The following is a 45,893-nucleotide window of genomic DNA, read 5'->3' as shown; positions in this document are numbered from 1 at the left end:
GATCTCGTGGACCAGACGCACCCGCAGGGCGTCGAGTTGCCGCATCCGCGCCGACAGCTCCGGTACCAACTCGAGCAGGGTCTTCTCGTCGAGACGCCAGGCCTCCGCCCCGTGGGGTGCGGTGAGCATCTCGTCGAGTTCCATGAACCAACGCTACTAGAACAGGAGTTCGAATACAATGGGTTAGATTGGTGCGCAACAATATTCGAGATCAGTAGCTCGATCATCTGCTGGTGCCGCGGGATGGGGGAAGCGGCGACGGTGGTCACGCCGGCCATTGTCGGCCTGCTGACGGCACCGTAGTCGGGATCGGCAGTAGCTACTATCTTGACAGTAACTGTCATCTAGGGAGACACTTCCAGCATGCGCTGAGGTGTCCTGGAGGTCGCCTTCGCGATCATGGTCGGCACAGGAGGTCTGGAATGTCACTGAGGGAGCGGCAGCGGGCGTTGGTCCGAGCCGAGATTCAGCATGCGGCGTTCGCGCTGTTCGCCCGGGACGGGTTCGATGCCGTGACGACGGACCAGATCGCCGCCGAGGCGGGTGTCTCTCCGAGCACCTACTTCAGGCACGTCCGGAGCAAGGACGATCTGCTGTTGGATCCGGTCCGCGAGGGCGGTGCCGGAATCGTGGCGCTGCTCGAGGAGCGTCCTGCCGACGAGCCGGCGGATGTCGCTCTCTCGCAATCGATCCTGTCGCGCTCGAACGCATTCGCGGCGACAGAGATCGAGCAGTGGCGGGCGGCGTTCCGCACGGCCCCGCACCTGCTCGACCGGGTCGCGCTGATCACCCCGGAACACCGGACGCGGCTGGTCGAACTCGTCGGCCGGCGGATGTCACGGGATCCCGAGGTCGACAGCAACCCCGGACTGCTCGTGCACCTGATGCTCGCCGCCGCCGAATTCGGCTACCTGCAGTGGCTGCGCGGCTCGAGCGACCGAGGCGCTTCCCTGCCCGTGTGCGTCGAGGGAGCCCTCGACGCCGTGCTCGACGAACGGTGGAGCGCAGAACCGAAGGAGCCGCGCGGTCGGAGGGGCCGCGGCTCGGCATCGTGATTCACGACCAAGGACATGGAGGGTTGTCCCAATGAAGCAGGAGCTCAATTCGCCGGATGACACGGTCGATCTGATCGTCATCGGATCGGGCGCAGGCGGGATGGCGGCGGCGATCACCGCCGCGCACAGTGGACTCGGCGTCGTCATCGTGGAGAAGTCGGAGTACTGGGGCGGATCGTCCGCCCGATCCGGTGGCGGGGTGTGGATTCCCGGCAACTCCGTGCTGCGACAGCAGGCGCCGGCGGACGATCTCGAGTCGGCACGCACATATCTGACGAGCATCGTCGGTGACGGTGCCGACCGCGAGCGGATCGACACGTACATCGATCGCGGGCACGAGGCCCTCGACTTCCTCATCGAGAACTCGGGGCTGGACCTCGAGTGGGTTCGTGGCTACTCGGACTACTTCCCGGAAGCGCCCGGTGGACGCGTCACCGGACGCTCCTGCGAACCGCGCCCGTTCGACGGCCGGAAGCTCGGGGACGATCTGGCGACCCTGCACCCGTCGTACACGAAGGCGCCGCTCGGTGTGGTCGTCAAGCAGTCCGACTACCGGTGGCTGAGCACCGGGCTGCGGCACTGGCGTGGACCCCAGCGCATGGCCGCGGTGGGGACCCGCACCGCACTGGGCCGTCTCCGCGGAAAGAAGCTGGTCGGCCTCGGTTCCGCGCTCATGGGACAGCTGATGCTGGGTGTTCGCGCCGCCGGGGTGCCGGTTCGGCTGGGGACTGCGATGATCGAGCTTGTCACCGAGGGCGACCGCGTGGTCGGCGTCGTTCTCGACGAGGGAGGTGCCCGCACCACCCTGCGCGCCCGCCGCGGTGTAGTGCTCGCCTGCGGTGGGTTCGACCACAACGCCACGATGCGACAGCAGTACCAGCGCGCCCCGGTGGACACCTCGTGGAGCCTCGGGGCGCCGACCAACACCGGCGACGGGATCACCGCCGGCCTCACCGTCGGAGCCACGGTCTCCTGCATGGACGACGCCTGGTGGGCGCCGTCGATCCCGCTGCCGAACGGGCCGTGGTTCGCGCTGGCCGAGCGGTCGCTGCCGCGCAGCCTGATGGTCAACGCCCGCGGGACGCGGTTCATGAACGAGTCGCTGCCCTATGTGGAGGCCACGCACCGCATGTTCGGCGGGCCGTTCGGGCAGGGCGACGGCCCGGCCGAGAACCTGCCCGCCTGGCTGATCTTCGACCAGACCTACCGGGACCGGTACATGTTTGCCGGCGTTCCCGCCCGGCAACCGTTGCCGCGTTCCTGGCAGCGCGCCGGCGTGATCACCACCGCGCCGACGCTCGCCGACCTGGCCGAGAAGATCGGGGTCCCGGGCGACGCGCTGACCGACACGGTCGACCGGTTCAACTCGCACGCCCGCGCCGGGCACGACCCCGACTTCGGTCGCGGCCAGAGCGGCTACGACCACTACTACGGCGACATCACGAACAAGCCCAACCCCAGCCTCGGCGAGCTGACCAAGGCGCCCTTCTACGCGGCCAAGATGGTGCCGGGGGATCTCGGCACCAAGGGTGGAATCGACACGGACAGTTCCGCACACGCGCTCCGCGCGGACGGCACCGTGATCGCCGGGCTCTACGCGGTGGGCAACACCAGCGCCCCGGTCATGGGACACACCTACGCCGGACCGGGCGCCACCATCGGCCCCGCGATCGTCTTCGGCTATCTCGCCGCGCTCGACGCCGCGCGCAGCTGACGCCGGGCACGACGCGAGCGACGTCGAAGGCCTTTCATCGCGCCGGGTGATATCGGTTCGGGGCCGGCAGCCACGCATCGGCTCGGGGGCCTTCCCGACACCGAAACCTGCGAAAGTCACTCGGGCGCCGCCCATCCCTCGGGATGAGCGGCGCCCGTTTCCGTGTGTCCGTTCAGGCCTTCGCGGCGGAGATCCCCGCGCGGCGGCCGTAGAAGCTGCCGTCGCCGAGGGAGGTGCCCGATGCGTAGCCGCCGGCGCAGACGCCTGCGGTGCAGCGGCCGGCGGCGAAGAGGCCGGGGATCGGTTCGCCGGAGACGTGCAGGACCTCGGAGTCGATCGAGGTGCGCAGGCCGCCGAGGGTGAAGCCGGCGGTGCAGTTCCTCAGATCGAGCGCGGCGATGGGGGAGCCGATCGGCTTGACCCACTCCGGCTTCTTGCCGAGCACCGGGTCCTCACCGTTCTCCGCGTGCCGGTTGTACACCTCGACGGTCGCCTGCAGGGTGCCCGCGGGCAGCCCCATGTCGGACTCGAGTTCCTCGACTGTCTCGGCCACCCACTTGGGCTGGAACCGGAAGAACGGCGTCGAGCTGGTCGCCGCGCAGCCTTCTTCGTAGGCCGCCTCGTCGATGATCAGATAGGCCTGGTTCTCGTTGCGCAGCAACGTTTCCTGGCCGATCCGGCCGGGGTACGTGTCCTCGTTGACGTACCGCTGGCCGCGTCCGTTGACGAGGATGCCGCGGACCATGAGCTGTGGGTCGCCGAAGAACGCGACCTCGGTCGCGTCCATGTGCGCGAGATCCGCACCGATCGCCTGTGCCATCTGGATGGCCTTGCCGTCGTGCTCCTCGATCGCGGCGCCGGGGCGCCCGATCAGCCGCGGTGCGTACGACTGCACCATCTCCTTGTTGTAGGCGAAGCTGCCGGTCGCGAGCACGACGCCGCGGCGGGCGCGGATCGCGAGTTCCTTGCCGTACTGCTTGGCGACGATGCCGACGACGCGCCCCGTCTCGTCCACGATCAGTCGCTGTACCCGCATGTCGTACTCGGACCGCACGCCGAGTGCCTCGGCAGTCTCGACGAGCGGCTTCATCAGCATGTAGCCACCGCCCTTCTCGCCGGTCCGCTTGCCCGTCATCTGCGGGACGTGACCGCGCGGGGCGGGGGAGGCGATCTCCTTGAACGGGGAGGAGTTCTCGCCGCCGGAGTACATCAGCCCGTCGTCGAACGGGGTCTCCCAGCCGGGCTGACCGTAGAAGCTCTCCTTGAACGGCACCCCGTTGTCGACGAGCCAGTTGTAGTGGTCGACGCTGCCGTTGCAGTAGTCGGTGATCTTCTCCTCGTCGGCGCCCGGACCGAGGGCGGCCATCATGAACGCCTTCATGTTCTCGGGGGTGTCGTCGAACCCGAGCGCCTTCTGCAGCGGCGTGCCGCCGCCCAGGTAGATGAACCCACCGGCCAGGGCGGCCGCGCCACCCCATCCGCTGGTCCGCTCGAGCACCAGCACCTCGGCGCCTGCGCGGGCGGCCTCGATCGCGGCGCTGACGCCGGCGATGCCGTAGCCGGCGATGACGACGTCGGCTTCGTGGTGCCAGGTCTCGACGCTCTCTGCGGACTGGGGACGGATGGGGGTGGCCTCGGCCATCGGTGATCGGGTCCTTCTCGTCGGGGATTGTTACTTCAGTGCAAGTATTTCCGCCGCGGGCTCGTCCCGCGGCGGAATCCGCGGACTAGTTCGAGCCGTTCTCGGCGGCCTTGGCCGCCGCCTTCTCTGCCGCCCGGGCGGCCTTCGCGCGATCCGCGACGACCGCGATGCGGGAGGCGTTCACGCCGCTCGCGAGGGGATACCCGACGTAGTGGGCAAGGAGGATGACGATCTCCTCCATCTGCTCCTCGGTCAGTTCCTCGTTCTGCAGCGCCGCATTGATCTGCACCTTCGCCAGGTCGAACTGGCCCTGAGCCGCGAGCGCCCCGAGTACGAGCAGTCTGCGATCCCTGATCGTCAGCCCGGGCCGGTTCCAGATCTCGCCGAAGAGGTGCTCGACGGTCTGGGTGTAGAAGTCGCCGAGGTCGCCCGAGGGCATCTCCCAGCCGTACACCGTCTTCATCGTCTTCAGTCCGCGGGCACGGATCTCGCTGATCCCGTTCTGATCGGTCATGCGTTCTCCTTCGCAAAGGTGGTGGCGATCTCGCCCGGGCCGACGCCGAGGCCGGCGCCCAGTCCGGCGATCGCGCGGACGGCCAGCGGCAGCTCGACGTCGAGTCGGTCACCGAGGCCGAGGGCGAGCGAGAGGTCCTTCTCGCCGAGGTTGCGGGTGTGCGAGAGGATCGGGAACCATGGATCGGACTCCTCGAGCGCCGCGGTCGTCTCGCGCAGCATGATCGCGCCCGCCCCGCCGGTGATGGAATCGGTGTGCCGAACCACCTTCCCGAGCTTGCGGATGTCGATCCCGGCGGCCTCCGCCAGGCGCTGCGCCTCGGTCGCCGCCGTGAACGAGATGAAGTGAAGGAGGTTGCGGGCCAGTTTCATCCGGGTGCCCGCGCCCACCTCACCCGCGTGCACGACCATCTCCGCGAACAGGCCGAACGGCTCCTTCACGGCCGCGAACGCCTCCTCGTCGGCGCCGACCATGACGGCGAGGCGGCCCTGTTGGGCACCCATCGCGCCGCCACTGATCGGGGCGTCCACCAGGTGCACGCCCTCCTCCCGGCAGGTCTGCGCCAGCTCCACCGCGGTGGTGTCCGAGATCGTCGAATGGACCGCGACGACGGTGCCTGGCCGCGCGGTGGACAGGATGCCGTCCGGTCCGGCGACGACATCGCGGACCTGGGCGTCGTCGAGGACGGTCACCGAGATGACCGACGCCTCGGCGGCGACGGCGGCCGGTGTGGCCGCGGCCCGGGCGCCGTCGGCGACGAACGGCTCGACTGCTTCGGGGCGGGCATCGCACACCACGAGCCCACCCGGCCAGGCGAGCAGACGCTTGGCCATCGGGGCGCCCATGTTGCCGAGGCCGATGTAGCCGACGGTCACCGCCGTCGAATCGGGAGCGCTCACGAGCGGTACACCTGCCCGCCGTCGACGTTGTAGATCTGACCGCTGATCCAGCTCGCCTCATCGGAGAGCAGGAACAGGCACAGCCCGGCGAGATCCTCGGGGGTTCCCATACGCTGCAACGGGATCCGCTGGACGATCTGGTCGACAATGGCCTTCGGGGTGGACGTGCGGGTGGCCTCGGTGTCGATCGGGCCGGGTGCGATCGCGTTGATCCGGATCTTCGACCAGCCCAGCTCGGTGGCCAGCTGCTGCGTCAGGCTGTTGATGCCTGCCTTGGCCAGGCCGTAGTAGTTCGAGTAGGTCCAGGCCGCGGTCGAGGACTGGTTCACGATCGAGCCGCCCTTGGCCCGCATGTGGGGGACCACCGCACGGCACACCAGCAGGGCGCCGTCCATGTTGACGCTCATGAACCTGCGGTAGTAGTCCCAGTCCACGGTGAGCAGCGAGTCGATCTTCATGCCGCCGTAGATCGCGGCGTTGTTGACCAGGTGGTCGATGCCGCCGAACTTCTCGATCGTCACGTCGGCCAGTTCCTGCGCCGAGGCGCCGTCGGACACGTCGACCCGCTGGAAGATCGCGGAGCCGCCGTCGGCGACGATCTGCTTGGCGACCTGCTCGCCGAGGTCGGCGTTCAGGTCGGCGACCACCACGTTCGCGCCCTCGGCGGCGAGGCGCTTGGCGTAGACCTCACCGATGCCCTGTGCGGCGCCGGTGACGATCGCGGTGCGTCCGTCGAAACGTCCCATGCTGTTGTCCTGCTTTCTGTCGAGTCGAAGATTGCTCGGGAAGTGGCCGGGTTCTAGGAGGTGGCCGGGCCGGCGACGAGCTTGGTCTCGAGGTACTCCTCGAAGCCCGCGACACCCATCTCCCGGCCGATGCCGGACTGCTTGTAGCCGCCGAACGGGGCGTCCGCGGAGTACCAGAGACCGCCGTTGACGCCGAGGGTGCCGGTGCGCACCCCGGCGACCACCCGTTCGATGCGTCCGGGGTCGGTGCCCCACACGGCCCCGGACAGGCCGTACGGCGAGTCGTTGGCGATCCGGATCGCATCCTCGTCCCCGTCGTAGGGCAGGATCACGAGCACGGGTCCGAAGATCTCCTCCTGTGCCACTCGCGCGGAGTTGTCCAGTCCGGCAATGAGAGTCGGCTGGATGAAGTAACCGCGCTCCTGGCTTTCGAGGCGACCGCCGCCCGTGACGAAGGTGCCGCCCTCCTCGAGTGCGAGGTTCAGGTAGCCCTCGACGCGCTCGCGCTGCTTCGCCGAGATCAGCGGTCCGCAGACGACGCCGGGCTTGGTCGGGTCGCCGACCCCGACCCCCGCGAGTGCCTTGGCGGCGGCCGCGACGGCCTCGTCGTACTTCTCACGGGGCACCAGCAGGCGGGTGCACAGCGCGCAGCCCTGGCCGGCGTGCACGGCCACCGAGAACGCCGCCATGGAGCTTGCGGCCTTGATGTCGGCGTCGTCGAGGACGATGAACGCGGACTTGCCGCCGAGTTCGAGGAACACCTTCTTCAGGGACTGCGAGGCCGCGGCCATCACGGCGCGGCCGGTCGCCGTGGACCCGGTGAACGAGACCAGGTCGACGCGAGGATCGGTGCACAGTTGCTCGCCGAGCTTGTGATCGGTGGAGGTGACGATGTTGACGACGCCGGCCGGGATCTCGGTCTCCTCGGCGATCACCTTGCCGACCAGCGCGGCGCACCACGGGGTGTCGGGGGCGGGCTTGAGTACGACGGTGTTGCCCGCGGCGAGTGCAGGCCCCAGCTTGGCGAAGTTGATCTGGTGCGGGAAGTTCCACGGTGTGATTGCGCCGACCACACCGACCGCCTCCTTGAGCAGCCGGCGGTGCGTGGGGATTCCCATCGGAGTCGCGTTGCCGAGATCCTGTTCCCACGAATAGCTTTCGGCGAGATCTGCCCAGTAGCGCAGGTCCTCGATCGGACCCTCGAGCTGCGGGCCTGCGGTGAGCATGGCCGGCGCGCCGACCTCGGCGATGGTGACCTCGCGCAGTTCCTCGATGTGCGACTGCAGCGCGTCGCAGAGTTGGCGCAGGCAGCGGGCGCGGAAGGCGTGGTTTCGGGACCAGTCGGTGGTGTCGAAGGCGCGGCGGGCCGCGGTGATCGCGGCATCCATGTCCGACGCAGTGGCCTCGGCGGCGTGGCCGATCACCTCTTCGGTGGCCGGGTTCACGATCTCGAATGTGCCGCCGGAGCCGGGAACCAGTTTGCCGTCGACGAGCAGTGCCGAGCTGTCGGCAGGTCGAAGCGTCATTGCGCAGAACCTTCCTTTCTGGACAGGTGTCTGGACTATAGTTCGAACAAATGTCACACGCAATGGGTTTCGGGCAGAAGTGAATTCGAGATCGGGTCTCGACAAAACGTGAAAGCGGTGTCTACTGTGGGCACCGCCTCGGCGCCCCGGAGTCAGTTTCCGGGCCGTGGGTCGAGTGCTCTCTCGTTTCCCTGTTCGACTGATCGAAGGGAGTTCGTCATGAATCGAGTCGATGTGAGCGCCGGCGGCGGTGTCGTCGGTCGAACCGGGTTTGCCCGGTCGTGCCTCGTGAGATCGGAACGGTAGGGCGCTCAGCCCTGCTGACCAGCGACGATGGCGCGCGACACGATCCGGGATTCGGCCCGGAAGGATGGTTACGGGCAGCGAACTGTAGTAATGTCTGGACATGTGTCTAGTAGTAATCGTGTTTCCAGTAGCTTCGAATCCACCCGCCGGCGTCTGACGCCCAAGCAGGCCGACACCGTCGACCGCCTCTGTGTGGCCGCGGTGGACGTTCTGCGAGAAGAGGACTTCGCCGGGCTGACGGTCCGCACCGTCGCGGCCAGGGCGGGTGTCGGCCCCGCGACGGCGTACACCTACTTCTCGTCCAAGGAACACCTCGTCGCGGAGGTGTTCTGGCGCAGGCTCTCGCAGTCGCCGCGACCGGAGACGAACGGACACGATCGCACCGGGCGCGTCGTCGCGGTGCTGCGGGACATTGCGCTGCTGCTCGCCGACGAGCCCGGGCTCTCCGCCGCGGTCACCAACGCGCTGCTCGGCAGTGACCCGGACGTCGAACACCTGCGGTTGCGGATCGGCATCGAGATCCGGGACCGGCTCGTCGAGGCGCTGGGCGAGGACGCCGACCCCGACGTGCTCGAGACGCTCGAACTTCTCTACGCCGGAGCGCTGCTCCGAGCCGGCATGGGCTACGGGTCCTACGCGGACCTCGCCGACCGGCTGGAGCGTTCCGCCACAATAATTCTGGAGTAGCCAATGACCGACCCGACTGGTGCGACCCGCGCCGGATCCCTGATCGACCCAGTGGTCTTCAACCCGTACGACTACGACTTCCACGAGGATCCGTATCCCACGTACGCGCGGTTGCGCGCCGAGGCGCCGCTCTACCACAATCCGGAGATCGGGTTCTGGGCGTTGTCCCGGCACGCCGACGTCCAGGATGCGTTCAAGGACAACACGCGGCTCTCCAGTGCCAACGGGGTCTCGCTCGACCCGGCGGCCTACGGTCCGCACGCACACCTGGTGATGTCCTTCCTCGCCATGGACGACCCGCGGCACATGCGGCTCCGGCAGCTCGTCTCCCGCGGCTTCACTCCGCGCCGGGTCGCCGAGATGGACGGCCGGATCCTGGAACTGACACGGCAGTACCTGGATCCCGCGCTGGAGTCGGGTGAGTTCGACTGGATCGCCGAGGTCGCGGGCAAGCTGCCGATGGACGTGATCTCCGAACTGATGGGTGTGCCCCAACCCGACCGTGCGGAACTGCGACGGCTCGCGGATCTGGTGGTGCACCGCGAGGACGGGGTGCTCGACGTGCCGCAGGCGTCGGTCGAGGCGTCGATAAGCCTGATGGGCTACTACAAGGAGATGATCGAGCAGCGCCGGCGCTCTCGCACCGAGGACCTCACGTCGGCCCTGCTGGACGCCGAGATCGACGGCGACAAGCTGTCCGATCAGGAGATTCTCGGGTTCATGTTCCTCATGGTGGTCGCAGGCAACGAGACCACCACCAAGCTCCTCGGCAACGCCCTGTACTGGGGTGCGCACAATCCGGACCAGGTCGCGCCGGTGCTCGGTGACCCAGACCGGGTGTCGGACTGGGTCGAGGAGACCCTCCGCTACGACACCTCCAGCCAGATCGTCGCCCGCACCACCGCCGTCGACCTCGAGTACTACGGGCAGACGGTGCCGGCGGGGGAGAAGATGCTGCTGGTGATCGGGTCGGCCAACCGGGACGAGGACGTGTTCGACGACGCCGACCAGTTTCAGATCGGTCGTGACTCGACCAACAAGCTCGCGAGTTTCGGTGGCGGGGTGCACTTCTGCCTCGGCGCCCACCTCGCCCGGCTCGAAGCCAACATCGCGCTGCGGGAGTTCGCAACCCGGGTGCGCGAGTACGACGTCGACGAGTCCGGAATCGAACGTGTCCATTCGACGAACGTGCGGGGCTTCGCGGCCCTGCCGGTGAAGGTGAAGGTGCGCTGATGCCCCGTTTCGAGCCCAACCCCGACCGCAGGCCCGCGCTGATCAGCGGGGCATCCTCCGGAATCGGCGAGGCCACCGCCTACGCCCTCGCCGAGCTCGGGCACCCGGTCGCACTCGGCGCCCGCCGAGTCGAGCAGACCGAGGCGATCGCGGAGAAGATCCGCGCCAACGGCGGCGAGGCGTTCGTCCACCACCTCGACGTCACCGACGGCGAGTCCGTCGACGCATTCGTCACCGCCGCCGAGGCCGCCCTCGGACCGATCGAGATCGTGGTCTCCGGTGCCGGCGACCTCGAGTTCGGCATGGCCGACGAGATGGATCCGCTCCGCTTCTCCAAGCAGATCGACGTGCACCTGGTCGGCGCGCAGCGACTGGCTCACCGGGTGCTGCCCGGCATGCGCGAGCGCCAGCGCGGCGACTTCGTGTTGATCGGGTCGGACTGCGCCGACCGCCCGCGGCCGGGCATGGGCGCCTACGACGCCGCCAAGGCAGGCCTCGAGGCGATGGGCCGACAGATGCGAATGGAGCTCGAGGGCACCGGAATTCGGGCCTCGATCGTCCGCCCCGGGCCGACCTTCACCGGGATGGGCATGGACTCCACCCCGGAGATCCTCGCCCCCGTCGCCGAACTCTGGAGCAAGTGGGGCTTCGCGCGGCACGGCTACATGCTGCGCGCCTCCGACATGGCCAATGCCGTGCTCGCGGTCGTCACCGCGCCGCGCGGAGCGCATCTCGTGCTCGTCGAGGTGCAGCCGGAGGCCCCGCTGGCACCCCGTCCCACCCCCGAGAGCACCGACTCCACCGAGGAGAAGAACTGATGACGCTTCCACTCCCGCCCCGGGTGTCCGGCGGCGAACACGAGCACGGCCACCTCGAGGAACTGCGCACCGACCCGATCGCGCTGATGCGCCGGGTTCGCGAGGAGTGCGGCGATGTCGGGGTGTTCCGGCTCGTCGATCGTGACGTGGTGATGCTCTCGGGCGCCGAGGCCAACGAGTTCTTCTTCCGGTCCGACGACGAGGACCTCGATCAGCAGGCCGCCTACCCGTTCATGAAGCCGGTGTTCGGCGAGGGTGTCGTCTTCGATGCGAGCCCGGAGCGCCGCAAGGAGATGCTGCACAACACCGCGCTGCGTGGTGAGCAGATGAAGGGCCACGCGACCACGATCGGCATCGAGGTCGAGGACATGCTCTCGCGGTGGGGCGACGAGGGCGAGATCGACCTGCTCGAGTTCTTCGCCGAGCTGACCATCTACACATCCTCGGCGTGCCTGATCGGCAAGAAGTTCCGGGACGAGCTGGACGGCCGCTTCGCCGAGCTGTACCACGATCTCGAGCAGGGCACCGACGCCCTGGCCTTCGTGGACCCGTACGCGCCGATCGAGAGCTTCCGCCGCCGGGACGCCGCGCGCGTCGCCCTCGTCGAGCTGGTGCAGGGCATCATGGACGGCCGGATCGCGAATCCGCCTCAGGGCAAGGAGGATCGGGACATGCTCGACGTCCTGGTCTCGATCAAGGACGAGGAGGGCAACCTCCGGTTCTCCGCCGACGAGATCACCGGCATCTTCATCTCGATGATGTTCGCCGGCCACCACACCACCTCCGGCACCGCGGCGTGGTCGCTGATCGAACTGCTGCGCCACCCCGAGACGATGGCGGCGGTGACGACCGAGCTCGACGAGCTGTACTCCGACGGCGCGGACATCAGCTTCCACGCGCTACGCCAGATCCCGGTGCTCGAGGCCGTGATCAAGGAGACCCTCCGCCTGCACCCGCCGCTGATCCTGCTGCTGCGCGTCGCCCGCGGCGACTTCGAGGTCGGCGGGTTCGCGATCAACGAGGGCGATCTCGTCGCCGCGACCCCGGCGATCTCGAACCGGATCCCCGAGGACTTCCCGAATCCGGACCACTTCGATCCGGGCCGCTACATCGACCCGAACCAGGAGGACATCGTCAACCGGTGGACCTGGATCCCGTTCGGGGCGGGCAGGCACCGCTGCGTCGGCGCGGCCTTCGCGCAGATGCAGCTCAAGGCGATCTTCTCGTTGCTGTTGCGGGACTACGAGTTCGAGATGGCGCAGCCGGCGGACAGCTACCGCAACGACCACTCCAAGATGGTCGTCCAGCTGCAGCAGCCGTGCACGGTCCGCTACCGCAGGCGCACGAGCCGCGCGGCCGCCGTCGGTGCGGCCGCCGCTGCACCCGCGGGCTGCCCGGTCGCGCACAGCACGAGCGAGGCGTGATCATGCGCGTCGAGGCGGACCTGGACCTGTGCCAGGGGCACGCCGCCTGCGAGATGGAGGCGCCGGACGTGTTCACGGTGCCCAAACGGGGGAAGGTCGAAATCCTCGACGCGAACCCGCCCGAGTCGTTGCGCCCCGACGTGGAGAACGCGGTCCGCTACTGCCCGACCCAGGCGCTGCGGATCGTGGAGGACTGACAGCCGGGCGGCCGTCACACACACAGCCCCACCCACACACTTTTTCGAAGGAGAAGAAACCGATGACCGGATTCGATCGCGCCGAGCTCGACGAGATGGTGCAGCGTTGGCTGGATGCGAACAAGAAGGCCGAGGCCGAGGGTGACTGGAAGCCGTTGGCCGAGTTCTACACCGAGGACGCGACGTACGGCTGGAACTACGGTCCGAAGCAGGACTTCATGGCCGTCGGTCGGGACGAGATCCGGGAGGTGGCGCTGGGCCTCGAGATGCAGGGCCTCGAGGGCTGGGAGTACGACTACAAGCACGTTCTCGTCGACGACCGCACCGGCGACGTGATCGGGCTCTGGACCCAGGTCTCCGACGCCAAGCGTGAGGACGGCACCAACTACTCCGTGTACGGCATCGGCGGCAGCTGGTTCAAGTACGGCGGCAACTTCCAGTGGTCCTGGCAGCGCGACTTCTTCGACTTCGGCAACGTCTCCGCACTCTTCATGGAGATGATCCAGAACAACGCGCTGTCCGCGGGTATGCAGTCGCGGATCCAGCGATCCATCTCCGGCGAGAAGCTGCCGGGCTGGTACCCCGTCGGCCAGGCCCCGGTCCCGCTGTGGTGAGTCCCGAGACGGAGCCGGCGCGCTCGTTCGCGGCGCTCTCGCGTGCAGATCTCGCCACCCTGGTGCCGGAACTGCTGCTGACCGGCCAACTCATCGACCGCTCCGGCATGGCGCACCTGATCGTCGAATTCGGGCGCGAGGGTATGGCCCAGGTCGCGATCGAGGAATGGCAGGCGTCGAGTCCCTGGTACACCCGGCGCATGCAGAAGGCGCTGCGGTACGAGGGCGACGACGTGGTGACCATCTTCAAGGGTCTGCAACTCGACATCGGGGCGCCGCCGCAGTTCATGGACTTCCGGTACCGGGTGGACGACCCGCAGCACGGAGAGTTCTGGCTCGACCACTGCGGGGCACTGATGGACGTCGAGCCGCTCGGCGACGAGTACGTCACCGCTATGTGCCACGACATCGAGGACCCGACCTTCGACGCGACGGCACTCGCGACCAACCCGCATGCGCAGGTGCGGCCGATCCACCGGCCGCCGCGGCGGCCCGCCGACCGGCACCCGCACTGCGCGTGGACGGTGATCATCGACGACGCGCACGTTCCGCCCGTCATGGAGTCGCACACCGAGCAGATCGGGCGCACCGCCGCCAACGGCCTGGAACTGAGCCCGATCGACACCAGCGGCGAGGGCAACCACGACTACTCGGGCCCACTGCTCTCGGATGTCCGGTTCGCGGATTTCTCGCAGTCGGCACTGGTGCGGATCGCCGAGGAGGTGTCCCTGCAGCAGCATCTGCTCGCGCTCGGCTTCCTGATCGCCGTCCGCAAGCGGGCCGACGAGGGCAAGGCGCTGGAGATCACCCGCAAGCAGCTCACCGGTATCGCCGGCGTCACCGCGCAGCGGATCCGGGACGCGCTCGGACTGTCCGACGATCTCGAGAGTCTGGCGACGGTGCTGTCGCTGCATCCGCTGTTCAACCCGAAACAGTACGTGGACAGTGAGATTCGTTTCGACGGTGACCGGCTCGAACTCTGGATCGGACGTGGCGGACCGGTGGACGCGGACGGTGGCTGGCCGACCCTGATCGACGGCGAGCACCTGGAGGCGCTGCACGCGCTGGTGCGCGGAGTGAATCCGCGCTTCACCGTCCGGGTCGTTGGCGAGGAGCCCTCGGGCCTGCTCGTCGTGGTCGACACCACCGACGAGCCCGCTCGCGAATGCGTCGAGGTCGCGATCACCAAGGTCAGCACCGGCGCCGCTTTTGTTTTCGAAGACCGCGGAATTCCCCTGCCGCTGTATGTAATCTGACGCTCCACGTCAGCTGCGCGGCCGAACACTCGCAAAGGACATTTGCATGGCCTACACGTTCGCCGATCTGTTCGAGCACTCTGTGGACGCAATGCCCGACCGCGTCGCGATGATCGTCTCCGGCGAGGAGGTGACCTACCGTGAGCTCGACGAGCGGGCCAACCGGCTCGCCCACCACCTCGAGAACACCGGTTTCGGCGTGGGCGCCCACATCGGCATCCACATGCACAACTCGATCGAGACGATGGTCGCGATCATCGCGGCGTTCAAGCTCCGCGCCGTGCCGCTGACCGTGAACTACCGGTACACAGCCGACGAGCTGCAGTACCTCTACGACAACGCCGACCTCGAGGCCCTGGTGTTCCACCAGGGTTTCGCGGACAACGTCGCCGCGGTGCTGCCCGCGGCACCGCGAATCCGGCACCTGATCTCGGTTCCCGACGAGTTGGCGACCGGGCAGGAGGCACAGGTTCCGGACGCGCTCGCGTTCACCGACGCCCTGGCGGAGAGCACGCCCGAGAGGGGATTCGGGGAACGCAGCCCCGACGACCACTACATCTTCTACACCGGTGGCACGACCGGCAGGCCCAAGGGCGTGGTCTGGCGGCACGAGGACATCTGGCGGGTGCTCGCCGGCGGCATCGACTTCTATTCCGGTGAGCCGATCGCCGACGAGTTCCAGCAGTCCCGGAACGGTGTGGCCGCGGGCGAGGCGATGCGGTGGGTGATGCTGCCGCCGCTGATCCACACCTCGGCCCTGATGCCGACCTTCAACGCCTTCTTCTCGGGCAACACCGTGATCATGGAGCCGAAGTTCGACGCCGCCCGGGTGTGGGAGTTGGTCGCCGAACACCGGCCGCAGGTCATGGTGATCACCGGAGACGCGATGGGCAGGCCCCTGATCGACACCTTCCACGAACAGGACCGGGACACTTCGAGCCTGGCGGTGCTCGCATCCGGTGCGGCGTTGTTCTCCGGGTCGGTCAAGGATGCCTTCTTCGACGCGATGCCGAACCTGATGATCTCCGACTCGGTCGGATCCTCCGAGACAGGATTCGGCGGTATCGGTTTCGCCACCAAGGGGGTGGAGCAACACGGCGGCCCCAAGGTCGGCGGCAACAAGTACTCGGTCGTGGTCGACGACGACGGCCGCATCCTGCCGCCGGGCTCCGGCGGCGAGGGGTGGCTCACCAAGCTCGGCAACATCCCGGTCGGCTACTACAACGACCCCACGAAATCCGGCGAGATCTTCCGCACGGTGACGGGCTCCGCCGACGGGAGTTCCGCGAGCTCCACTCAACGCGCCGTCGTCACCGGCGACCGCGCCCGGATCGAGGACGACGGTTCGATCACCCTGCTCGGCCGCGGAAACATGGTGATCAACACCGGCGGTGAGAAGGTATTCGCGGAGGAGGTCGAGGCGGTCGTCAAGGCGCACCCGGACGTCTACGACGCGATCGTGATCGGCGTTCCCGACGACCGGTGGGGCAACCGGGTCGCCGCGGTGTTGCGGGCCCGCGACGGCGTCGAGCTGGACTTCGAATCCATCGAGAAGCACTCGCGCAGCCAGTTGGCCGGCTACAAGATTCCCCGCACCTTCTGGGTCGCGGCGGAGGTTGTGCGAACTCCCAGCGGCAAGCCCGACTTCGGCTGGGCCAAGGCCCACGCGACGGCGAACGACCCAGACCACCGAATCGACTAGACCTCCGCGCTCGGCGCGGACCTACGAGGAGTCCACTGCAATGGCCGACAACATCGACCTCGATCTGCCCGAAGGCTTCGACTTCACGAGCCCACAACTGCACGGCGAGCGGATGCCGTTCGAGGAGTACGCGAAGCTGCGTCGGCACGCGCCGGTGTGGTGGAACGCAAAGGACCCCGGGATCGACGGGTTCCAGGACGACGGCTTCTGGGTCGTCTCGCGGCACGCCGACATCCGGGACGTCTCCCTGCGTTCGGACGAGTTCTCCTCCAATGTGAACGGCGCGATTCCCCGTCACGAGGCCACGATTTCACCCGAGGAACTCGAGGTCACCAAGCACGTCCTGATCAACAAGGACGCCCCCGACCACACCAAACTGCGCAAACTGGTCTCGCGTCTGTTCACGCCGAGATCCGTGGAGTCGATGCGCGACGAACTCGAGGAACGCGCCGATCGGATCGCCTCGGGGGCCGTCGAGAGCGGTAGCGGTGACTTCGTGCACGAGGTCGCCAGTGAGCTCCCGATGCAGGCGATCTCGGAGCTGCTCGGGGTTCCCGCCGAGGCGCGGCAGCAGCTGTTCGAGTGGTCCAATCAGATGACCGGTTACGACGACGAGACCCTGGCCGGCGAGTCCCGGATGGCCTCGGCGCAGATCCTCGGCTACGCGTACGAGTTGGCGGAGGCTCGGCGGGCGGAACCGCTCGACGACATCATCTCCGCCCTCGTGCAGGCCGACGTCGACGGCGAGGCCCTGACTCCGGAACAGTTCGGGTTCTTCGTCGTGATGCTCGCGGTTGCCGGAAACGAAACAACCCGAAACGCAACGACTCTCGGCTTGATGGCGTTTCTCGAGCACCCCGAACAGTGGGAGCTGTTCAAGCGGGAACGGCCGAAGACCGCTGCAGACGAGATCATCCGCTGGGCGTCACCGCTCATCGCGCAGCAGCGCACCGCGTTGCTGGACACCGAGATCGCGGGTACCTCGATCGCGAAGGGTCAGCGAGTGGTGCTGCTGTACGGGTCGGCGAACTTCGACGAGGAGGTGTTCGAGAACCCGAACACCTTCGACATCCTGCGTGACCCCAACCCGCATCTCGCCTTCGGCGGGACCGGTCCGCACTACTGCATCGGTGCGAATCTCGCGCGGATGGAGATCGATCTGATCTTCAACGCGATCGCCGACCACATGCCCGACATCACCAGACTCGGCGATGCGGTCCGGCTGCAGTCAGGGTGGATCAACGGCATCAAGGAGTTGCGGGTCGACTACGGCTGCCCGCAGTCGGCGAAGGCGCCGGCCGGCGCCGATCAGTGTCCCGTGGTGCACTGAACGTGACGGCGCCGGCGGGGTCGGGGGGACGCAATACCGCGGTGGCACTCCGGGGTCCGACGCGGGATTTCGGGAGAGGGGTGCTGCGGGGGCTCGGCGAGTTCTACAAGATGGCGGCGGATGTCGCCGTCGGCTTGGTGCGGACCCGTTTCCAGCTCCAGGAGTTCCTCGAACAGAGCTGGATGATCGCGCGGGTGTCGATCGTGCCGACCGTTCTGGTCGCCGTGCCGTTCACCGTGCTGGTGAGCTTCACCCTCAACATCCTGCTCCGTGAGATCGGCGCCGCGGACCTCAGCGGTGCGGGTGCCGCTCTCGGTGCGGTCACCCAGGTCGGTCCGGTCGTGACGGTCCTCATCGTGGCCGGCGCAGGCGCGACCGCGATCTGCGCCGACCTCGGGTCCCGGACCATCCGGGAGGAGATCGACGCGATGGAGGTGCTCGGCATCGACCCGATCAACCGCCTGGTCATCCCGAGGGTCGTCGCGTCGACGGTGGTCGCGCTGCTGCTCAACGGACTGGTGTGCGTAATCGGCATCGCAGGCGGTTTCGTGTTCTCGGTGTTCCTGCAGGGCGTCAACCCGGGCGCGTTCGCGGACGGCATCACACTTCTCACCGGCCTGCCGGAGGTGGCCATCTCGATGGTCAAGGCGGCACTGTTCGGACTGCTCGCGGGTCTCGTCGCATGCTACCGCGGCCTGACCGTCCGGGGAGGCCCGAAGGGCGTGGGTGAGGCGGTCAACGAGACCGTCGTCTACGCGTTCATGGCCCTGTTCGTGGTGAACACCATCGTCACCGCCGTCGGTATCCGCCTGACGGCGGGCTGAGAGGGGGGCACGTGGCACTCACACCGACCGGAAAGTTCGGTCCCACCCGGGCCCGTGTCGCCCGGGCGTCGAGGTCGATGGACGACCTCGGGCGCCAGGCCGTGTTCTTCGCCCGCGCCATCGGGTTCATCCCGTGGGCACTGCGCAAGCATCCGAAGGAGGTGCTGAGGCTGATCGCCGAGATCAGCATGGGCACCGGTGCGCTCGCCCTGATCGGTGGCACCGTGGCCGTCGTGGGGTTCCTGACCCTGGCCTCGGGCGGCACCATCGCGATCCAGGGCTTCAGTTCGCTCGGCAACATCGGTGTCGAGGCCCTGACCGGATTCTTTTCCGCGTTCATCAACGTGCGGATCGCGGCACCGGTGATCGCGGGAATCGGGCTGTCCGCGACCATCGGGGCCGGGTCGACCGCACAGCTCGGCGCGATGCGGATCAGTGAGGAGATCGACGCGCTCGAGTCGATGGCGATCAGCTCGATTCCCTACGTCGTCAGCACCCGCGTCCTCGCAGGCATGCTGTCGATACTCCCGCTGTACTCGCTGGCGCTGGTCGCCTCGTTCCTCGCCGGTCGCTTCACCACCGTGATCATCTTCGGGCAGTCCTCGGGCCTGTACGACCACTACTTCACGACCTTCCTCGACCCGGTCGACGTCGCGTGGTCGTTCGTTCAGGTGCTGGTGATGGCGATGCTCGTGATGCTCATCCACACGTACTACGGCTTCAACGCCGCCGGTGGGCCGTCCGGAGTGGGCACAGCGGTCGGTCGCGGCGTACGGCTGTCCCTGATCTGCGTGGTCGCGGTGACGCTGCTCGTCTCGCTCGCGATCTACGGCGGCTCCGGCAACTTCAATCTGTCCGGTTAGGGGGGTACGTGCGCAGGTACGGATACAAGCTGGCCGCGGTGGCGCTGGTCGTCGCGGTCGCCGGCGTCGTCACCCTGGCGATCGCGCTGTTCAATCAGTCGTTCACGCAGCGTGTCCCGGTCACGGTGGTCGCCGAGCGCGCCGGACTCGTCATGGATCCCGGCGCCCGGGTGAAGATGGCCGGGGTGACGGTCGGGACCGTCGAGTCGATCTCCCCGGACAGCGATGCGACCGCGCGACTGTCGCTGCTGCTCGACCCGGACGCGCTCGCCGCGATCCCCGCGAATGTGGCGGTCGAGATCACCTCGAACACCGCATTCGGCGCCAAGTTCGTGAGCATGTCCGCGCCGGCGGAGCCGAGCGAAGCCAGGCTGGCTGCCGGCGCCACCATCGACGCGTCGCACGTGACCGTGGAGATGAACACGGTCTTCGAGAACCTGACCGAGGTGCTGCGCACCGTCCAGCCCGAGAAGCTCGACGCCACCCTCGGCGCCATCTCCACCGCACTGCAAGGTCGGGGTGACCGTCTCGGAAACGCTCTCTCGCAGGCGGATTCGTCCTTGGTTGAGTTCTCGGGCGCCTACCCGGAGCTCGATCGGACGCTGACCTCGCTGCCTCCGGTCACCGACACCTACGCGGCTGTGTCTCCGGACCTCATGCGGTCACTGGAGTCGCTGACCACCTCGGGCGACACAATCGTGGACCAGCAGAAGAACCTGAGTCTGCTGCTGCTGAATGTGACCGGGCTGGCGAACACCGGGGGCGAGGTCCTGGCGCAGAACACCGACGCGGCGACGTCGGTGATGTCCCTGATGCGGCCGACCACCGCCGTGCTCGAGGAGTATTCGCCGGTGTTTCCGTGCATGTTCCACGGTCTGGAGGAGAGCAAGCACATCGGGTGGGGCGCCTACAACGGCCAGCCCGGACTGAAGATGTCGATCAGCCTCGTCCCCGGTGCCGAGCCCTACCACTACCCGGACGACCTGCCGAAAGTCGCGGCGACCGGCGGACCGCACTGCATGGGTCTGCCACTGCGTGACCCGAACGTCAACGCCCCCTATCTGGTGACCGACACCGGAGTGAACCCCTTCGCGCCGGACCGGCAGCCGGGCGGCGGGCAGTCGAACACCACGAAGGATTTGATGAGCTACCTGTTCGGGACGGCGGGCCGATGAGCGCCGGTTCGGCCCTGCGCAAGGGCTACGCGGTCAAGTTCGGCATCTTCGTTCTGGTCATGCTTCTCGTCAACGCGGGCCTGATCCTGGTGTTCGGCCAGCTGCGCAGTGGTGGCGCCACCACCCATGCCGCCGAGTTCACCAGTGCGTCGGGCCTCAAGCCCGGCGACAAGGTGCGCATCGCCGGCGTGCCGGTCGGCGCGGTCAGCTCGGTGCGGCTCGCCGGCGACCACCGCGCCGACGTGGAATTCACCGTCGACGACGGCAACACGCTGACGATCGCGACGAGGGCCGCGGTCCGCTACCAGGACCTCGTCGGGAACCGGTACCTGGAACTGCTCGACAGTCCCGGTGGTGCCGGCAGCGCACAGCCGCTCGCAGCGGGGGAGACGATCCCGGTGGAACGCACCGCACCTGCCCTCGACCTCGACGCGCTGCTCGGCGGGTTCAAGCCGCTGTTCCAGGCGTTGGATCCGGATCAGGTCAACGCGCTGTCGATGTCGCTGCTGGAGGTGTTCCAGGGCCAGTCGGGCACCGTCTCCTCGGTGCTCGCGCACACCGGGTCCATCACGAACACTCTCGCGGACCGGGACGAACTGATCGGCCGGGTGATCGACAACCTCGACGCCGTCCTCGCGGAACTACGGGGACGCGGCGGGCAGTTCGGCGACACCCTCGACCACCTGCAGCAACTCGTCAGCGGCCTGGACGCGGACCGGGAACTGATCGGCGCGGCGGTGTCGAGCGTGAACACGGCGACCGGTACGTTCGCCGACCTGCTCGCGGACACCCGGCCGGACATCTCCGGAACCCTCACCCAGCTCGGTGCGACCCTCGATCCACTGGTCGAGCAGCAGGGCGAGCTGAACCGGATCGTCGAGTCGATGCCGGCGAACTACCGCCAGCTCGTGCGAATCGGCGCCTACGGGTCGTTCTTCAACTTCTACCTGTGCGGCATCGCGATGAAGGTCGACGGCGCCGAGGGCAAGCCGATGACCGTGAACCTGATCGAGCAGAAGACCGGGAGGTGTGCGCCGCGATGAGAACCATGACGGAGAACCGGGCGGTGCGGGTGGGTGTGGTCGGACTGGCCGTCACCGCCGCGGTCGTGGTGGCCGCTCTGCAGTACCAGAACCTGCAGTTCCTCAAGTCCGGTGTCCGGTACAGCGCGGTGTTCGTCGACGCCAGCGGACTCGCTGCAGGCGACGAGGTGAACGCGGCCGGCGTGAAGATCGGCACCGTCGAGGCCATCGGCGTCGAGAAGGGCCGGGCACGAGTCGATTTCCGCCTCGACGAGACCGTCGGCATGGGGGAGAGCACCGCGGCGGCGATCACCACGATGTCGCTCCTCGGCAAGCGGGCGGTGAGCCTGGACCTGCAGGGCGAGGGGCGGATCCCCGTCGAGGGGCAGATACCGCTCGATCGGACCCGCTCGGCCTACTCGCTGCCCGACGTCCTCGGTGACCTGACCACCACCGTCGAGGACATCGACCTCGATCAGCTGTCGGCGTCGCTGGACGAGGTCGGAAAGGTGATGGCGGACAGCGCCCCCAACCTGCGGCCGGCGCTCGACGGTGTCGCCCGCATCTCCGACAGCCTGAACCGGCGCGACGAGACGCTGCGGGCGCTGCTCTCCGACGCCGACAACGTCGCCGGCATCCTCGCCGAACGTGGCCCCCAGGTCGATTCCCTGCTCGTGGACGGCAACGCGCTGCTCGGGGAGCTGGACCGGCGCCAGGCCGCGCTGTCGGAGGTGATCACCAACGTCTCGGCCGTCTCCACCCAGCTCAGTGGGCTGGTACACGACAACGAGGCGCAGATGGCCCCGGTCCTGGACAAGCTCAACACCGTGGTCGGGATCCTGCAGAAGAACAGGGACAACATGTCCCAGGGCATCGACGGGCTCGGCACCTATGTCGGCACGCTCGGCGACACCGTGGCCAGCGGACCCTTCTACTACTCGTACATCCAGAACCTGCTGCCAGGGCAGTTCACCCAGCCGTTGCTCAACGCGGGATTCGGGTTGCCACCCGCGCCGCTGCCCATCCCGGAGATCAAATGACGACCATCCCAGCCGCCTGGCGCAGGCCGGCCCTCGCGGTGGCCGCGCTCGTGCTCGTCGCCGCGCTCGTCGGCGCGGGTTACCTTGCGGTGCAGCATCTTCGCTACTACCGGGTGACCGCCTACTTCACCTCCACCACCGGCCTCTACGTCGGTGACGACGTCCGGGTGGTCGGGGTGGACGTCGGCCGCGTCACGGGTATCGACCCCGACGGGGAGCGGATGCGGGTGCAGCTGAAGCTGGACCGGGCGGTGCCCGTCGCCGTGGACGCGAAGGCGGTCATCGTGGCGCAGTCGCTGGTCTCCGCGCGTTTCGTGCAGTTGACGCCGGCGGTCACCGACGACGACGCGCCCGCGCTGGCCGACGGTGCGGTCATCGGGGTCGATCGCACCGCGGTCCCGGTCGAGTGGGACCAGGTCAAGGCCGAGTTGGGGCGCGCGGCCGACGCCCTCGGCCCCAAGGACGGTGACCCGGGTCCCGCCGCGAACCTGCTCAACGGCGCGGGAACCGCGTTGCAGGGCAACGGAACCGCACTGGGTAACTCGGTCGTCGAGCTGTCGCAGGCGATGAGCACGCTGTCCGACAGCGGCGGCGACCTCTTCGGTACCATCCGCGGACTGCAGGCGTTCACCACGGCGCTCGCCGCGAGCAACGAGCAGATCGTGCAGTTCCAGGGTCGACTGGCGTCGGTGTCGGGCCTGTTGGCGGACAGTCGAACCCAGCTGGCACCGGCACTCGGAGACCTGGACACCGCAATCGTCGACGTGCAGCGGTTCGTCGCGGAGAACCGGACCGGCCTCACCGACCAGGTGCAGAAGCTGGCGGACGTGTCGCAGGTGCTGGTCGACAAGCGGGACGGACTCGAGAAGATCCTGCACCTGGGTCCGACCGCGCTGTCGAACTACTACAACATCTACCGGCCTGCGCTCGGCTCGATGATCGGTGTGCCCGCCTTCCAGAACGTCGGCAATCCGATCAACTTCATCTGCGGAGCGATCGCCGGTGTCGCGAACGAGACGTCGGAGAAGGGCGCTGAGCTGTGCGCCCAGTATTTGGGCCCGCTGCTGAACACGGTCAAGGCGAACTATCCGGACCTGACCTTGAACCCGAGCCGTTCCCTCGGTGCCCATCCGGATCAGTTGGTCTACAGCGAGCCGCAGCTGAAGCCGGCCGCTCAGGCGACCGCGGCGGCGACCGTGACGTCGATGCCTGCGCTGACCATGCCGACCGTCCCGGTGCCTGACCTGGGCGGGCTCCTCGCACCGTGGAAGGGGAACCGATGATCGGCAGAGCGTGGGCGGCGGGCGGCGTCGCGTTGACGGGGGCGCTGCTGCTGTCGGGCTGTCAGTGGAGCGGGCTCAACTCCGTCGCTCTGCCTGGCGCGGCGGGACGCGGCGAGGGCAGCTGGTCGGTGGTGATCGAGATGCCCGATGTCACCACCATCAGCCCGAACTCGCCGGTGATGGTCGGCGACGTCACGGTCGGCAGCATCAGTGCGATCGAGACCGCCGACTGGCATGCGAAGGTGACCGTCTCCCTGGACGGTTCGGTGCAGTTGCCGGCGAACGCCACCGCCCGGATCGGTCAGACCAGCCTGCTCGGGTCCAAGCACATCGCTCTTGCGCCGCCCACCGACGTCCCGCCGGAGGGAACGCTGGCCGACGGTTCGGTGATTCCGCTGGAGCGGGCGGGGGTGTATCCGACCACCGAGGAGGCACTGACCGCGCTGTCGGTTGTTCTCAACGGTGGTGGGCTCGCGCAGGTGCAGACCATCACCACCGAACTGAACAAGGCACTCGACGGCCGACAGGATTCGGCGCGGAACCTGCTGTCCCAGATGGACACCCTCGCCGACACCCTCGACCGGCAGCGGGGCGCGATGGTGACCACGATGGCGAACCTCGACGGGTTCGCAGGCGAGATCGCGTCGCAGCGCGACGTACTCGGTCGTGCGCTCGACACCCTGGACCCGGCGATGAAGGTGCTCTCGGATCAGCGTGCCGAGCTGACGTCGGCCCTCGGTTCGGTCGGTCGGTTCGGTGACGTGGGAACCGAACTGGTCAACCGGACCCGGGACGACCTGAAGGCCAATCTGGCCGCGCTGGAGCCGACGTTCGCGCAGATCGCGGCCGCGGGACCGGACCTGATCAACAACCTCGGCAGTCTGAGCACCTTCCCGTTCCCGCAGGTCACCCTCGATCAGGCGATGCGGGGCGACTACACCAACCTCTGGGTGCTGGTGGACCTCACGGCCGCGCGCCTGCAGGAGAGCATTGCCGGTGGCGCCCTGGTGGGACCGCCGACGGCCGTCTCCGCGGGCGCGGTGGCCGACCCGATGACCGCGCCACTGGCGGCGGTCGCAGGGCAGCAGCAGTCGCCGAAGGGGGAGGGCAGCGGCCGATGATCCTGACCAAACTGGTTCGCACGCAGTTGACGATCTTCGCGGTCATCGCGGTGATCGGGATGACCGCGGCGGCGATCTCGTACCTGCGGATCCCGACCACCCTCGGGATCGGTCGCTACACCGTCACCGTCGAGATGCCGAACGCGGGCGGGCTGTACCGCAACGCGAACGTCACCTATCGCGGTGACACGATCGGACAGGTTCGCGAGGTACGCCTCGACCCCGACGCGGTGCGGGCCGAGCTGTCCCTGCAGAGTTCGACGCCCGTGCCGACCCTCGATCTCGCGGTGGCGGTGCGTAGCGTCTCGGCGATCGGCGAGCAGTATGTGGACCTGCAGCCGAGCACCACCGAGGGTCCCTTCCTGAGCGACGGGGACGTGATCGAGGCATCGCAGGTGACCGTGCCGCAGGAGATCGGTCCGGTGCTCGACCAGGCCAAGGCGATGCTCGCGACCGTCCCGCAGGACAAGCTGCGCGCGGTGATCGACGAGTCCGCGGCCGCGTTCGCCGGAAAGGGCCCGGACCTGGCGCGCCTGCTCGACTCCACCACCTCGTTCGTCGATCAGGCTTCGGCCGCAACGACTCCCGCGACCACCCTGGTGCGAAATCTGGCGCCGCTGCTCGACACGCAGGTCGTCACCGGCGACCAGATCCGGCAGTGGACCGCGAACGTGGCGCATCTGAGTGAGCAGCTCGCGGTCGCGGACGGCTCGGTCCGCGGCATCCTCGACAATGGGCCCGCGGCGGCCGCCGAGGCGGACACCCTGTTCCAGGACCTGCGACCGACGCTGCCGGTGCTGCTCGCGAACTTCACCAGTACCGCCCAGGTGGCGGTCACCTACAACCCGTCGATCGAGCAGGTGCTGGTGATCCTGCCTCCGCTCGTGGCCGCGCAGGAGACCGTCGTGCAGAAGGGGCAGGCCGACGGCGCCGCGTACGTCAACTTCCATGTGCAGGCACAGGACCCGGCCGCGTGCTCCACCGGCTACCTTCCCGCCGACCAGCGCCGGGACCCGACCGACATGAGCGTGCCCGACACCCCACCGGACCTGTTCTGCAGTGTGCCGCAGGACTCGAAGTTCGCCGTCCGCGGATCCCGGAACATCCCCTGCATGGACGTACCCGGCAAACGCGCCCCGACGCCCGCGATCTGCAAGAGCGACGAACCGTTCGTGCCCGCGGGCACCAACGCCCCCGACGAGTTGTACGCCGGGCCCGACGGAACGCAGTACGTCCACACCGAGGTGGCGCCCGCGGCGGCGGGTGGGGGAGGTGACGCCGGATGGCAGCAACTCCTGGGCCCACGGCCGTGACCGCGGCGCGACCCGACGCCGTCGTGGCGATCACCGACACCGGCGGCGCCGACGGTGACGATGCGCCCCACGGGCGGCGATGGTTGCGGATCCTGCTGTCCCTCATCGGGATCGCCGCGACCGGTGCGTTGGTCGCCGGAGTCGTGACAGCCGGGTCGACGTGGCTAGCGGACCGGTCCCTGGCCGCGCATCGGCAGGCGCGCGTCGACGCCGCCACCGAGGGTGTGCTGGCAATGATCGACGTGCACACCGACACGGCGGACGCCGACCTCGCGCGACTACGCGAACGGAGTACCGGGCAGTTCGCCGACGAACTCGCCGACGGACACGCGGGACTGGCCACCGCGATCCGGGACGCGGCGGTGAACTCCGACGGCCGCATAGACTCCGCCGCCCTCGCGTCGGAGACGGATGGATCGGCGGTGGTGATCGTCGCGGCGTCCGCCCAGGTCGCGAACGTCGACAGCCCGACCGCCGCGCCGCGCAGCTACCGGTTGCGGGTGACGGTGGACGGCGTCGACGGACGGCTGCTGATGTCGAAGGTGGAGTTCGTGCCATGAAGGGAAGGCGCATCGCGCTGGTGACCGCCGCCCTCGCGGTGGTCGCGATGGTTGTCGCCTTCACGGCGCTGTCGTGGGCGAACCGTGCGGCCGCCGAGCGGGAAGCGGTCCGGACCGACGCCGTGGCCGTGGGGCCTGCTCTGGTCGAGTCGGTGCTGAGCTACAACTCGCCGACCGTCGACGCGGATCTGGACCGGGCCGCACAGGCCGCCACCGGAGAATTCCGGGAGCGCTTCACCGACTACGCAACGAAAACCGTTGCCCCGCAGTCCAAGGAGCAGGGGATCAGTACCCGGGCTTGGGTGGTGGATGTCGGATTCGTCAGTGGCACAGACGATCACGTGCGGCTGCTGATGTTCGTGGACCAGATCACGACGTCCACGGCGCAACCGGCCCCCGCGAGCGCGACCAGTCGGGTGGAGGTGGGTCTGGACCTGGTCGACGGTCAGTGGCGCATCGCGGAGTTGACGCCCGTGTAGGTCGCGGTGTTCGCGCGAGGGGTGGGTGAGTCGCCACCTTGGGTGTCTGTCGACGCCGGCTGCGTGGGCGGAGTCTTGATGTCAGCAAGCAAGACCAACCCCCACCACCAGCAAGGAGAAACACCATGTCGAACACCATCAAGCGAGTTCTGGCCACCGCGGCGATCGCCGCTTTCGCAGTCGCCGGCGGCGCCGGCATCGCGTCGGCTGACGGCGGTGCCGCGAACGGTGGCAGCGCAAACGGCGGGACGGCGACCACGGGCGCGGGTGGTGCCGGCGGTGCCGGGGGTGCCGGTGGCAACAACGGTGGCGTCGTGCTCGGCGGCGTCAACATCGGTAGCGGCAACCAGTCCGGGCCGGTGGTCGGTAACGGCGGCGCGGGCGGTGCCGGTGGCAACAGTGGCGGCGCCAATGCCAACGGTGGCAGCGCCAACGGCGGCACCGGTGGTGCCGACACCTCGAACAGCGGCAACAACAGCGGCAACACCACCACGACGACCACGACAACCGAGGACAACTGCGGCATCATCTGGTTCTTCTGCTGACGCGGCGGAATTCGACGCCACCTGAGCGACGGGCTCGGCACCTTCGGGTGCCGGGTCCGTCGGCGTTGCCGCGTCCCGGTTTCGGCGATGAGATGTTGGTGCCGGGTGCGTCGGGGGTGGGGCCGATACGCCACCTTGGGTGTCTGTCGGTGGGGGGCATATGAGCGGAGTCTTGATGTCAGAAGGCAAGACCAACCCACCAATCATCTTCCAGGAGAACACAATGTCGAACACCATCAAGCGAGTTCTGGCCACCGCGGCGATCGCCGCTTTCGCAGTCGCCGGCGGCGCCGGCATCGCGTCGGCTGACGGCGGTGCCGCGAACGGTGGCAGCGCAAACGGCGGGACGGCGACCACGGGCGCGGGTGGTGCCGGCGGTGCCGGGGGTGCCGGTGGCAACAACGGTGGCGTCGTGCTCGGCGGCGTCAACATCGGTAGCGGCAACCAGTCCGGGCCGGTGGTCGGTAACGGCGGTGCGGGCGGTGCCGGTGGCAACAGTGGCGGCGCCAATGCCAACGGTGGCAGCGCCAACGGCGGGACCGGTGGTGCGGACAGCTCGGGCAGCAACAACAACAGCGGGAACACCACCACGACCACCACCACGGACGTCCAGGACTGCCCCTTCTACTGGCCCTTCTGCTGATGCCACGGCCGCAACGGCCCAGTTGACACGGCCGGAACCGCCCAGTCGACACGGCCGGAACGGCCCAACCCGTCGGGGCCGGTGCTCCACCCGGAGCGCCGGCCCCGACCCCCGACCACTCTCCACGAAAGGACCACACAATGTTCACCACCACCTCGACCATCGTTCGCGGGACGCTCGCCGGACTCGCCGTGACCGCAACCCTGCTGTCGGGCGGCACTGCCCTCGCCGCCGCCACTCCGATTCCCGAGGGGCCGCCCGCGCCGGCAGTCGCGCCGGGCGCCACCGGACCACTGCAGAACGGGCCGGGCGGCGTCGTGCTCGGCGGCGTCAACGTCGGACCCCTGGGCGCGGGTGGCCTCACCGCCGGGCCCGGTGGAGTCGGGTTCGGTGGCATCGACCTCGGTACGGGCTCGCCGCTCGGATTCTGACGATTCCGATGTAAGGAACTGACGAGCTGCGGCGATACATCCATTGCCCGCACATGCGAGACCGGGACGGGAGGACGTCATGTCGAGCACCACCCCTGAACAGGGCCGCCGCACCACCGTGGTCGCCGACGACGGAGTCCCGATCGCGGTCCACGAATACGGTCCCGCCGATGCCGACGTCACCGCCGTGTTCCTGCACGGGCACTGCATGCAGTCCGGGTCGTGGGACCTGTTGCGGTACGCGCTGGAAGCGTCCTGGGGCGGCCGGGTGCGGATGGTGTTCTACGACCACCGCGGCCACGGCCGGTCCGGCCACGCGGATGCGAGCACCTACACGATCGACCAACTCGGTCGTGACCTCGACACCGTGATCAGCACCGTCGCACCGTCCGGCCCGCTGGTGCTGATCGGGCACTCGATGGGCGGCATGACCGTGCTCACCTACGTGCGCCAGCAACCGGATTCGGTGCGGGGCAGGGTGGCCGGGGTCGCGCTGATCTCAACGGCGGCAGCCGGATTGGCCGATGCGGGACTCGGGCGGCTGTTGCGCAGCCCGGCGGTCGGTGCCTTCCATGCCGCGGTCCGCTGGGCGCCGCGCGTCACGGCCGGCTCGAAACGGGTGAGTTGCCTGGTCGGGGCCGCCGCGGTCCGTGTCGCGGGCACCCGCGGCCGCGTCGCCGACCCCAGGATGGTCGCGGTCGTCGCGGCGATGGCGGGCGAGACGTCGGTGGTGACGATGTCGAGCTACCTGAAGTCGTTCGTGGATTTCGACGAGTCCGCGGCCGTGGCCGCGCTGGCCGGTATCCCCGCGGTGGTGGTGTGCGGCTCCGCGGACGTGCTGACGCCGCTCACGCACTCGGAGGCCCTGGTGGCCAGTTTGCCCGGCGCGGACCTGGTGCGCATCACCGGAGCCGGTCACTCGGTGATCGTGGAACGGGCCGCCGAGGTGGCAGCGGCGCTGGACGGACTGATCGCACGTGTGGGCGGAGGTCGGGACAGCCTCGTTCCCGCCGGCTGAGGTCACAGGTCGTGACTGGTGACGATTCCGCTGTGCAGGGCGCGTTCGGCGAGCGCCACCCGCTTCTGGTTCTGCGGCAGGTCCTCGACCCCGAACTTCCCGAACAGCGTCCGCAGGTGCGCCTTGACCGTGTCGACGGTGAGGAACAGTTCCTCCGCGATCTGCTGATTCGACGCCGGATTCGAGAACGAGACGCCGTGCTTGTACGGCCGGCACAGTGCGACCAGCACCGACCGCTGCGTCTGCGTGAGGGCGCGCACGTTCGGTGCCGACCCGGCCACCATCGTCGCGTCGTCCGCGACACCGCCGAACTCCTGGAACGTCAAGGCCGTCCCCCCGACCCGGACGCTGTCGCCGGGCCGCAGCCGACGGCGCCCGGTGATCCGGTCGCCGTTGACATATGTCCCGTTCCTGGACAGCCCGTCGTCCACGATCGTCCAGTGCCCGCCCACGTACTCGAGCACCGCGTGGATCCGTGAGACCTCGTCGTCGTCCGGGAGTGACAGATCCGCTTCGGCGGAGCGGCCGACGATGACACGGGGCCGATCGGGTGACAGCTCCCACGCAGTCTGCCCACCCCGGCCGTCCGAAGAGGTCAGCCGGGCCAGCGCGACACCGTCCGTGGTCACGAACTCATCGTCCCTCGTGGTGGGCGGTGCGCGCCAGCCGACCGGCAGATTCAGCCCGTGGGCCCGAACAGGGGACCACCACCGAACGCGCCGCGGTGCGACACCGGTTGACCACCCGTGACATCGGTGACGCCGTACTCCAGCGCCGTCTCCGCGGTGACGAGGGTGTGGCCGCTGCGGTCACCCACGTTCGGGTCGTTCGCCAGCGCGACGATCACGCGCCCGACGAACTCCGGTGACTCGGCGTCCTCGAGGGAGAAGCCCTCGAAGCTCTTCATGCCGCTGGCGACCATCCGCTCGTTGCGGATCAGCCCGAGCCAGAAACTGAGGGCGGTGACACCGGTGCCCTTGAGTTCGACGGCCATGTCGGCCGCCATCTTGTCCAATCCCGCCTTGGACATGCCGTACAGCACCGAGTGCAGGTAGCCGCGGGTGCCGAACGAGGAGATGTTGCCGATGATCCCCGAGCCGCGGGGCACCATCAGCTTCGCCGCTTCGACGCTCGCGACGTAGTGCGCGCGCAGCCCCAGCCCGATCAGGCTGTCCCAGTCGTCGACCGGGCGCTTCCAGAACGGCTGCGAAAATCCCGCGTACCCGTCGGCCGGGCCGGCCCACACATTGTTGATCAGCAGGTCCAGCCGCCCGCCCTGCTCCTCGGCGATCCGCGCGAACAGCTTCTCGATCTGGGCGTCGTCGCTGTGATCGCACTGCACCGCGATGCCCTGGCCGCCGCGTTCGGTGACCTCGGTGGCCGTGCGGTCGAGCTTGCCGCCGGTCCCGACCTCGCCGCGCGCGGTGACGTACACCGTCCAGCCGTCCGAGCCGAGAGCGAGGGCGATGCCCTTGCCGACACTGCGGCTCGCGCCCGTGACCAGCGCGACGCGCCGGTCGACCCCGTTGTTCGTGCCCGGCGCGCTCACGAGGCCGCCTCCGCGAACGCACCCTCGACGACGACGGTCTCCGCCGGGAGCGGACGGACCATCGCCCACGTCTCGGTGAAGTGGCACTTCGACATCTTCCACTCGCCGTCCTCGAGGACGTACTCGTCGTCGTACTCGCCGGTCATCAGCTTCTCGGTGTTGTCCATGAGGTTGAGCTGGCGGAACCGCAGCGTCCACCGGCCGGTCGCGGTGCCGTCGCCGGTGACCGTGATCTCGGGGTGCATCCCGTGATGCATGTCGAAGATGACGTGCTTGCCGTCGACGGTGTGCAGTGCGACCTTCGTGAAGATCTCCGCCATCGGGTCCGCGTCGTCGAACGCGCCGAGGCGGCCGTAGTCGATGCGCGCGCCACGGCGAATGAAGCAGTCGCGGAACGTCTTCGGATCCTTCGCGTCGCACGCGCGCCAGTACCGGTGTTTGAGCGCCTTGATCGCCTCGACCTGTTCGATTCGTTCGAGGCGAAGCGAGAGGTCTGTCTCCATGCTGTTCGTCACCACCCCGACACTAGAGTGTCGGCCGTCACACGGGGGCGGTTCTCCCGCCCAGTGACACGGAACCGGGCGGCGGCCTGCGCCGACCGCGCTGCCTGCGCCGACCGCGCTGCCTGCGCCGACCGCGCTGCCTGCGCCGTGTCCTGTCCCGAGCGAACCCGCGACCCGGCTCCGGTCGGCGGATGACGGTGCGGGTGACCACGCTCAGGAAGTACTGTGCGGGCACCACTTTCGTGTTCATGGTCCACGGGGGAGCGCCGGGCGAGGTCCGCGCGTGTCCTCGTCACAGGTCAGGAGTCGCCTTGTCCCGGTCGTCCGTAATCCGTCGCGCCGTCCTGGCCGTCGCGCTGTCGACTGCCGTCATGGCTCACGCGCCCGCGGTCGGCGGTGCGCAGTCGTCCTCGTTCCCGTCCTCGTCGCAGGATGGGTGTGCGACCGCCGGACCGGAGGCAACCTGTGTCGAGGCCACGGTCGAACTGTCCGGATCCACGCGCGACGTGCTGTGGTACCTGCCGAGCGGTCCGGCGAGCGCGCTGATGCTCGTCGAACACGGATTCGGGCGCACCTGCGCGAACCTGCACGGTACCGCCGAGACGATCGCCGGGCAGGGCCTGATGGTCGTGTGCCTGGACGAGGACATGACAGCGGGCAATCCGGCGCTCGCCACAGAGTTCGCGGACGCACTGGCGGAGCGGTCGCTGGTGCCGCCGAACGGCGCGCCGCTTCCACAGCGGTACATCGTCGGTGGTCATTCCGCGGGTGGGCACTTCGCCGCGCTTGTGGGCGCGGGCCTGGTCGAGCGGGGCTATCCGGACCTCGCCGGGGCGGTGCTGTTCGATCCGGTCGCCGCGGAGGGCTTCACCGCTGCGGTCCGGGCGGTGTCGGCGTCCGGGACGCGTCCGGTGCTCTCGATCGCGGCCCGGCCGAGCCTGGTGAACCTGTTCGGCAACTCGTTCGGGGCGCTGGCCTCGCTCGGCGCGGGCTTCGTCGGTGTCCAGTTGCTCTGGGCGGAGGTGGAGGCCGGCCGTCCCACCGGGGGCAGCTGCCACATCGACGCAGAGGGGGAGGACACCGACCTCATCGGCATCGCCGGCGCCGCGTGTGCGCCCGACCCGGTCCAGACGGCGCGGCTGCGGGACTTCGCCGGGACCTGGGCCCGCGACCTGGCGACGGGCGCCCGGACACCGTCCCATTACTGCCTGGACGCCGCCGAGCCGGGCAGCTGCGGCGAGACGGTGGCGGCGATGCTGGCGGGGGCGCGACCGGTCGCGGCGGTGATCCCGGCCGGCTGACCTGCGCTCGGTCGGACCCCGCGCCGAAGAGCGGAAGGCGAATCCCGATCGCTCGTTGTCAGACGCGCGCAGCCACGGCACGGGCCAACTGGTCGACGGTTTCGCTTGCGCAGAGGCGGTTGTCGCCGACGCCACCGCGTGCCCCGCGTTTGGCCCAGCCGACGACGTACAGGTTGTGGAGGGGTGCCCCGGTCTCGTGCGAGATCACCCGGCCGCGATCGTTGGGGACGGCACCACGCGCGTCGAGGGGGATCCCATCGATGGGCTTGGTGGTGAATCCGGTGGCGCAGATCGCGGAGTCGGCGCGGAAGGTACGCCCGGTCTCCGTCGTGACGGTGACGCCGCCGGCCGCGTCCCGGCGCACGCCGGCAACCTCTTGCCCGAATGACAACACGACGCGCAGACGGACGCCGGTGCCGTCGGCGGACGCAGTCGCGGCGTCGAGGTCGGTCGAGCTCAGATCGGTGACGGGGAGCCGCGCGAGGTCGCGCACGAGCGCGTCGTCGGCGTCGGGGCTCGGCGCGGAGCCCGCGCTGTCGATCAGCAGCTCGGTTTCGGCGAGGTCCCGCAGTTCGTGGAACGCGGACGGCGTGAACGACGCACGGTCGGGGGCCGAGCGCGACAGGACGACCACCTGGTTGATCCGCCCGTCGGCCGGACCGCGGGCGCGGGAGTTCGCCGCCCACCGGACGACGTCGAAGGCAACGTTCCCCGCGCCGACCACGAGGCAGGTCGCCCCGAGGGGAGTCGGCGGGCGGAAACCGGACTCCTCGCAGTTTTCGGCCACCAGGATGTCGATCGCCTGGTGAATGCCGTCGTCGGTGCCGACGGTCACACCGTGGCCGGCGACGGACCCGGGGCGGCGCGGCTGCGAGGCGCCGCAGGCGAGGACCACCGCGTCGAACCTCGCGCGGAGTTCGTCGACCGAGATGTCGACGCCGACCTCGGTGTTGGCGACGACGGTGACACGGTCGTCCCCGAAGGGAACGTCGAACAGCCGAATCATCTCGCGCACGCCGACGTGATCGCGTGAGACTCCCCGGTGCAGCAGGCCACCGATCGTGTCGTACTGCTCGTAGACGGTGACGCGAATCGACGTCGACCGGCGGAGGAGTTCGCGCACCGTGTACATCGCGGCAGGCCCCGAGCCGACGACGGCGACCGTGATCCCGTCGCCCGGACGGCCCAGCGGTCGATCGAATGTGGTGCGCCGCCGCTGTGTCCTCGTGGTTGCCGAGCTCCGAGCGTAGAACTCCCTGTTGCGAGCGGCGTTCGGACGCTCGACGACGGTCAGCGCCCATTCGGGTTTGATCGCCGACGCCGGGCAGGCCTCGACGCAGGCGGTGCAATCGATGCACGAGCCCGGATCGATGAACAACGTCTCGGCCGTCTCGAAAGCCGGTTCGCCGGGAATCGGATGGATGCAGTTCTGCGGGCACACCCGCACGCATGAGGCGTCTTTGCAGCAATGCCCCAGGATGACGTGGGTCACGATGACTCCTGCGTGATCAGAGAAGGTTCGACTTTCGATAGATCCATCGCGCGCCTGGATTCAGCAACCCTTCTCTGCTGAGGAACTCGATGAACGGCTCGGCGGCTTTGCGGAACATCATCCGGTGATGCTCGTTTGCGTCGATGTTCGCCTTCACGACCTTCCAGTCGAGGCCGAGGTCCTCGTACACGCGTCGATTGACCAGCGTCCGCGCGATGAGATGGGTGCCGCCCGCGAGGGCCAGGGTGCTGACGAACCGCCGCAACCGCGAGATTCCCACCAGCCGATCCCGGATCTGCCGCCGGGCGAAGGCCATGTGCCTGGACTCCTCGACGACGTGGATGTACGAGGTGCGGCGGATGGGTGCGGCGACGTCGTCGTCGGTCATCCAGTCGCGTTGCATGACGTCGAAGATCTCTTCGCCGGCGAGCACGACGCCATACGCCACCTCGCCCCATACGAAGTGCCGGAACACCCATCCGAAGAAGTCCAGTACGCGATCGCGTGGATGGAAGCGGGATCCGATGGCATCGACGACATTGACGAACATCAACGAATGCAGATTCTCGTCCGCGCACTCGTTCAGAAGGAATTTGACGTCCGGACGTGACGGGTCTGCACTGTGGCTCGCCCGCAGCAGCGCCACCTGCAGGCCGACCTCCAGCCAGATGGCCACACCGAGGAACTGCCCAACTTCGGCCCGGGTGAGTCGAACCCGTTCGGCCTCGGACATCTCCGCCCACAATGGGGTTCCGAACAACGGTGACCACTCGGGCGTCATTCCATGACGCCGGTCGTCCGCCGGATCGGAGTCGCACACGAGCGGATCCCTCGGATCGAAGGACAGTCGCCGGGCGGACTCCGTCAGAGTCTGGAACAGCACATCGCTGTCGGAAACGGACATCCCTTTCGTGCTCCTCTGGCTTCCCCGTGGGGGTGAATGGAACATGTGGCCTTCGCACATGTACGTGTGGCAGTCACAGTCACAATTCTTCAAAGATCACGAAAACGATCGCCGCCACCAGTTGTACCGACTTGGAATCCCGTTCGCCACTTGGACATTCGACCAGGCGGCAGGCCGGAGGGTGTCCCGCATACCGACCGTTCCGAACGGATCTGTCGCTCACGTGGTTGCGGTACCGGGTGGACGTGGTCGGCTCACTCGGACCGACGACGGCGGCACGGGTGCCGGGTCGCCGGGTCCTGCTCAGTCGCGGGTGGGCTTCGCAGCAGCGCGCGCGGCGTGCAGGGTCTCGCCGAAGGCGCATTCGGACAGTTCCGCGAGCCCGGGCTCCTCGCCGACGTGTTCGGGGGCGCGCATCGCGAGCAGGACGTTGAGCAGCATGCCGTTCGCGATGAACTCGCGGGCCTTCTCGGGTGTGCAGCCGGTGCGGGTGCGGATCACGGTGTAGATCTGCGACATCGCGGCACGGGCCTGGGCGCCGATCTCCGGCGTCCCGCCCGCGGTGAAGCCGTGCATCATCACCAGCAGCATGTCGCCGTCGGAGACCAGCTGGCTGTACGCCGAGCCGAGCCGGGTCCAGTACTCCTCGCTGTCGGCCGACGGCGCGTCCGGGTCCGCGTCGATCCGGTCCAGTTCGGTGTCGAACGCCTCCACGATCCTGGCGAGGGCGCGGGCGAACACCTCGCGGAACAGTTCGGCCTTGGTGCCGAACATGCGCACCACGTAGGGCTGCGACACCTCGGCGAGTTTGGCGACGGCGTCGGTACTGGTCCCGGACCAGCCGCCGCGGGCGAATGCGGTGGTGGCGGCCGCGAGGACGAGCTCACGGCGATCGGCGGCATTCATCCGCGTGGCCGGGCGGGAACCGTTCGTCGCAGACATGTTGACAGGTTATCACTCGATGCCTTAGCTTCGTGGCAGCTAAGTAATCATTCGATGCTTACAAAGCTCGGAAATGCGACATATCGAGTCCACCGACATATCGAGTCCACTGCGAACTCCGTTCGAGGAGAAGTGATGACCGCAACCACAGACCAACTCGCGCCGTCCGGCGCCGCACCCGAGGCCGTTCCCGGTCGGCGGGTCCCGATCTGGCTCGCGATGCTCGCCGCCTCGCTGCCCATGTTCATGGCCACGCTCGACAACCTGGTGATGACGAGCGCGCTGCCCGTGGTCAGGGCCGACCTCGGCGCCTCGGTTGGGCAACTGCAGTGGTTCCTCAACGCCTACACCCTGGCGTTCGCGACACTGATGCTCTCCGCCGCCGGGCTCGGCGACCGCTGGGGGCGCAGGCGCGTGTTCGTGTACGGCATAACAATTTTCGCGGTGGCCTCGGTCGCGTCCGCACTGTCCACGACGGCGGGGATGCTGATCGCGGCCCGCGCCGTGCAGGGTGTCGGTGCGGCGGCGATCATGCCGCTCTCGCTTGCCCTGCTCGCCGGCGCCGTACCCGCGGCGAAGCGGGCACTCGCGATCGGGGTCTGGGGCGGGGTGTCCGGTCTCGGTGTTGCGCTCGGCCCGGTGGTCGGCGGCGCCGTCGTCGACGGTGTCTCCTGGCAGGCGATCTTCTGGATCAACGTGCCGGTCGCGGTGATCGCCGTGCCGCTCGCCCTGTACGCGCTCGGGGAGTCGCGCGGGAGGCGGCAATCGCTGGACCTGCCGGGTGTGGCGCTCGCGGGCGCGGGAGTCTTCCTCGCGGTCTGGGGGATCGTGCACGGCAACGACGACGGGTGGACCTCGGTGACCGTGCTCGGCACCCTCGCTGTTGCGGTGATCGCCTTGTCCGCGTTCGTGATTCGCGAGCTCCGCACCGACAGTCCGGTGATGCCGATGCGGATGTTCCGCTCCCGGAGCTTCACCGTCGCCAACGTGATCGGCCTGACGTTCACCCTCGGCATGTTCGGTGCGGTGTTCCTGCTCTCGCAGTACCTCCAGATCGTCATGGGCTACACACCCTTCGAGGCCGGCCTGCGGACCCTGCCCTGGACGGCGGCGCCGATGGTCGTCGCCCCGATCGCCGGCCTCCTCGCGCCCCGGCTCGGGCTGCGGACACTGCTGGTGGCGGGTCTGACCCTGCAGGCGGCATCCCTGGTCTGGATGGCGTCGATCATCGAGCCGGGGACGCAGTACCCGACGATCGTGCCGGCCCTGGCCATGGCGGGCATCGGCATGGGCCTGACCTTCGCGCCGAGCGCGACCGCCGTCCTCGCGGACATGCCGGACGACGACCACGCCACCGCCAGTTCGGTGAACTCCACGATCCGGGAAGTCGGGGTCGCGCTCGGTGTCGCCGTCCTCACCGCCGTGTTCCTCGGGCAGGGAGGCGCCCTCACCCCGGCCGGATACACCGACGCACTGCAACCCGCACTGCTCGTCGGCGCCGCGTCCGTGGGCGTCGCGGTGCTCGCCGCGCTGATGATGCCGGGCCGCACCCGCGGGTGAAAAAACTGATGCGGGGTGTGCCCCGACCGTGACAGGGTCGAGGTACACCCCGCATTCGAGACGACCGACGGCCCGCCGTCGTCGACCCAACCGACGGCCCGCCGTCGTCGACCCAACCGACGGCACCGCCGTCGTCGACCCAACCGACGGCACCGCCGTCACCGGGGTGCCATCACCGAAAACGAGGAGTTGTCACCCATGCCCCCGACCCGGGTGGGTCCCACACTGATGAGCTGGGCATCCCAGCTCGAGGAATCCACACTCGCGCAGGCCCGGCAGACCGCCGCCATGCCGTTCATCCATCCGCACGTCGCTCTGATGCCGGATGCGCACAGCGGTAAGGGAAGTGCCGTCGGCACCGTCATCCCGACCCGCGGGGCCGTGATGCCCGCCGCCGTCGGCGTCGACATCGGCTGCGGCATGATCGCCGTCCGCACCGTGTTCACGATGAAGGACGTCGAGCGCCGGATCGCCGTCACCGGCGTCGGGCTGGGCGCGCTGCGCAAGTCCGTCGAATCGGCCATCCCCCTCTCGCCCGGTCACTACAACCGCGACACCCACCAGTGGGACTTCACGGCCCCGCGGATCGCGGAACTCGAATCCCGGGCGGCCGCCGACGGCGTCGATCTTGCGCACTCCCCGAAGTGGCGGCAGCAACTCGGATCCCTCGGGGGTGGAAACCACTTCATAGAACTGTGCCTCGACGAGTCGGATCGGGTGTGGCTGTTCCTCCACAGCGGAAGCAGGGGAGTGGGCAACCGGATCGCCCAGCACCACATCCGCGTCGCCCAACAGGCGTGCGCCCACCGACACGTCGACCTGCCCAACCGGGACCTCGCCTACCTGACCGAGGGCACCGCCGAGTTCGATCGGTACCTGGCCGACCTGCACTGGGCGCAGCGCTTCGCCTACCTGAACCGCGCCGAGATGATGGACCGGTTCGGTGCCGTCTTCGCGCGGTGGATGGGCACGCCGGATCATCGCGAGACGGAACGCACGAACTGCCATCACAACTACACCCGGCAGGAGACCCACGGCGGCGAACAGGTGTGGCTCACCCGCAAAGGAGCTGTCGATGCGCACGTCGGAGTCCGCGCCGTCATTCCCGGATCGATGGGCACCCACTCGTACGTCGTCGAGGGCCTCGGCAACGCCGACGGCCTGTGCTCCGCCCCGCACGGTGCCGGTAGGCGCTTCTCCCGCACCGAGGCCAAGCGCCGGTTCACCCGCGCCGACCTGCGGGCGCGGATGGTCGGCATCGAGTACCGCGACAGCGCCGAGTTCATCGACGAGATCCCCGATGCCTACAAGGACATCGAGACCGTCATGTCCGACGCCCGCGACCTGGTCCGGGTCGTGCACGAACTGCGGCAGATCCTCAACGTCAAGGGGACCTGACGCGCCCTGACCGAACTACGGCTGGCCGGGGAAGGCGACGGTCGGGGGAGCGACGCCGAGCACGGCCCGCCAGTTCGCGGCCCGCACCGCCGACTCGGTCAACGCGTCGACGGCGCTCGCGCGGGTCGGTTCGGACTGCGCGCGTTCGATCACCGACCGCCACGCCACCGCGGCGTCGACCTCGACCTGCACCGCCAGCTGGAGGGCGGCGGTCGGGTCGGTGACCGGGAACGGGAGGGTGTAGCCAGGTTCGGCGCCCGGTGCGGTGACGGCGGCGGCGGAGAGTGCGTCGATCGTCGCGTCCCGTCGGGCCCGGTGGGCGGCGGTGTCGGCCGCGACCTGGGCGGCCCGGGTCGGGTTCGAGTACGCGGCCACGATGCCGTACGCGAACACGGCGGCGTGCTCGGCACGCAGAGCGTCGACGAGGGCCTGCTGCTCGGGTCCGAGCTTCGCCGTCGCCGAGGTGGTGGGGGAGGTCACAGCAACATCACCGCCTGCTGCGCGGCGACAGCCGCGCTGATCGAGCCGAGCAGGCCGGCCCGGTGGCCGTCCAGTCGGCGAGCGAGAGTGGCTGCGCCACGCTGGGATTCGGCGAGCATCGCCCGCAACTCGTCGACCGTCGCCGGTGCCGAGGAGGTCGCGCTCGGCGGCGCCGAGGAGGTCGCGGTGGCGGTGGCCGGGTCCTGACCCGCGGCGCGGGCGATCTCGGCGGCCAGTGCGTCCCCGTGGGCGGTGCGCTCGGCGGCGATCACCGCGAGGGCTCCGGCCCGCTCCGGTGCCACCGCGGCCGCGGCAGCGGCGGCCGTGGCATCCCGGCGGGCCGCGTCGAGCGCGGTCGTCAGCGGATCCGGCTCGTCGGTCCGGTCGTCGTCGGTGCTCGCACACCCCGCCGCGGTCACGACGGTGGCGAGTCCGAGGGCAAGTGCACCGACCTTCAGGGCGGCGCGTCGGGACAGTGCGTACGACGAAGGTGGGTTCACGCCGGGCGGCGGAGTGAGGTTGGGGGCTGCGGGCACGCCGCTCATCTTGTCAGGCGTTGCGGGCATACGGCGGCAGGGGCGGCTTGGTCACCGAGCCGTCGAATGCGCGTTATTCTAGATCTTCGCGCCCCGAGGTGAGCGAAACGCGCAATCCCGGTGCCGACGACTTGTGATCCGACCACAACTGAACGAGGAGCTCTACTGATGCCGGTTCCGTCGAGGGAGAGGGTGATCGAGCTTCTCTCCGATCTCGTGCCCCGTCAGGGCTACGACCTGGAGGACGTGACGGTCACGAAGGCCGGCAGCCGCAGTGTGGTTCGGGTGATGGTCGACAGCGACGCCGGGCTCGCGCTCGACGACGTCGCCGACCTGAGTCGGCTGATCTCGGACCGGCTCGACGGCGAGTCCGAATTCGGCGAATCCCCCTACACCCTCGAGGTGACCTCCCCGGGCGTCGACCGCCCGCTGACCGAGCCGCGGCACTGGCGCCGGGCGCAGGGTCGCCGGGTGCGGGTCGACATCGGCGACGAGAAGCTGCTGGCCCGGGTCGGAGTGCTCGGCGACGGCGTGGTCGCCCTCGTCGTCCCGGCCAAGGGAGGCCCGGAGGTCCGCGAGATCGCACTCGCGGACGTCGTGAAAGCCGTGGTGCAGGTGGAGTTCTCGGCGCCGAACGCGAAGGAACTCGAACTGGCGGGTGGTGTGGCCGCCGGCCGCGCGGTCCCGGGCGAGATCGACGAGACAGACCTCGACGAGACAGACGACGAAATCCAGGCGGAGGGATAGACAAGTGCATATCGAAATGTCGGCGCTGCGAGCGATCGAGGACGACAAGGGCATCTCGGTCGACACGATCATCGAGACCATCAAGAGCGCGCTGCTGACCGCCTACCGGCACACCGAGGGTCACCAGCCGCACGCGCGAATCGACGTCGACACCAAGTCCGGCCTGGTGCGGGTGATGGCACACGACGTCGACGCCGACGGCAACCGGGTCGGCGAGGAGTGGGACGACACCCCGGAGGGGTTCGGCCGCATCGCCGCGACCACGGCCCGTCAGGTCATCCTCCAGCGGCTGCGCGACGCGGAGAACGAGAAGAGCTTCGGCGAGTTCTCCACGCACGAGGGCGAGATCGTCGGCGGCGTCATCCAGCGCGACACCCGCGCGAACGCGCGTGGCGTCGTCGTCGTCCGGATCGGCAGCGAGGCCACCGGCGCCGAGGGCATCCTGCCCGCGGCCGAGCAGGTGCCCGGTGAGGTGTACGAGCACGGCGAGCGGATCAAGTGCTACGTCGTCGGCGTGACCCGGGGGCAGCGCGGACCGCAGATCACCCTCTCTCGGACGCACCCGAACCTGGTGCGGAAGCTGTTCGCACTCGAGGTGCCGGAGATCGCCGACGGCTCGGTCGAGATCGTCGCGGTCGCCCGTGAGGCCGGCCACCGGTCGAAGATCGCGGTCGCGTCGCGGGTGTCGGGTCTGAACGCGAAGGGCGCCTGCATCGGCCCGATGGGGCAGCGGGTGCGCAACGTGATGAGCGAACTGGCAGGTGAGAAGATCGACATCATCGACTTCGACGAGAACCCGGCGAAGTTCGTCGGCAACGCACTCTCGCCGTCGAAGGTGGTGTCGGTCACAGTCGTCGATGCCGACGCCCGGGCTGCCCGCGTCGTCGTGCCGGATTTCCAGCTGTCGCTGGCCATCGGCAAGGAGGGGCAAAACGCCCGCCTGGCTGCACGGCTGACGGGGTGGCGGATCGACATCCGCAGCGACGCCGCTCCGGACGCCGACGCCCCCGCCGGACCGTCGTCGACGCGCGTGTAGTGGACGCCATGCGGATATCGGTCGACAACAGCGGTAGAGTGGTCAATGGCTCGGCATGAGTTCTCGGCAGACGTGCGCCTGCGACCCGGTCACCCGGTGCGGACGTGCATCGGATGTCGGCAGCTCGCGCCAGCCGCAGATCTGCTGAGGGTCGTGGCACGACCCACCGAGCCGGAGGGCTGGGTGGTGGTGCCCGACCCGGGGCGCAGGCTTTCCGGCCGCGGTGCATGGTTGCACCTCGACCGGCGGTGCCTGGGTCAGGCGGAGAAGCGTCGAGCGTTCGGAAGAGCGCTGCGAGTGTCCGGAAGCCTGGACACGGCGGCCCTCGGTCGCGCGATCGGTACGGATCTTGCGATCGGTACCGATCTCCCAACCGAACCGCATCCACAACAGAGCAGTACCTCGTGAACCCGGTACTCAAATATGCAGTACAGAACAGCGGTACCCGGGAACACAGGCAATCTCTCGAGAAGAGTCAGGCAAACACACTCATGAGCACACCGTGAAGCACCAACGATGATCGTCCATCGGAGTTAACCCGAGGTCGTGCGGGCATTTCGCCACGCTCGGCCTCTCAGTAGAGGAGAGCAGTGGCAGGCAAGGCCCGCGTGCACGAGTTGGCCAAGGAACTCGGTGTCACCAGCAAGGAACTTCTCGCTCGGCTCAAGGAGCAGGGCGAATTCGTGAAGTCGGCGTCCTCCACCGTGGAGGCGCCGGTTGCGCGACGGCTGCGGGAATCGTTCCCGTCGGCCAAGGGTGACGCGGCTCCCGCGCGCCCGGAGGCCGCGAAGCCGGCCACCACCGCCAAGCCCGGCGGACCCCGTCCCGGCCCGAAGCCGGCCGCACCGGCGCCGGCCGCCCCCGCTGCAGCGGCCCCCCCCGCTCCGGCACCGGCCGCACCGGCTCCGGCCGCCGCGGCGCCGATCCCGGCCGCACCGAAGCCGCCCACCCCGGGCCCGAAGCCGGCTGCCCCGGCTCCGGCAGCTCCGGCTCCGGCGGCTCCCGCCGCCAGCGCCGCCCCGGCACCCCGTCCTGCGGCTCCGGGCCCCAAGCCCGGTCCGAAGGCGCCGCGCGTGGGCAACAACCCGTACTCGTCGGCCCCCGCCGAGCGTGCGGCACCGCGTCCGGCGCCGCGGCCCGGCGGCCCGCGTCCGGGTCCCGGCCAGGCCGGTCCGCGTCCGGTTCCCGGCGCGCCGCGTCCCCAGGCGGGCCCCGGTGGCCCGCGTCCGGCCCCCGGCCAGGGTGGCCCGCGTCCGAGCCCCGGCTCGATGCCCCCGCGCCCGAACCCGGGTGCCATGCCCGCACGCTCGTCCCGTCCGGCCCCCGGTGCCGGTCGCCCCGGTGGTGGGCGTCCCGGCGGTCCGGGTGGACGCCCCGGCGGCGGTGGCGGCGGCTACCGCGGTGGCGGCGCCCCCGGTGCCGGCGGTGCAGGTGCTCCCGGTGGAGCTCCCGCGGGCGGTTTCCGCGGTCGTCCCGGTGGCGGCGGCGGTCGTCCCGGCCAGCGTGGTGCTGCGGCCGGTGCGTTCGGTCGTCCCGGCGGCGCGCCCCGGCGTGGTCGCAAGTCGAAGCGTCAGAAGCGGCAAGAGTACGACTCGATGCAGGCGCCCGCCGTCGGCGGCGTGCGGCTGCCGCGCGGCAACGGCGAGACCATCCGGCTCGCCCGCGGCGCGTCCCTGTCGGACTTCGCCGAGAAGATCGACGTCAACCCTTCGGCCCTGGTCCAGGCGCTGTTCAACCTCGGTGAGATGGTCACCGCGACGCAGTCCGTCAACGACGAGACCCTCGAGCTGCTCGGCGGCGAGATGAACTACGTCGTCCAGGTCGTCAGCCCGGAGGACGAGGACCGCGAGCTGCTCGAGTCGTTCGACCTCACCTACGGCGAGGACGAAGGCGGCGAGGAGGACCTCGAACAGCGTCCGCCGGTGGTCACCGTCATGGGTCACGTCGACCACGGCAAGACCCGACTGCTCGACACCATCCGCAAGGCCAACGTCCGCGAGGGCGAGGCCGGCGGCATCACCCAGCACATCGGTGCCTACCAGGTGCTGACCGAGCTGGACGGCGTCGAGCGACTGGTGACGTTCATCGACACCCCGGGTCACGAGGCGTTCACCGCCATGCGTGCCCGTGGTGCGAAGGCCACCGACATCGCGATCCTGGTCGTCGCGGCCGACGACGGCGTCATGCCGCAGACGGTCGAGGCGATCAACCACGCCCAGGCGGCCGACGTGCCGATCGTGGTCGCGGTCAACAAGATCGACAAGGAAGGCGCCGACCCGGCGAAGATCCGCGGTCAGCTCACCGAGTACGGCCTGGTGGCAGAGGAGTACGGCGGCGACACCATGTTCGTCGACATCTCCGCCAAGCAGGGCACCAACATCGAGCAGCTGCTCGAGGCGGTCCTGCTCACCGCGGACGCCTCGCTCGACCTGCGCGCCAACCCGGACATGGACGCCCAGGGTGTCGCCATCGAGGCGCACCTCGACCGCGGCCGTGGCCCGGTGGCGACCGTGCTCATCCAGCGCGGCACCCTGCGGGTCGGCGACTCGATCGTCGCCGGCGACGCCTACGGTCGCGTCCGGCGCATGGTCGACGAGTACGGCGAGGACGTGCTCGAGGCCCTGCCGTCGCGTCCGGTACAGGTCATCGGCTTCACGTCGGTGCCCGGTGCGGGTGACAACCTGCTCGTCGTCGACGAGGACCGGATCGCCCGGCAGATCGCGGACCGGCGCAACGCACGCAAGCGCAACGCGCTCGCTGCACGCAGCCGCAAGCGGATCAGCCTCGAGGATCTGGATGCCGCGCTCAAGGAGCACAACGAGCTCAACCTCATCCTCAAGGGCGACAACTCCGGCACCGTGGAGGCCCTCGAGGAGGCGCTGCTCGGGATCGAGATCGACGACGAAGTGCAGCTGCGGGTCATCGACCGCGGTGTCGGTGGCATCACCGAGACCAACGTCAACCTGGCGTCGGCGTCGAACGCGATCATCATCGGCTTCAACGTCCGCGCGGAGGGCAAGGCGACCGAACTCGCCAACCGCGAGGGCGTCGACATCCGGTACTACTCGGTGATCTACCAGGCCATCGACGAGATCGAGAAGGCCCTCAAGGGCATGCTCAAGCCGGTCTACGAAGAGGTCGAGCTCGGCAAGGCGGAGATCCGTGCCATGTTCCGGTCCTCGAAGGTCGGCAACATCGCGGGCTGCCTGGTCACCTCCGGCATCATGCGGCGCAACGCGAAGGCGCGCCTGCTGCGTGACAACGTGGTTGTCGCGGAGACGATCACCATCTCCTCGCTCAAGCGGGAGAAGGACGATGCCACCGAGGTGCGCGAGGGTTACGAGTGCGGTCTGACCGTCACCTACAGCGACATCAAGGTCGGTGACGTGATCGAGGCGTACGAGCTGCGCGAGAAGCCGCGCGACTAGTGGTGGCACGGGTGTCCCGCGGGCCGGTGCGGCCCGC

Annotated in this window: 45 protein-coding genes; 32 read left to right on the top strand and 13 right to left on the bottom strand. The window is 69.0% G+C overall.

Annotated elements, in window-relative coordinates:
• Positions 1 to 422 precede the first annotated feature (422 nt).
• Complete coding sequence (locus ACWDU4_RS24370) at positions 423 to 1,055, top strand: TetR/AcrR family transcriptional regulator (protein ID WP_450116512.1); 633 nt, start codon at positions 423 to 425, stop codon at positions 1,053 to 1,055.
• Between the two features lie 31 nt (positions 1,056 to 1,086).
• Positions 1,087 to 2,769, top strand: a complete 1,683-nt coding sequence (gene kstD, locus ACWDU4_RS24365) for a 3-oxosteroid 1-dehydrogenase (protein ID WP_450116511.1) — start codon at positions 1,087 to 1,089, stop codon at positions 2,767 to 2,769.
• A 172-nt stretch (positions 2,770 to 2,941) separates the two neighbouring features.
• Here kstD and ACWDU4_RS24360 read toward each other — a convergent pair whose 3' ends face one another.
• From ACWDU4_RS24360 to ACWDU4_RS24340, 5 genes are all read right to left on the bottom strand, one after another.
• Positions 2,942 to 4,411 (bottom strand): FAD-dependent oxidoreductase, encoded by a 1,470-nt coding sequence (locus ACWDU4_RS24360; protein ID WP_450116510.1) that lies wholly within the window; start codon positions 4,409 to 4,411, stop codon positions 2,942 to 2,944.
• Positions 4,412 to 4,496: 85 nt separating this feature from the next.
• On the bottom strand, positions 4,497 to 4,925 hold the full coding sequence (locus tag ACWDU4_RS24355) for a carboxymuconolactone decarboxylase family protein (RefSeq protein ID WP_450116509.1): 429 nt from the start codon (positions 4,923 to 4,925) through the stop codon (positions 4,497 to 4,499).
• Positions 4,922 to 5,824 carry an NAD(P)-dependent oxidoreductase gene (locus tag ACWDU4_RS24350; RefSeq protein ID WP_450116508.1) on the bottom strand — a complete coding sequence of 301 codons (903 nt, stop codon included), beginning with the start codon at positions 5,822 to 5,824 and terminating at the stop codon, positions 4,922 to 4,924. Before ACWDU4_RS24350 ends, ACWDU4_RS24355 begins: the two co-directional genes overlap by 4 nt.
• A complete protein-coding gene (locus ACWDU4_RS24345) occupies positions 5,821 to 6,570 on the bottom strand; it encodes an SDR family oxidoreductase (RefSeq protein WP_450116507.1) in 750 nt (249 codons plus the stop codon). Before ACWDU4_RS24345 ends, ACWDU4_RS24350 begins: the two co-directional genes overlap by 4 nt.
• Before the next feature lie 53 nt (positions 6,571 to 6,623).
• The gene (locus tag ACWDU4_RS24340) at positions 6,624 to 8,096 is read right to left on the bottom strand and encodes an aldehyde dehydrogenase (RefSeq protein ID WP_450116506.1); all 1,473 of its coding nucleotides are present in this window, start codon (positions 8,094 to 8,096) and stop codon (positions 6,624 to 6,626) included.
• Positions 8,097 to 8,492: 396 nt separating this feature from the next.
• Here ACWDU4_RS24340 and ACWDU4_RS24335 point away from each other — a divergent pair, with 396 nt between their 5' ends.
• The 23 genes from ACWDU4_RS24335 to ACWDU4_RS24225 all read left to right on the top strand — a co-directional run bounded on the left by ACWDU4_RS24335 (position 8,493) and on the right by ACWDU4_RS24225 (position 29,980).
• Complete coding sequence (locus ACWDU4_RS24335; RefSeq protein WP_450116505.1) at positions 8,493 to 9,089, top strand: TetR/AcrR family transcriptional regulator; 597 nt, start codon at positions 8,493 to 8,495, stop codon at positions 9,087 to 9,089.
• Between the two features lie 3 nt (positions 9,090 to 9,092).
• Positions 9,093 to 10,322 carry a cytochrome P450 gene (locus ACWDU4_RS24330; RefSeq protein WP_450116504.1) on the top strand — a complete coding sequence of 410 codons (1,230 nt, stop codon included), beginning with the start codon at positions 9,093 to 9,095 and terminating at the stop codon, positions 10,320 to 10,322.
• Complete coding sequence (locus ACWDU4_RS24325) at positions 10,322 to 11,140, top strand: SDR family oxidoreductase (protein ID WP_450116503.1); 819 nt, start codon at positions 10,322 to 10,324, stop codon at positions 11,138 to 11,140. The genes ACWDU4_RS24330 and ACWDU4_RS24325 overlap by 1 nt, the downstream gene beginning before the upstream one ends.
• Positions 11,140 to 12,564, top strand: a complete 1,425-nt coding sequence (locus ACWDU4_RS24320) for a cytochrome P450 (RefSeq protein WP_450116502.1) — start codon at positions 11,140 to 11,142, stop codon at positions 12,562 to 12,564. Before ACWDU4_RS24325 ends, ACWDU4_RS24320 begins: the two co-directional genes overlap by 1 nt.
• Before the next feature lie 2 nt (positions 12,565 to 12,566).
• On the top strand, positions 12,567 to 12,761 hold the full coding sequence (locus tag ACWDU4_RS24315) for a ferredoxin (RefSeq protein WP_450116501.1): 195 nt from the start codon (positions 12,567 to 12,569) through the stop codon (positions 12,759 to 12,761).
• A 62-nt stretch (positions 12,762 to 12,823) separates the two neighbouring features.
• On the top strand, positions 12,824 to 13,375 hold the full coding sequence (locus ACWDU4_RS24310; protein WP_450116500.1) for a nuclear transport factor 2 family protein: 552 nt from the start codon (positions 12,824 to 12,826) through the stop codon (positions 13,373 to 13,375).
• Positions 13,369 to 14,631: a hypothetical protein gene (locus ACWDU4_RS24305; RefSeq protein ID WP_450116499.1), complete on the top strand. Its 1,263-nt coding sequence runs from the start codon at positions 13,369 to 13,371 to the stop codon at positions 14,629 to 14,631. Before ACWDU4_RS24310 ends, ACWDU4_RS24305 begins: the two co-directional genes overlap by 7 nt.
• Positions 14,632 to 14,677: 46 nt before the next feature.
• Entirely contained in the window at positions 14,678 to 16,333 is a 1,656-nt protein-coding gene (locus tag ACWDU4_RS24300) for an acyl-CoA synthetase (protein WP_450116498.1), read from the top strand.
• A 40-nt stretch (positions 16,334 to 16,373) separates the two neighbouring features.
• Positions 16,374 to 17,663: a cytochrome P450 gene (locus ACWDU4_RS24295; protein ID WP_450116497.1), complete on the top strand. Its 1,290-nt coding sequence runs from the start codon at positions 16,374 to 16,376 to the stop codon at positions 17,661 to 17,663.
• 110 nt (positions 17,664 to 17,773) lie between these two features.
• Positions 17,774 to 18,487 (top strand): MlaE family ABC transporter permease, encoded by a 714-nt coding sequence (locus tag ACWDU4_RS24290; protein WP_450116516.1) that lies wholly within the window; start codon positions 17,774 to 17,776, stop codon positions 18,485 to 18,487.
• A 77-nt stretch (positions 18,488 to 18,564) separates the two neighbouring features.
• On the top strand, positions 18,565 to 19,350 hold the full coding sequence (locus tag ACWDU4_RS24285) for an MlaE family ABC transporter permease (protein WP_450116515.1): 786 nt from the start codon (positions 18,565 to 18,567) through the stop codon (positions 19,348 to 19,350).
• Between the two features lie 8 nt (positions 19,351 to 19,358).
• A complete protein-coding gene (locus ACWDU4_RS24280) occupies positions 19,359 to 20,525 on the top strand; it encodes an MCE family protein (RefSeq protein ID WP_450116496.1) in 1,167 nt (388 codons plus the stop codon).
• On the top strand, positions 20,522 to 21,568 hold the full coding sequence (locus ACWDU4_RS24275) for an MCE family protein (protein ID WP_450116495.1): 1,047 nt from the start codon (positions 20,522 to 20,524) through the stop codon (positions 21,566 to 21,568). The genes ACWDU4_RS24280 and ACWDU4_RS24275 overlap by 4 nt, the downstream gene beginning before the upstream one ends.
• Positions 21,565 to 22,587: an MCE family protein gene (locus ACWDU4_RS24270; protein WP_450116494.1), complete on the top strand. Its 1,023-nt coding sequence runs from the start codon at positions 21,565 to 21,567 to the stop codon at positions 22,585 to 22,587. The genes ACWDU4_RS24275 and ACWDU4_RS24270 overlap by 4 nt, the downstream gene beginning before the upstream one ends.
• Positions 22,584 to 23,870, top strand: a complete 1,287-nt coding sequence (locus tag ACWDU4_RS24265) for an MCE family protein (RefSeq protein ID WP_450116493.1) — start codon at positions 22,584 to 22,586, stop codon at positions 23,868 to 23,870. The genes ACWDU4_RS24270 and ACWDU4_RS24265 overlap by 4 nt, the downstream gene beginning before the upstream one ends.
• Positions 23,867 to 24,991 (top strand): MCE family protein, encoded by a 1,125-nt coding sequence (locus ACWDU4_RS24260; protein WP_450116492.1) that lies wholly within the window; start codon positions 23,867 to 23,869, stop codon positions 24,989 to 24,991. The genes ACWDU4_RS24265 and ACWDU4_RS24260 overlap by 4 nt, the downstream gene beginning before the upstream one ends.
• The gene (locus ACWDU4_RS24255) at positions 24,988 to 26,304 is read left to right on the top strand and encodes an MCE family protein (RefSeq protein ID WP_450116491.1); all 1,317 of its coding nucleotides are present in this window, start codon (positions 24,988 to 24,990) and stop codon (positions 26,302 to 26,304) included. Before ACWDU4_RS24260 ends, ACWDU4_RS24255 begins: the two co-directional genes overlap by 4 nt.
• Positions 26,274 to 26,864, top strand: a complete 591-nt coding sequence (locus ACWDU4_RS24250; protein WP_450116490.1) for a hypothetical protein — start codon at positions 26,274 to 26,276, stop codon at positions 26,862 to 26,864. Before ACWDU4_RS24255 ends, ACWDU4_RS24250 begins: the two co-directional genes overlap by 31 nt.
• Positions 26,861 to 27,343: a hypothetical protein gene (locus ACWDU4_RS24245; protein WP_450116489.1), complete on the top strand. Its 483-nt coding sequence runs from the start codon at positions 26,861 to 26,863 to the stop codon at positions 27,341 to 27,343. The genes ACWDU4_RS24250 and ACWDU4_RS24245 overlap by 4 nt, the downstream gene beginning before the upstream one ends.
• A 125-nt stretch (positions 27,344 to 27,468) precedes the next feature.
• Entirely contained in the window at positions 27,469 to 27,888 is a 420-nt protein-coding gene (locus ACWDU4_RS24240; protein WP_450116488.1) for a hypothetical protein, read from the top strand.
• A gap of 223 nt (positions 27,889 to 28,111) precedes the next feature.
• On the top strand, positions 28,112 to 28,531 hold the full coding sequence (locus ACWDU4_RS24235; protein ID WP_450116487.1) for a hypothetical protein: 420 nt from the start codon (positions 28,112 to 28,114) through the stop codon (positions 28,529 to 28,531).
• Between the two features lie 140 nt (positions 28,532 to 28,671).
• Positions 28,672 to 28,962, top strand: a complete 291-nt coding sequence (locus ACWDU4_RS24230) for a hypothetical protein (protein WP_450116486.1) — start codon at positions 28,672 to 28,674, stop codon at positions 28,960 to 28,962.
• 79 nt (positions 28,963 to 29,041) lie between these two features.
• A complete protein-coding gene (locus ACWDU4_RS24225; RefSeq protein WP_450116485.1) occupies positions 29,042 to 29,980 on the top strand; it encodes an alpha/beta fold hydrolase in 939 nt (312 codons plus the stop codon).
• Positions 29,981 to 29,982: 2 nt separating this feature from the next.
• Here ACWDU4_RS24225 and ACWDU4_RS24220 read toward each other — a convergent pair whose 3' ends face one another.
• The 3 genes from ACWDU4_RS24220 to ACWDU4_RS24210 are packed head-to-tail and all read right to left on the bottom strand — an operon-like array spanning position 29,983 to position 32,032.
• Complete coding sequence (locus ACWDU4_RS24220) at positions 29,983 to 30,609, bottom strand: FHA domain-containing protein (RefSeq protein ID WP_450116484.1); 627 nt, start codon at positions 30,607 to 30,609, stop codon at positions 29,983 to 29,985.
• Between the two features lie 50 nt (positions 30,610 to 30,659).
• Positions 30,660 to 31,529: an SDR family NAD(P)-dependent oxidoreductase gene (locus tag ACWDU4_RS24215; protein ID WP_450116483.1), complete on the bottom strand. Its 870-nt coding sequence runs from the start codon at positions 31,527 to 31,529 to the stop codon at positions 30,660 to 30,662.
• Positions 31,526 to 32,032 (bottom strand): nuclear transport factor 2 family protein, encoded by a 507-nt coding sequence (locus ACWDU4_RS24210; protein WP_450116514.1) that lies wholly within the window; start codon positions 32,030 to 32,032, stop codon positions 31,526 to 31,528. Before ACWDU4_RS24210 ends, ACWDU4_RS24215 begins: the two co-directional genes overlap by 4 nt.
• 371 nt (positions 32,033 to 32,403) lie before the next feature.
• Here ACWDU4_RS24210 and ACWDU4_RS24205 point away from each other — a divergent pair, with 371 nt between their 5' ends.
• Entirely contained in the window at positions 32,404 to 33,333 is a 930-nt protein-coding gene (locus ACWDU4_RS24205; RefSeq protein WP_450116482.1) for an alpha/beta hydrolase, read from the top strand.
• A gap of 58 nt (positions 33,334 to 33,391) precedes the next feature.
• Here ACWDU4_RS24205 and ACWDU4_RS24200 read toward each other — a convergent pair whose 3' ends face one another.
• The 3 genes from ACWDU4_RS24200 to ACWDU4_RS24190 all read right to left on the bottom strand — a co-directional run bounded on the left by ACWDU4_RS24200 (position 33,392) and on the right by ACWDU4_RS24190 (position 36,671).
• On the bottom strand, positions 33,392 to 34,825 hold the full coding sequence (locus ACWDU4_RS24200; RefSeq protein WP_450116481.1) for an FAD-dependent oxidoreductase: 1,434 nt from the start codon (positions 34,823 to 34,825) through the stop codon (positions 33,392 to 33,394).
• 16 nt (positions 34,826 to 34,841) lie between these two features.
• Positions 34,842 to 35,729: an AurF N-oxygenase family protein gene (locus ACWDU4_RS24195; protein ID WP_450116480.1), complete on the bottom strand. Its 888-nt coding sequence runs from the start codon at positions 35,727 to 35,729 to the stop codon at positions 34,842 to 34,844.
• A gap of 303 nt (positions 35,730 to 36,032) precedes the next feature.
• On the bottom strand, positions 36,033 to 36,671 hold the full coding sequence (locus ACWDU4_RS24190; protein ID WP_450116479.1) for a TetR/AcrR family transcriptional regulator: 639 nt from the start codon (positions 36,669 to 36,671) through the stop codon (positions 36,033 to 36,035).
• Between the two features lie 135 nt (positions 36,672 to 36,806).
• Here ACWDU4_RS24190 and ACWDU4_RS24185 point away from each other — a divergent pair, with 135 nt between their 5' ends.
• Positions 36,807 to 38,231, top strand: coding sequence for a DHA2 family efflux MFS transporter permease subunit (locus tag ACWDU4_RS24185; protein ID WP_450116478.1), 1,425 nt, complete (start codon positions 36,807 to 36,809; stop codon positions 38,229 to 38,231).
• A 198-nt stretch (positions 38,232 to 38,429) separates the two neighbouring features.
• A complete protein-coding gene (locus tag ACWDU4_RS24180; protein ID WP_450116477.1) occupies positions 38,430 to 39,629 on the top strand; it encodes an RtcB family protein in 1,200 nt (399 codons plus the stop codon).
• A gap of 15 nt (positions 39,630 to 39,644) precedes the next feature.
• On the opposite strand, the gene ACWDU4_RS24175 is transcribed toward ACWDU4_RS24180, so the two are convergent.
• The gene (locus ACWDU4_RS24175; protein ID WP_450116476.1) at positions 39,645 to 40,109 is read right to left on the bottom strand and encodes a ferritin-like domain-containing protein; all 465 of its coding nucleotides are present in this window, start codon (positions 40,107 to 40,109) and stop codon (positions 39,645 to 39,647) included.
• Positions 40,106 to 40,645, bottom strand: coding sequence for a hypothetical protein (locus ACWDU4_RS24170; protein WP_450116475.1), 540 nt, complete (start codon positions 40,643 to 40,645; stop codon positions 40,106 to 40,108). Before ACWDU4_RS24170 ends, ACWDU4_RS24175 begins: the two co-directional genes overlap by 4 nt.
• 168 nt (positions 40,646 to 40,813) lie before the next feature.
• Here ACWDU4_RS24170 and rimP point away from each other — a divergent pair, with 168 nt between their 5' ends.
• From rimP to infB, 4 genes are all read left to right on the top strand, one after another.
• Positions 40,814 to 41,392 carry a ribosome maturation factor RimP gene (gene rimP, locus ACWDU4_RS24165; RefSeq protein ID WP_450116474.1) on the top strand — a complete coding sequence of 193 codons (579 nt, stop codon included), beginning with the start codon at positions 40,814 to 40,816 and terminating at the stop codon, positions 41,390 to 41,392.
• 16 nt (positions 41,393 to 41,408) lie between these two features.
• On the top strand, positions 41,409 to 42,428 hold the full coding sequence (gene nusA / locus ACWDU4_RS24160; RefSeq protein WP_450116513.1) for a transcription termination factor NusA: 1,020 nt from the start codon (positions 41,409 to 41,411) through the stop codon (positions 42,426 to 42,428).
• Positions 42,429 to 42,473: 45 nt separating this feature from the next.
• Entirely contained in the window at positions 42,474 to 42,836 is a 363-nt protein-coding gene (locus ACWDU4_RS24155; protein WP_450116473.1) for a YlxR family protein, read from the top strand.
• A 182-nt stretch (positions 42,837 to 43,018) separates the two neighbouring features.
• The gene (gene infB / locus ACWDU4_RS24150) at positions 43,019 to 45,856 is read left to right on the top strand and encodes a translation initiation factor IF-2 (RefSeq protein ID WP_450116472.1); all 2,838 of its coding nucleotides are present in this window, start codon (positions 43,019 to 43,021) and stop codon (positions 45,854 to 45,856) included.
• Positions 45,857 to 45,893 lie beyond the last annotated feature (37 nt).

The organism is Rhodococcus sp. NPDC003348 (assembly GCF_053589375.1).
Note: the sequence above shows the minus strand (reverse complement) of the source record. Positions and strands in the feature narration are given on the sequence as shown.

Bases quoted from the DNA above. Each gene is read 5' to 3' on its own strand.
- ACWDU4_RS24370 (WP_450116512.1), top strand. From the start codon at position 423: ATGTCACTGAGGGAGCGGCAGCGGGCGTTGGTCCGAGCCGAGATTCAG.
- kstD (WP_450116511.1), top strand. From the start codon at position 1,087: ATGAAGCAGGAGCTCAATTCGCCGGATGACACGGTCGATCTGATCGTC.
- ACWDU4_RS24360 (WP_450116510.1), bottom strand. From the start codon at position 4,411: ATGGCCGAGGCCACCCCCATCCGTCCCCAGTCCGCAGAGAGCGTCGAG.
- ACWDU4_RS24355 (WP_450116509.1), bottom strand. From the start codon at position 4,925: ATGACCGATCAGAACGGGATCAGCGAGATCCGTGCCCGCGGACTGAAG.
- ACWDU4_RS24345 (WP_450116507.1), bottom strand. From the start codon at position 6,570: ATGGGACGTTTCGACGGACGCACCGCGATCGTCACCGGCGCCGCACAG.
- ACWDU4_RS24340 (WP_450116506.1), bottom strand. From the start codon at position 8,096: ATGACGCTTCGACCTGCCGACAGCTCGGCACTGCTCGTCGACGGCAAA.
- ACWDU4_RS24335 (WP_450116505.1), top strand. From the start codon at position 8,493: ATGTCTGGACATGTGTCTAGTAGTAATCGTGTTTCCAGTAGCTTCGAA.
- ACWDU4_RS24330 (WP_450116504.1), top strand. From the start codon at position 9,093: ATGACCGACCCGACTGGTGCGACCCGCGCCGGATCCCTGATCGACCCA.
- ACWDU4_RS24325 (WP_450116503.1), top strand. From the start codon at position 10,322: ATGCCCCGTTTCGAGCCCAACCCCGACCGCAGGCCCGCGCTGATCAGC.
- ACWDU4_RS24320 (WP_450116502.1), top strand. From the start codon at position 11,140: ATGACGCTTCCACTCCCGCCCCGGGTGTCCGGCGGCGAACACGAGCAC.
- ACWDU4_RS24315 (WP_450116501.1), top strand. From the start codon at position 12,567: ATGCGCGTCGAGGCGGACCTGGACCTGTGCCAGGGGCACGCCGCCTGC.
- ACWDU4_RS24310 (WP_450116500.1), top strand. From the start codon at position 12,824: ATGACCGGATTCGATCGCGCCGAGCTCGACGAGATGGTGCAGCGTTGG.
- ACWDU4_RS24300 (WP_450116498.1), top strand. From the start codon at position 14,678: ATGGCCTACACGTTCGCCGATCTGTTCGAGCACTCTGTGGACGCAATG.
- ACWDU4_RS24295 (WP_450116497.1), top strand. From the start codon at position 16,374: ATGGCCGACAACATCGACCTCGATCTGCCCGAAGGCTTCGACTTCACG.
- ACWDU4_RS24290 (WP_450116516.1), top strand. From the start codon at position 17,774: ATGGCGGCGGATGTCGCCGTCGGCTTGGTGCGGACCCGTTTCCAGCTC.
- ACWDU4_RS24285 (WP_450116515.1), top strand. From the start codon at position 18,565: ATGGACGACCTCGGGCGCCAGGCCGTGTTCTTCGCCCGCGCCATCGGG.
- ACWDU4_RS24275 (WP_450116495.1), top strand. From the start codon at position 20,522: ATGAGCGCCGGTTCGGCCCTGCGCAAGGGCTACGCGGTCAAGTTCGGC.
- ACWDU4_RS24270 (WP_450116494.1), top strand. From the start codon at position 21,565: ATGAGAACCATGACGGAGAACCGGGCGGTGCGGGTGGGTGTGGTCGGA.
- ACWDU4_RS24265 (WP_450116493.1), top strand. From the start codon at position 22,584: ATGACGACCATCCCAGCCGCCTGGCGCAGGCCGGCCCTCGCGGTGGCC.
- ACWDU4_RS24260 (WP_450116492.1), top strand. From the start codon at position 23,867: ATGATCGGCAGAGCGTGGGCGGCGGGCGGCGTCGCGTTGACGGGGGCG.
- ACWDU4_RS24255 (WP_450116491.1), top strand. From the start codon at position 24,988: ATGATCCTGACCAAACTGGTTCGCACGCAGTTGACGATCTTCGCGGTC.
- ACWDU4_RS24250 (WP_450116490.1), top strand. From the start codon at position 26,274: ATGGCAGCAACTCCTGGGCCCACGGCCGTGACCGCGGCGCGACCCGAC.
- ACWDU4_RS24245 (WP_450116489.1), top strand. From the start codon at position 26,861: ATGAAGGGAAGGCGCATCGCGCTGGTGACCGCCGCCCTCGCGGTGGTC.
- ACWDU4_RS24240 (WP_450116488.1), top strand. From the start codon at position 27,469: ATGTCGAACACCATCAAGCGAGTTCTGGCCACCGCGGCGATCGCCGCT.
- ACWDU4_RS24235 (WP_450116487.1), top strand. From the start codon at position 28,112: ATGTCGAACACCATCAAGCGAGTTCTGGCCACCGCGGCGATCGCCGCT.
- ACWDU4_RS24230 (WP_450116486.1), top strand. From the start codon at position 28,672: ATGTTCACCACCACCTCGACCATCGTTCGCGGGACGCTCGCCGGACTC.
- ACWDU4_RS24225 (WP_450116485.1), top strand. From the start codon at position 29,042: ATGTCGAGCACCACCCCTGAACAGGGCCGCCGCACCACCGTGGTCGCC.
- ACWDU4_RS24210 (WP_450116514.1), bottom strand. From the start codon at position 32,032: ATGGAGACAGACCTCTCGCTTCGCCTCGAACGAATCGAACAGGTCGAG.
- ACWDU4_RS24205 (WP_450116482.1), top strand. From the start codon at position 32,404: ATGGCTCACGCGCCCGCGGTCGGCGGTGCGCAGTCGTCCTCGTTCCCG.
- ACWDU4_RS24195 (WP_450116480.1), bottom strand. From the start codon at position 35,729: ATGTCCGTTTCCGACAGCGATGTGCTGTTCCAGACTCTGACGGAGTCC.
- ACWDU4_RS24190 (WP_450116479.1), bottom strand. From the start codon at position 36,671: ATGTCTGCGACGAACGGTTCCCGCCCGGCCACGCGGATGAATGCCGCC.
- ACWDU4_RS24185 (WP_450116478.1), top strand. From the start codon at position 36,807: ATGACCGCAACCACAGACCAACTCGCGCCGTCCGGCGCCGCACCCGAG.
- ACWDU4_RS24180 (WP_450116477.1), top strand. From the start codon at position 38,430: ATGCCCCCGACCCGGGTGGGTCCCACACTGATGAGCTGGGCATCCCAG.
- rimP (WP_450116474.1), top strand. From the start codon at position 40,814: ATGCCGGTTCCGTCGAGGGAGAGGGTGATCGAGCTTCTCTCCGATCTC.
- nusA (WP_450116513.1), top strand. From the start codon at position 41,409: ATGTCGGCGCTGCGAGCGATCGAGGACGACAAGGGCATCTCGGTCGAC.
- ACWDU4_RS24155 (WP_450116473.1), top strand. From the start codon at position 42,474: ATGGCTCGGCATGAGTTCTCGGCAGACGTGCGCCTGCGACCCGGTCAC.